Origin of the sequence: Tenacibaculum sp. Cn5-46 (assembly GCF_022347705.1) — a bacterium.
In the GTDB taxonomy this organism is placed as follows: domain Bacteria; phylum Bacteroidota; class Bacteroidia; order Flavobacteriales; family Flavobacteriaceae; genus Polaribacter; species Polaribacter aiptasiae.
This window is the reverse complement of record NZ_JAKRGD010000007.1, coordinates 115,344-173,014: the sequence shown is the minus strand read 5'-3', so window position 1 is coordinate 173,014 and position 57,671 is coordinate 115,344. Positions and strand designations below refer to the sequence as shown.

General features: G+C 28.3%; 52 protein-coding genes and 1 tRNA gene (2 of these 53 cut by a window edge). 27 read left to right on the top strand and 26 right to left on the bottom strand.

Going from position 1 to position 57,671, the window contains the following annotated elements; all coding sequences use genetic code 11:
* Both MHN29_RS14940 and MHN29_RS14935 read right to left on the bottom strand, forming a co-directional pair.
* Nucleotides 1-613, bottom strand: the 5' portion of a protein-coding gene (locus tag MHN29_RS14940) for a hypothetical protein (protein WP_235275348.1). The gene continues 206 nt to the left of window position 1, outside the view; only the first 613 of its 819 coding nucleotides appear in the window; its start codon is at nt 611-613; its stop codon lies beyond the left edge, outside the window.
* Nucleotides 614-726: 113 nt separating this feature from the next.
* Nucleotides 727-2,103, bottom strand: coding sequence for an RtcB family protein (locus tag MHN29_RS14935; protein WP_235275470.1), 1,377 nt, complete (start codon nt 2,101-2,103; stop codon nt 727-729).
* A gap of 174 nt (nt 2,104-2,277) precedes the next feature.
* On the opposite strand from MHN29_RS14935, the gene MHN29_RS14930 reads away from it, so the two are divergent.
* The 5 genes from MHN29_RS14930 to MHN29_RS14910 all read left to right on the top strand — a co-directional run bounded on the left by MHN29_RS14930 (nt 2,278) and on the right by MHN29_RS14910 (nt 6,904).
* Nucleotides 2,278-2,892, top strand: a complete 615-nt coding sequence (locus MHN29_RS14930) for a hypothetical protein (protein WP_235275347.1) — start codon at nt 2,278-2,280, stop codon at nt 2,890-2,892.
* On the top strand, nt 2,893-3,894 hold the full coding sequence (locus MHN29_RS14925) for a YafY family protein (RefSeq protein WP_235275346.1): 1,002 nt from the start codon (nt 2,893-2,895) through the stop codon (nt 3,892-3,894). It begins immediately after the preceding gene.
* A gap of 640 nt (nt 3,895-4,534) precedes the next feature.
* The gene (locus tag MHN29_RS14920; protein ID WP_235275345.1) at nt 4,535-5,035 is read left to right on the top strand and encodes an AraC family transcriptional regulator; all 501 of its coding nucleotides are present in this window, start codon (nt 4,535-4,537) and stop codon (nt 5,033-5,035) included.
* Nucleotides 5,036-5,160: 125 nt separating this feature from the next.
* The gene (locus MHN29_RS14915; protein WP_235275344.1) at nt 5,161-5,937 is read left to right on the top strand and encodes an SDR family oxidoreductase; all 777 of its coding nucleotides are present in this window, start codon (nt 5,161-5,163) and stop codon (nt 5,935-5,937) included.
* Between the two features lies 1 nt (nt 5,938).
* Nucleotides 5,939-6,904, top strand: a complete 966-nt coding sequence (locus tag MHN29_RS14910; protein ID WP_235275343.1) for an NAD-dependent epimerase/dehydratase family protein — start codon at nt 5,939-5,941, stop codon at nt 6,902-6,904.
* A gap of 53 nt (nt 6,905-6,957) precedes the next feature.
* Here MHN29_RS14910 and MHN29_RS14905 read toward each other — a convergent pair whose 3' ends face one another.
* The 12 genes from MHN29_RS14905 to MHN29_RS14850 form a co-directional block, all read right to left on the bottom strand.
* Nucleotides 6,958-8,739: a serine hydrolase gene (locus MHN29_RS14905; RefSeq protein ID WP_235275342.1), complete on the bottom strand. Its 1,782-nt coding sequence runs from the start codon at nt 8,737-8,739 to the stop codon at nt 6,958-6,960.
* Nucleotides 8,740-8,743: 4 nt separating this feature from the next.
* Nucleotides 8,744-9,073 carry a hypothetical protein gene (locus tag MHN29_RS14900; RefSeq protein WP_235275341.1) on the bottom strand — a complete coding sequence of 110 codons (330 nt, stop codon included), beginning with the start codon at nt 9,071-9,073 and terminating at the stop codon, nt 8,744-8,746.
* On the bottom strand, nt 9,063-9,581 hold the full coding sequence (locus tag MHN29_RS14895) for an RNA polymerase sigma factor (RefSeq protein ID WP_235275340.1): 519 nt from the start codon (nt 9,579-9,581) through the stop codon (nt 9,063-9,065). Before MHN29_RS14895 ends, MHN29_RS14900 begins: the two co-directional genes overlap by 11 nt.
* 170 nt (nt 9,582-9,751) lie before the next feature.
* Entirely contained in the window at nt 9,752-11,056 is a 1,305-nt protein-coding gene (locus MHN29_RS14890) for a YHYH protein (protein ID WP_235275339.1), read from the bottom strand.
* Nucleotides 11,057-11,188: 132 nt separating this feature from the next.
* Entirely contained in the window at nt 11,189-11,353 is a 165-nt protein-coding gene (locus MHN29_RS14885; RefSeq protein WP_175578630.1) for a hypothetical protein, read from the bottom strand.
* A gap of 194 nt (nt 11,354-11,547) precedes the next feature.
* Nucleotides 11,548-12,153, bottom strand: coding sequence for a CPBP family intramembrane glutamic endopeptidase (locus tag MHN29_RS14880; RefSeq protein ID WP_235275338.1), 606 nt, complete (start codon nt 12,151-12,153; stop codon nt 11,548-11,550).
* Between the two features lie 79 nt (nt 12,154-12,232).
* Nucleotides 12,233-13,666 (bottom strand): serine hydrolase domain-containing protein, encoded by a 1,434-nt coding sequence (locus MHN29_RS14875; RefSeq protein WP_235275337.1) that lies wholly within the window; start codon nt 13,664-13,666, stop codon nt 12,233-12,235.
* 104 nt (nt 13,667-13,770) lie between these two features.
* Nucleotides 13,771-14,484 (bottom strand): LytTR family DNA-binding domain-containing protein, encoded by a 714-nt coding sequence (locus MHN29_RS14870; RefSeq protein ID WP_235275336.1) that lies wholly within the window; start codon nt 14,482-14,484, stop codon nt 13,771-13,773.
* A complete protein-coding gene (locus MHN29_RS14865) occupies nt 14,481-15,176 on the bottom strand; it encodes a sensor histidine kinase (RefSeq protein ID WP_235275335.1) in 696 nt (231 codons plus the stop codon). Before MHN29_RS14865 ends, MHN29_RS14870 begins: the two co-directional genes overlap by 4 nt.
* A 416-nt stretch (nt 15,177-15,592) precedes the next feature.
* A complete protein-coding gene (locus MHN29_RS14860) occupies nt 15,593-16,933 on the bottom strand; it encodes an NAD(P)/FAD-dependent oxidoreductase (protein WP_235275334.1) in 1,341 nt (446 codons plus the stop codon).
* A gap of 6 nt (nt 16,934-16,939) precedes the next feature.
* Nucleotides 16,940-18,133: an NAD(P)/FAD-dependent oxidoreductase gene (locus tag MHN29_RS14855; RefSeq protein WP_235275333.1), complete on the bottom strand. Its 1,194-nt coding sequence runs from the start codon at nt 18,131-18,133 to the stop codon at nt 16,940-16,942.
* Between the two features lie 142 nt (nt 18,134-18,275).
* Entirely contained in the window at nt 18,276-19,430 is a 1,155-nt protein-coding gene (locus MHN29_RS14850; RefSeq protein WP_235275332.1) for an AraC family transcriptional regulator, read from the bottom strand.
* Nucleotides 19,431-19,699: 269 nt separating this feature from the next.
* On the opposite strand from MHN29_RS14850, the gene MHN29_RS14845 reads away from it, so the two are divergent.
* Nucleotides 19,700-20,599 (top strand): EamA family transporter, encoded by a 900-nt coding sequence (locus tag MHN29_RS14845; protein WP_235275331.1) that lies wholly within the window; start codon nt 19,700-19,702, stop codon nt 20,597-20,599.
* A gap of 52 nt (nt 20,600-20,651) precedes the next feature.
* Here MHN29_RS14845 and MHN29_RS14840 read toward each other — a convergent pair whose 3' ends face one another.
* From MHN29_RS14840 to MHN29_RS14825, 4 genes are all read right to left on the bottom strand, one after another.
* A complete protein-coding gene (locus MHN29_RS14840; RefSeq protein WP_235275330.1) occupies nt 20,652-22,301 on the bottom strand; it encodes a serine hydrolase in 1,650 nt (549 codons plus the stop codon).
* Nucleotides 22,302-22,449: 148 nt separating this feature from the next.
* On the bottom strand, nt 22,450-23,040 hold the full coding sequence (locus tag MHN29_RS14835; RefSeq protein ID WP_235275329.1) for a helix-turn-helix transcriptional regulator: 591 nt from the start codon (nt 23,038-23,040) through the stop codon (nt 22,450-22,452).
* 292 nt (nt 23,041-23,332) lie between these two features.
* The gene (locus tag MHN29_RS14830; RefSeq protein WP_235275328.1) at nt 23,333-23,752 is read right to left on the bottom strand and encodes a histidine triad nucleotide-binding protein; all 420 of its coding nucleotides are present in this window, start codon (nt 23,750-23,752) and stop codon (nt 23,333-23,335) included.
* A gap of 159 nt (nt 23,753-23,911) precedes the next feature.
* The gene (locus MHN29_RS14825) at nt 23,912-25,195 is read right to left on the bottom strand and encodes a phosphatidylserine decarboxylase (RefSeq protein ID WP_235275327.1); all 1,284 of its coding nucleotides are present in this window, start codon (nt 25,193-25,195) and stop codon (nt 23,912-23,914) included.
* Nucleotides 25,196-25,487: 292 nt separating this feature from the next.
* Here MHN29_RS14825 and MHN29_RS14820 point away from each other — a divergent pair, with 292 nt between their 5' ends.
* The 20 genes from MHN29_RS14820 to MHN29_RS14725 all read left to right on the top strand — a co-directional run bounded on the left by MHN29_RS14820 (nt 25,488) and on the right by MHN29_RS14725 (nt 44,445).
* On the top strand, nt 25,488-26,006 hold the full coding sequence (locus MHN29_RS14820) for a hypothetical protein (protein WP_235275326.1): 519 nt from the start codon (nt 25,488-25,490) through the stop codon (nt 26,004-26,006).
* Between the two features lie 33 nt (nt 26,007-26,039).
* Nucleotides 26,040-27,209: a TlpA disulfide reductase family protein gene (locus MHN29_RS14815; protein WP_235275325.1), complete on the top strand. Its 1,170-nt coding sequence runs from the start codon at nt 26,040-26,042 to the stop codon at nt 27,207-27,209.
* Nucleotides 27,210-27,233: 24 nt separating this feature from the next.
* Nucleotides 27,234-27,884: a hypothetical protein gene (locus MHN29_RS14810; RefSeq protein ID WP_235275324.1), complete on the top strand. Its 651-nt coding sequence runs from the start codon at nt 27,234-27,236 to the stop codon at nt 27,882-27,884.
* 24 nt (nt 27,885-27,908) lie between these two features.
* Entirely contained in the window at nt 27,909-28,286 is a 378-nt protein-coding gene (locus tag MHN29_RS14805) for a DUF2200 domain-containing protein (protein ID WP_235275323.1), read from the top strand.
* 13 nt (nt 28,287-28,299) lie between these two features.
* A complete protein-coding gene (locus tag MHN29_RS14800) occupies nt 28,300-28,713 on the top strand; it encodes a hypothetical protein (RefSeq protein ID WP_235275322.1) in 414 nt (137 codons plus the stop codon).
* Between the two features lie 118 nt (nt 28,714-28,831).
* Nucleotides 28,832-29,815: a hypothetical protein gene (locus tag MHN29_RS14795; protein ID WP_235275321.1), complete on the top strand. Its 984-nt coding sequence runs from the start codon at nt 28,832-28,834 to the stop codon at nt 29,813-29,815.
* A 99-nt stretch (nt 29,816-29,914) separates the two neighbouring features.
* Nucleotides 29,915-30,997 carry a C1 family peptidase gene (locus tag MHN29_RS14790; RefSeq protein WP_235275320.1) on the top strand — a complete coding sequence of 361 codons (1,083 nt, stop codon included), beginning with the start codon at nt 29,915-29,917 and terminating at the stop codon, nt 30,995-30,997.
* A 92-nt stretch (nt 30,998-31,089) separates the two neighbouring features.
* The gene (locus MHN29_RS14785; protein WP_235275319.1) at nt 31,090-31,383 is read left to right on the top strand and encodes a hypothetical protein; all 294 of its coding nucleotides are present in this window, start codon (nt 31,090-31,092) and stop codon (nt 31,381-31,383) included.
* Between the two features lie 38 nt (nt 31,384-31,421).
* The gene (locus MHN29_RS14780; RefSeq protein ID WP_235275318.1) at nt 31,422-32,246 is read left to right on the top strand and encodes an alpha/beta hydrolase; all 825 of its coding nucleotides are present in this window, start codon (nt 31,422-31,424) and stop codon (nt 32,244-32,246) included.
* 98 nt (nt 32,247-32,344) lie between these two features.
* Nucleotides 32,345-32,863 carry a DinB family protein gene (locus MHN29_RS14775; RefSeq protein WP_235275317.1) on the top strand — a complete coding sequence of 173 codons (519 nt, stop codon included), beginning with the start codon at nt 32,345-32,347 and terminating at the stop codon, nt 32,861-32,863.
* Between the two features lie 215 nt (nt 32,864-33,078).
* Nucleotides 33,079-34,599, top strand: coding sequence for a hypothetical protein (locus MHN29_RS14770; protein ID WP_235275316.1), 1,521 nt, complete (start codon nt 33,079-33,081; stop codon nt 34,597-34,599).
* Nucleotides 34,562-35,242 (top strand): hypothetical protein, encoded by a 681-nt coding sequence (locus MHN29_RS14765; RefSeq protein ID WP_235275315.1) that lies wholly within the window; start codon nt 34,562-34,564, stop codon nt 35,240-35,242. The genes MHN29_RS14770 and MHN29_RS14765 overlap by 38 nt, the downstream gene beginning before the upstream one ends.
* 384 nt (nt 35,243-35,626) lie before the next feature.
* Entirely contained in the window at nt 35,627-35,989 is a 363-nt protein-coding gene (locus MHN29_RS14760; RefSeq protein WP_235275314.1) for a hypothetical protein, read from the top strand.
* 133 nt (nt 35,990-36,122) lie between these two features.
* Complete coding sequence (locus tag MHN29_RS14755; protein WP_235275313.1) at nt 36,123-36,725, top strand: hypothetical protein; 603 nt, start codon at nt 36,123-36,125, stop codon at nt 36,723-36,725.
* A gap of 127 nt (nt 36,726-36,852) precedes the next feature.
* On the top strand, nt 36,853-37,341 hold the full coding sequence (locus tag MHN29_RS14750; protein WP_235275312.1) for a hypothetical protein: 489 nt from the start codon (nt 36,853-36,855) through the stop codon (nt 37,339-37,341).
* On the top strand, nt 37,334-37,909 hold the full coding sequence (locus MHN29_RS14745) for a helix-turn-helix domain-containing protein (RefSeq protein ID WP_235275311.1): 576 nt from the start codon (nt 37,334-37,336) through the stop codon (nt 37,907-37,909). The genes MHN29_RS14750 and MHN29_RS14745 overlap by 8 nt, the downstream gene beginning before the upstream one ends.
* 156 nt (nt 37,910-38,065) lie before the next feature.
* A tRNA-Lys gene (locus MHN29_RS14740) sits at nt 38,066-38,138 on the top strand.
* A 120-nt stretch (nt 38,139-38,258) separates the two neighbouring features.
* A complete protein-coding gene (locus tag MHN29_RS14735; RefSeq protein WP_235275310.1) occupies nt 38,259-39,053 on the top strand; it encodes a carboxypeptidase-like regulatory domain-containing protein in 795 nt (264 codons plus the stop codon).
* A gap of 104 nt (nt 39,054-39,157) precedes the next feature.
* The gene (purL, locus tag MHN29_RS14730; protein WP_235275309.1) at nt 39,158-42,844 is read left to right on the top strand and encodes a phosphoribosylformylglycinamidine synthase; all 3,687 of its coding nucleotides are present in this window, start codon (nt 39,158-39,160) and stop codon (nt 42,842-42,844) included.
* A 191-nt stretch (nt 42,845-43,035) separates the two neighbouring features.
* Nucleotides 43,036-44,445, top strand: coding sequence for a cytochrome P450 (locus tag MHN29_RS14725; protein ID WP_235275308.1), 1,410 nt, complete (start codon nt 43,036-43,038; stop codon nt 44,443-44,445).
* Here the strand turns inward: MHN29_RS14725 and MHN29_RS14720 are convergent.
* The 8 genes from MHN29_RS14720 to MHN29_RS14685 form a co-directional block, all read right to left on the bottom strand.
* On the bottom strand, nt 44,440-45,684 hold the full coding sequence (locus MHN29_RS14720) for an Hsp70 family protein (protein ID WP_235275307.1): 1,245 nt from the start codon (nt 45,682-45,684) through the stop codon (nt 44,440-44,442). The two genes, MHN29_RS14725 and MHN29_RS14720, sit on opposite strands and share 6 nt — an antisense overlap.
* Before the next feature lie 126 nt (nt 45,685-45,810).
* Nucleotides 45,811-46,578: a GIN domain-containing protein gene (locus tag MHN29_RS14715; RefSeq protein ID WP_235275306.1), complete on the bottom strand. Its 768-nt coding sequence runs from the start codon at nt 46,576-46,578 to the stop codon at nt 45,811-45,813.
* Complete coding sequence (locus MHN29_RS14710) at nt 46,571-48,982, bottom strand: ABC transporter permease (protein WP_235275305.1); 2,412 nt, start codon at nt 48,980-48,982, stop codon at nt 46,571-46,573. The genes MHN29_RS14715 and MHN29_RS14710 overlap by 8 nt, the downstream gene beginning before the upstream one ends.
* Nucleotide 48,983: 1 nt before the next feature.
* Complete coding sequence (locus MHN29_RS14705) at nt 48,984-51,395, bottom strand: ABC transporter permease (RefSeq protein ID WP_235275304.1); 2,412 nt, start codon at nt 51,393-51,395, stop codon at nt 48,984-48,986.
* 1 nt (nt 51,396) lies between these two features.
* Nucleotides 51,397-53,814, bottom strand: coding sequence for an ABC transporter permease (locus MHN29_RS14700; protein ID WP_235275303.1), 2,418 nt, complete (start codon nt 53,812-53,814; stop codon nt 51,397-51,399).
* A gap of 10 nt (nt 53,815-53,824) precedes the next feature.
* A complete protein-coding gene (locus MHN29_RS14695; protein ID WP_150898584.1) occupies nt 53,825-54,526 on the bottom strand; it encodes an ABC transporter ATP-binding protein in 702 nt (233 codons plus the stop codon).
* 11 nt (nt 54,527-54,537) lie between these two features.
* A complete protein-coding gene (locus MHN29_RS14690) occupies nt 54,538-54,930 on the bottom strand; it encodes a hypothetical protein (RefSeq protein ID WP_235275302.1) in 393 nt (130 codons plus the stop codon).
* Between the two features lie 7 nt (nt 54,931-54,937).
* Nucleotides 54,938-56,182, bottom strand: a complete 1,245-nt coding sequence (locus MHN29_RS14685; protein WP_235275301.1) for an efflux RND transporter periplasmic adaptor subunit — start codon at nt 56,180-56,182, stop codon at nt 54,938-54,940.
* A gap of 167 nt (nt 56,183-56,349) precedes the next feature.
* Between MHN29_RS14685 and MHN29_RS14680 the strand changes: the two genes are divergently transcribed.
* A protein-coding gene (locus MHN29_RS14680) for a sigma-54 dependent transcriptional regulator (protein ID WP_235275300.1) crosses the window boundary here: on the top strand, nt 56,350-57,671 show its 5' portion. It continues 49 nt past the right edge of the window; only the first 1,322 of its 1,371 coding nucleotides appear in the window; its start codon is at nt 56,350-56,352; its stop codon lies off the right edge, out of view.

Sequence of the window (57,671 nt, the reverse complement as noted above, 5' to 3'; positions counted from 1 at the left end):
TCTTTATGATTTGTTCTTTATCTATTTCACTGTAACTATACCCTATTTCTGAAATAAAAACACTTTCGTTATTAAGTCTATAAAAGTTATAGAAAACATTGTATTCATAGTTACTTTCCACATATTGATCTGAAAGGTATTTAAGACTATTATCAAATTCTTCTATGTTTTCATATTGTATTATTTTTAAACAATTCTCATAAACATTTAAGCTTAATAGTTCATTTTTAGTGAAAAGCTTTTTTATTAAACTCTTTAATTCTTTTTTTGAATTTTTAGATTTATAGTTAATACTAACAATATCAAACAATAAACTATTACTACTAAATTCTGCTTTCTCTGTTAATTTATATATAAATCCCTCAAAAGTTTCAATATCAATTTTGTTTATCAAAACTTCATATGCTTTTTGTTTTAAAACTTTACTAATCCCCATACTTTTTAAGTAATTATTTTGTTTTTCTAAAAATATAACTAATTCACTGATAGATTCTAAGTTCCAAATATCTTCACTATTATTGATAGTAAATGATTTTACTTTTGATTTTAATACTTCTGAGGTAATTTCATTAATATTTAAATAAGTTTTTACTTGAATTAGGTAATCATCCACATTTATTACTTCATTATTTCAATCAGTTATGGCATAAAGTAGATGGTTATATCTAGCATTAATTATTGGTTCTATATCTAATAAATTGATTATATCCTCATCTGTCATATCAATTATTTATTTCTTCTTTTTCGTTTTTTCCAAGGTGCATTTTTCTGCCAATCACCCGCCATAATACAGCCATATGGTAAAACTTCATCTATTACATTCCCTAAACCAAACTCTTTCATTTGATTACGTACTGTTTTAGCGTTTTTATAAGCTGAAGGTAACTCAGTAATATCAATTTCTTCTGAGAAAAAACGAATATCTAAACCTTTTGTTTCTTCTTCGAATATTTCTTGTATTGTTCCTTTTTTACTTTTTCTATGTTGTGTTCTGCTCACATTTCTTCCTGCTCCATGTGGCGCAAAACCTAAATTGTTTTCAGTAGTATTTCCTTCTACAATTAATACTGGTTCAGCCATATTTAAAGGAATCAACCTTGGCCCAGTAATATCAGGCATAAATTTAGGATTTAATGGCGTTGCTCCTTTGGCATGATAGAATAAATCACCATCTCTAAAAACAAAATTATGCTCATTCCAAAATCGATTTTCTTTTATAAGTCCTAATTTTTCTAGAGTTGCATCATGCAATACTTCATGATTTTTTTTAGTCCATTTACGTATAATTTGTAATGCCTTCCAATAATTCTTTCCTTCTTCAGTTTCAAATGGAATCCATGCGTTTTGTCTTAAAGTTTTAGGAGATAATTCTTTTCTAAATTGCTCAGCTATATGCATTCCTCGTTTATATAAATTAGCTCCAAATCCCCTACTTCCATGATGTGTAACCATCATTGTGTTTCCTGTTTTTTTAGACCTACCAACAAATAAAAAATGATTCCCATCTCCTTGTGTTCCCAAATGACTTCTAGCTGCAGAAATCGATTTTTGATTATTTAGAAATGGATTAGCTTCTATTTCAGCTAATAAATCCATAGGAAAACGAAATTGGGTATTTCTATCTCTACCACCAGATCCAAAGTGAGTTACTGAATGTGCAGCATCTAAAACATCTTTAGGATTAGCTTTTCCAAAATCTGTTAACATTACTGAACAGCAAATATCAGCACTATGCATTCCTGGATGTATGGCATTTTTCGCTACTACAATTCCTCCTACAGGAATAGTTCCTGAGGGACCAGTTGGACAAGCATCTGGCATGATTGCTCCGTTAACTATTGTTGGAGTTTTCATCAAGACTTCCATAGAAGTAACTACAGAATTAACATTAATTTCTTCTAATTCATTTTCAGCCTTTATATTTACTTTAAAATCCATTGGATTATCCAACAATGGTATCTCTGGTCCTGATTTAAATTGTTCTAAATACTCTAATATTTCACTTTCAGATAGCTCATTTTTATTTAAATACTCTATAGCTTCAGGAAACCATTTCCCTGATTTATGTCCCAATGCTATTAATTCTTTTCCTGTTATTTTCATTTCATTTTTCATAATTTTCATTTTATGTGCTCCACAAACTCCTTGTTTTGTGGAGCGATTACTGTTTAAGAATTTCTTCTTTTTTTATGATTCCGGTACAAATATTCAACTAAGGTGCGCAATCTTTTTGCGTAGTAAAATTTATTTTCTAATTTTATCAAAAAATTGATATAAATGAATTTAGAACAACGTTTTTCAGAATTGATATCTAACTATACGAATGATGCTACTATTAAAGAATTACTATGGAAAGAGATAATAACAAATTATTCTGAAAAGCATAGAGCTTACCACAATCTTACGCATCTAAAAGAGATTTTCAACTATGTTGATACTTATAATAATCAGATTGAAAACATAGATATAGTATCATTCTCTGTGTTTTATCATGATATTATCTATAACATTTGGAAAAAAGATAACGAAGAAAAAAGTGCTGTATTTGCTCTTGATTGTCTTTCTAAAATTGATTTATCTTCTAATAACTTAGATGCTATTCACAAACAAATCATAGCCACTAAAACTCATGAGGCAAATGACAGTGATACGAAATGGCTTATCGATTTTGATTTAGGAATTTTAGGTACCTCCTCTGATATTTATTCTAAATATACCAAGTTGATACGAAAAGAATACAAATCAGTTCCTAATTTTCTTTATAAAAAAGGACGTAAGAAAGTATTGCAACACTTCATTAATAAGCCCTTTATTTATGCTACAGCAACGTTTAGAGATTTATATGAAGAACAAGCGAGAACAAATTTGAAAAATGAATTAAACTCTTTGTAAATGGCTTCTAATAAAAATGCGCTAATTCGATATAAAACAATAGATCAATGTTTGCGAAATAAAATGAAACGTTGGACTTTGGATGATTTAATTGAAGCTTGTTCTGACGCTCTATATGAATATGAAGGCAAAGATGTTTATGTAAGCAAGCGAACTGTTCAATTGGATATTCAATCAATGCGAAGTGACAAATTAGGGTACAATGCTCCTATTGAAGTATATGATCGTAAGTTTTATCGTTATTCTGAAGAAGAATACAGTATTATGAATATTCCTGTAACAGATAATGATGTTCAAATTATGAATGAAGCTATTCAAGTTTTACGTCAGTTTAAAGATTTTTCATTGTTTAAAGAAATGGACGGTGTTTTACAGAGATTAGAAGATTCTGTTTATGCTTCACAAAAAACAAATCGAGCAATTATTCATTTAGATAAAAATGAACAATTAAAAGGTTTAAAATATATTGACCCTATTTATGCAGCCATTCAAAATAAAAAAGTTGTAACAATTACGTATCAATCATTTAAAGCTCGTAAAGCAAGTAATATGACCGTGCATCCTCAATTATTGAAGGAGTATAATAACAGATGGTTTTTATTAGCTTCTCATAAAAAACAATACATCACTCTTGCTCTAGATAGAATATCAAATATAGTACAAGAAGAGAATCAAGAGTATAACGATTTGCAAATTGATGGAGATACATATTATAGAGATGTAATCGGTGCTACAGTGGCTAACACTAGAGCACAACGCATTGAATTTTGGATTGATAAAGAAAACGCTCCTTATGTTATTACCAAACCTTTTCATAGAAGTCAACGTTTAATTAAACGAACCGATGATGGAGTTGTATTTAATATTTTAGTTCAAGTTAATTATGAATTGGAACGTAAAATCCTTGGTTTTGGTAACAGTATTGAAATATTAAAACCAGCACGTTTACGACAGCGTATGATAGACAAATTACATAAAGCAATAGAGAATTATACTTCTTAATTTTTTTAAGAAATACTGATTAAAAAACGTCGTTATAGAGCTAACTATGTTATTACATTTAATTGAAATATTTATTTTTTCTTTTTTAATATTATTATCATTTTTAATGATTTCAAATCCATTAAAAGTGAATAAGAAAGCTAATTTTTGGCTTGGAATCTCTTTTTGTATTTGGGCATCATTTTGGCTAGATGAAATATTATTATTAATAGGGAATACAACTATGAACAGCGTTTATAAAAGTATAATTTCCTTTATTCAATATTTAGGGCCCTTAGTATTTTATTTAAGTTTTGTGTTTTTTACAAATCCTAATTTTAAGCTTAATGTTAGTAGTATCCGCTATTTATTTCTCCCTATTTTATACTTGACAACACAGTTTGTTGCAATAAATACGAAAGCTGATTTGCATAGTATTTCAATAAGTTTGATAATTATTCATGTTCTTTTTTATTCGGTAAAATCATATTTAAGAATCAAACAACACCAAAAAAAAATCAAACATTTTTCTTCAACTATTGTTGAGATAGATCTTAAATGGCTTGAGCAAATTATATTTATTATTCTAATAACTTCTGTAGTAATAAGCATATTTAACATTGTTTATTACAAAATGCCTTTGAATATTTATATAAATCTCATGATGCTAACTACCATATTTTTTATTGCTTATAAGGCACTAAAACAAAAAGAAATATTCCCAAAGAATATCAAATATCGTAATACAGCTATTAGCATTGATAAAGACTTAAAAGAAGATATTGTCACTAAAAGAAAACTTTTTAAAGAAGAGGAACTTGTAGAGTATAAATCACAGTTAAATGCTCTTATGAAAGAACAGCAATTATATTTAAATAGCGATATAAACTTAGCTTCATTATCAGAACATATGAATATTACTCCTCATCAATTATCGTATATTATTAATAAAGGATTTAATCAAAATTTTTATCAATTTATAAATGGTTATCGAGTAAATAAAGCAAAGTCTCTTTTGTTAGATAATTCATCAGATAAACTTTCTATTTTAGGTATAGCTTTTGAAGCAGGTTTCAATTCTAAAACAGCTTTTAATACAACTTTCAAAAAGTTTACCAATAAAACACCTTCTGAGTTTAAAAAAGAACGTTCTAGTTTATAAAAAGCACTAAAATTAATTTAACTTACCTGTTAAACAGTGTTTTAAGAACAGGTTCTCTTTTATAAATCCGAACATTATCATATAGGTTCTCCCCTACTTTTGTTTATCATTTTTAAATACGATAAATGAAAAATAATGCATTTGCTGTTGTCACAGGAGCCAGTCAAGGACTAGGGAAATCATTTGCTATAGCATTAGCAAAAAGAAAATATAATGTTATACTTATTAGTTTACCAAATCAGAATTTAAAAGAGCTTTCTGTTTTTATAAAAGAAAAATATAAAGTTAAAGTGATCTATTATGAAATTGATTTTTCTTCAAATAATGATACTAAACTTTTAGCTAAAAAACTTCAAGAAAACCATGAAATAGATATCTTAATAAACAATGCAGGAACTGGAGGCACTAGAAGACTTGAAGATGTTTCTTTAGCCTATTTAAACACGATTATTCAAGTAAACATACAAGCAACTACAACTTTAATACATCAATTACTTCCAAACTTAAAAAGACAGCCAAAAGCTTATATTTTAAATGTTTCTAGCATGGCTGCATTTTCTCCGTTGGGTTATAAAACTATATATCCAGCTTCAAAAGCCTTTGTGCATTCTTTTTCTATAGGTCTTTCAGAAGAGCTAAAAAACACATCAGTATCGGTAAGTGTAATCAATCCAGGGCCAATGAAAACGAATCCAGAAATAACGGCTCGCATAGAAAAACAAGGAGCTTTAGGAAAATTGACTTTACTAGAACCTGAAAAAGTCGCTGAATATTCTCTGAAAAAGATGCTCAAGGGAAGAACTTTAATTTTAGTGAATCCTATAAGTTGGTTTTTTTCCACGCTGTTACCTACTTGGATAAAAGTACCTATGATGACTAATATTATTAAAAGAGAAGTATAATATGCAACAATTATTTGTTACGGGAGTTAGTGGTTTGTTAGGTACAAATCTATGTCATGATTTATTAGATAAAGGATATCATATCAAAGGTTTAGTCAGAAATAAAAATAGTTATAAGGGGAATCTTCATAAAAATTTAGAATTGGTTGAAGGTCATCTTTTCAGTGATTTTGAAAACTTATTAGCTACTATTGATGTAGTTATTCATATTGCAGCAATTACTGATCAAAGTTTAGTTAATTATGATGAGTATTGGAAAGTAAACTGTAATGCTACTATCCAATTACATAATACAGCTGTAAAAAATAAAGTGAAGCGATTTATATTTGTAAGTACTGCTAATACTATAGGTTATGGTTCTATAAAGAACTTGGGTACTGAGCATAATGAAATGAGCTCACTGTTTAGGAAGTCATTTTATGCTAAAAGTAAGTACGAAGCTGAAAACTATTTAGTAGAGAATCATCATAAAATGGATACTATAATTATCAATCCTACTTTTATGTTGGGAGCTTATGATTCTAAACCTAGCTCAGGTAAAATCATATTAATGGGATGGAAAAAGAAAATTATATTTTATCCTCCAGGAGGAAAAAATTTTGTACACGTAAAGGATGTATCACAAGGTATTATAAATGCTATAGATAAAGGTATCTCAGGCGAAAAATATCTTATCGCTAATGAAAATTTAAGCTATAGAGAATTCTTTAGGAATTTAAAAACTATTGCTAATCAAAAATCATTAATGATAATGCTTCCAAAACAGTTCCTTAGAATACTTGGTTATTTTGGAAGTTTTTTGAGAAAGTTTGGAATTACATCCAGTTTAAGTACCGCAAATATGAAAGCTTTATGTATTGATAATTATTTTTCTAATGAAAAATCTGTAAAAGACTTAAAATTAGTTTATCAGCCTATAGATAATGCTATTACAGATGCTATTGATTATTTCTCTAACCTTGATTAAACAAAGCTTATATATAGGTTACCAATACAAGTAACCTATATATAAGAAAGTTATTAGTTATGAATTAACTTTTTAGCAATCATTTGTTCCCCATTTTCCGTAATTGTAAAACTATTTATATCAGTTGCATTATTCATAAACATGAGGGACGCATTTCTATTAGCTATAGAAAATTTAGTTTCTGATTTAGGAATTAATTGCATTAAAGGTCTTCCCGGGAACTCTATATACAAATTACTTTGTTTTATTAATACTTTGATTAAATGTCCAGATTTTAATCGGTATTCTCCTACATAATTTTTTAATATGGATTTAGAGATATTTATAGTTTTAGGAGTTTTATTAGTATACACAATACCTAATTCTTTTAATGATTTTATAGAAGTAGTAATAGTAGGATCTAATTCCAATGCTTTTTTATAAGATTTAATAGCGTTTTTTGTATCGTTTTTACTTTTATAACCATCACCCAATGAATCCCATAAATTGGCATTGTCTGGAAATAAACGGACATTTAGTTTGAATAATTCAATCATCCAATTAGAAGATTGATTCCTTTCTAAAAGCATATAACCTATTTGGTTTAATACATTACTATCTGAAAAATCTGATCCGTATTTTTGTTTAATTAATGATAATAATTCTTTTGACTGATTAACGTTATTCTTATCAATAAAATCTAAGACTAAAAGATAAGGGCTTTTCTGAATAGGTTTAGGTGAATAATTTTGAGCAAATAGCATTTTTTCTAATTGCCATATAATTTCTACTTCTCTACTGTAAGCGTTTGTGAAAAATATTAATACCGTGTCTTCTTCTGGCAACCACATGAATTCATGAAAAAAGATACCATTTGATCCATTATGTGTTACTATTTTAGTTTTTCTATCTGAATTAAAAATAGCCCAACCATATGCATAATGACTTAAGTCGCTCCCCTCCTGTTCTTTTATATATGGAGTTGTTAAAAGCTTAATCGATGATTTTGACAATACAAGGTTTGAATTCAATGCTTGATACCATTTATACATATCCTCTGATGTTGATTGTATTCCTCCATTTCCTTTTAAAGCCCAAGATATGTTGCCTGCTTTTTGAAAACGGGGAATCATAGCTCCCCAATTTATAATTCCATTGACATAACCGTTTGCTAATTTTTTATTTTCCCATTTAGGCATTAAATAACCTGTATGCATCATACCAGATGGTTTAAACAAATGTTCTAACAAAAATTCTTCATATTCTTGTTTAGAAACCAATTCAATAATACGTGCTAAAACACTATAACCAGCATTTGAATATCTGTGTTTTGTTCCTGATTTATAACGTAATTTTGTATTGAACAACGTTTTAAAAAAATTATTTGTAGATATATCTTCAAAATCACCTATACCTATTCCACCTACTAAACCAGAAGCATGTATTAATAATTGATGTATAGTAATGTTCTTCTTGTCTTCTGGTAAATTTTTAAAAAAAGTTGCTAATTTATCCGTTAGTTTTAACTTATCTAATTCTACTAATTTGAGAACAGCTGCCGCAGTAAATTGTTTTGTTACTGACCCTGTAGAAAAAACAGTTTCAGAAGTTATAACTTCTTTCTTTTCTCTATTAGCTATCCCATATCCTTTGTTCAAAAGGATTTTTCCGTTTTTAGCTATTAATACAGCTCCGGAAAAACCTTTTGCTTGTCCTTCAGTAAGATATTTATCTATTTTTTTCTCTAAAGCCTTGTTATTGTTATCTAAAGATTGAGAGTAATTAAGTTTAGTTGTTAAAAACAGAATTAGAATGATAATTTTTTTTGTTGTTGATTTTGGTTGATTTGAAAACATAATTTTAACTTTTATTACGTTTTATTCTTTCTACAAACCTTTTCAAGATGTTTTTAAAAATATTCAAGCCTCTTTTAACAAAGTTTTTTTCAAAATTGCTAATACTTCCTTTGATAAACTCCATATCTCTTTTTATAGAATCTTTTTCAAACTGACTGATATTTCCTTTAATAAATTCTAAATCTTTTTTAATTGAGTTTCTTTCAAACTCAGTTGTTTTACTTTTTAATTCAATGATTAATTCTGACATAATTATATTTATTTGTTTACTCTGAGATGATTTATTCCATATGTTTTTTAAATCATCCCAAGCTTCTTGTTGTTTAGTATCCATATGACTTTATTTTAGAGGTTATACAATCCAATAATATTTTACGTATTCGCTTCATTTTTACTGCTATATGATTTTCAGTTAAATCCTTTGTTTTAGCAATTTCTTTATAAGCCAATCCTTCTAAAGAGAGAATTACAATTGATTTATTTTTAGGAGTTAATGCTGAAATACAATTTTGCAATGCTTTGTATTTTTTGTCTTCTAAGGATGTTGTTGTTGTTTCTTTTGAAGTAAATTGAATAGCATCTAAACGTATTGTTTTGTAATTCTTTTTATTAAGTTTCTCTTTTGAACGCATACATACATTTAAAGTAATTCTGTAAATCCATGTATCAATACTAGATTTTCCTTTAAATGAAGCATATGACTTCCAGATTTGGTATACTACTTCTTGAAATAAATCTTCAGGTTCTATGGGGTTTACAGCATAAATTCTACAAATCCTGTATATCTTTTCTTTATTGATTTCTATGATCTGTTCGAAAGTTTGATTTTTTTGATTTTGCATATAATTTCTTTTCTCTTTACCTATTTAGTACAGAAAGTTTTAAAATATGACAAAAATTTTTAAAAAATATTTTCTCCGTTAAATAAGTTGATTATGATTTATGAATTTTTATAAATAAAAAGAGAGAACATAATAGTTCTCTCCTTAGTATTATATTTTATAAATAAGATTTATCTCTGATAATTTTCAATTGTTGAACTTCCATTAGGTTTTATAAACTCATATGTATAAAGATTGTTAGCGTTCCATTGGTAATTAATCCTATACTCTTCAGTATTCAATTGATAAGTTAAAGAATATGAATTGTTTCCAACTGATGTGAAGCTTGTTATTTCAGCTCCAATAAGAGGTTCTAAAGCAGGACGTACACCTTGACTCACGGCTTGTGGTATAATTTGATTTTCTGGTGCCGAAGTATTAGAGTCTATGGTTACTACACCTCTCATTCCAGCAATAAAATATGGATATTCGGTAATTGTATGATATTGATAGCTACCATCATTAGTAAATCTTCCTAAATACTCATCTAATTGTTCTGTGGTTTCTCCATAAACAGGAAAACCATCTAAAGCATAAGCTATAGGATTTCCTATACCAACTGTAGCTTGTAAATGAAGTGGTGGTAAATGGTAATGATAATCATCAGCTCTTCCACAATGACCTCCCCATTTATCTAATTCTCCAATAATATTTGCATCTTCTCCTCTATTATTAAGTGGGTTAAAAATTGGAATACCATTAGCTGCAATGGCTATTGCCCCTTTTAATAAATTAGTTTTAGTATCTAAAGGATTATCTGATAATGTTGGTTGAATAGGAATAGCCCAATTATTAGATCCTGTATAAGAATGATTTATAGGTACTTGTTGTTGCCAGTTAGTAATACCTGTCATCATCTCATGATTTGGTAATCCATTACTTTCTATATAAAACCATTCATTGTCAGAAGTTGTTGAAACATTTGAAAAATTTCCGAAAATTTTGGTCAAAAAGCTTATGTTATTGGGAGGAATAATATTATTTATTGGACTACTTATTATTGAATCATCACCATTACTACAAGCAGAAATTGTAAGAATACCTAAGCCAATTAATCCATATAGTATGTTAATTATTTTTTTATGTTTTAAGTATAAGAGAATTGAAACACATATTAGTAAGCAACCGAAACCTAGAGATAATATTATTTTTGAAAAATTTCCTGATTTTAATTGCTGATGATTAAGGTGTGAAATTTTAAGATATTTTTTTAAAATAGTTTCTTGACCTTTGGAAGAAAGATCTTCAATATTATAAACAAGTAATTTGCGTTTTTGATTTAGGAAATAGACTTTGCCATCTTCATATTTTAGAAGTTCTGCTTTTACTTCTTTATTGTTTATTACCCATTGCTTTATGTTGTTGTGTCCTCCATCATGAGCAAAAGTTGATATTTGAAATGAAAATAGAAGAAAAAGAATTAATAGATATTTCATAAATATATTGTTTTAATATATATCTTTTAAAAAGATGATTTTAAATAAAATTGTAAGCTTTTTATTTAGACCCTCTTTTTTATTAAAAGTTGAAATACTTATTAAAAATATACCTTATAAGAACAGTTTTTCTTAGTTATAAGGATATACTAAAAATTTATATTGTTCAGGACTATTAGAAATTTTTGCGAAAAAATCTTTATTTACAGTCATATTCAGTTCTAATTCAGGAAATTTGATATCATATTTATTTCCACATATCTTAACTAGTCTTACTAAAATTGGTTGAGCTTTCATTATTTCTTTAATTTTTTAGCTAAGATACTATGGCTATTTACTTGTTTTTTAATCTGTTAGTTTAAACAGGGTGAAGTGTCGACGAAATGAAGAAAACGTTCGATAAACTAAAAATTGAATTATATAGTTGTATTACAGATTTTTAAATATTAGTTTGGCTTTTAATAGATTTAAAAACCAAACTAATAATACTTTTATATTAAAGACATTGAATTCATTGCACAATGTGCAATAATAAGCGGCCATAAATTTCTATCAAACTTCACGTAAGCTATTCCCATAATAATTCCAACCAAAGCAACAGACAAAGATCTGTCAGAAATATCATATGAATGTCTAAATCCCCATATACACGCTTGAATTATGATTGCTAAAGTTGTTTTAAACGATGTTTTTTCAAAAAGCCTCTCTAACCAAGTAATCAAAAAAGCACGCTCTAAAAGCTCTTCTAATGCAGATTGAAGCCAAATAAAAATTATAATAGAAAATACATATCCATAATCTCCATTGCTTAACGATTTTCCTGTTTTTATTCCTCTAGTAGGGTTTTCTTTAACTAATGAAAAAGATTCTTGAATAAATTTAAAAATCAGAAATGTTACTATTATAACTAAAAACAAAAAAACTGCTTTCAAAAGTGTTATAGAAATACTTTTAGGCCTTTTCAAACCTATTGAGCTCCATGTGACTCCTCTTCTATTCATTTGCCATGTAGCAACTATAAAAGTTGTTCCTGAATACAAAAATGTATTTACTAAAAAGTGTGTATTAGGAATATGTATTTCTCTAATAAGAAACATTATTGCTAAGTATACTATCAGATCTAAAAAATAACTTAATTGATTATTTTGTTTTATAAAACTGGTCATCTCTTACAAATTATAAAACCTTACTCATTTGTTTCTTAAATCTTTCTAGCGTTGTTTTATAGGATTCTAATGATCTGTGTGAATGCTTTTTTGCTAACGCTACAGCTTTTTCATAATTTTTAAGTGCTAAACTATATTGCTTGTCTTTTTCATAAGCCTCTCCTAAACTATCATAAACATTAGGTTCATCTGGAAATAAATGTACATTCAATTTGAATAAGCTTATTGCAAAGTCTATTTCTTTTTCTTTTAAAAACTCATAAGCTATAATATTTAACCTCTGAGGATGCTTAAGTGAATATTGATTATTATTAATATAATTAACCATAGCATCAAATGAGTTAAGACTTTTAATTTTATCTCTATTTTTATAGATAAAAAAACGTAATCTTTCTTTTGGTAAAGGATATTCTTTATTGTAAAGAATTCCTTCAATTTGACGTACTATATTTCTAGAAATTAAATCATAATTAGATAAGGCTATAATGGTATATTTATCTTTTAAATATCTAGAAAAATATGATGAAAATCCAGGCATACCACCGCCATGCCCTACTACTTTATTACCTTGTCTATTTTCGACCTGAAAAGCTAAACCATAGGTTACTTTTAAGGCTTTAAACATTTTCTGTTTAGAAATTTCATTAATCAAAGTTGAATTATAAAGCCCTTGGTCAAACTTTAGCATATCTTTTACGGTTGATAAGATGCCTCCATCTGGAAACGGAGAGCTACCATAAGGAGTATTATTATAATATTTTCCTGATATAGATTTTGAGTAACCTGTAGCTCTGTTATTAACTACTTCATCACCAAATTTCATTATAGTATTCTTCATTTTCAAGGGTTCAAATATATTTTTAGTTATATATTCTGAATATGATAACCCCGTTATGTTTTCTATAATAGCTCCTAATAAAATCATTCCTGAATTGGAATAAGAAAACCTTTTATCTGGTTCTTTAAAGACTAATTCTTGTTGATATATGATTGGTAGTAAATCGTTAATTTCTTTAAATTGATGTCTGTCAGACCTATAATCAGAAGCTCTCATATAATTTCCAACTCCAGATGTATGAGATAATAGATGAAATATTGTAATCTTATTTCCAAAAGGAAAATCTTTAAGATACTCAATAACAGGGTCATTAATATTTAATTTCCCTTGTTCTTCTAATTGCATTATGGAAACACCAGTAAACATTTTTCCCATTGATGCAATATTGAATTTTGTATCTATTGTATTTTTAACACCATAACTTTTATTAGCATCTCCACACGCTCTTTGATAAAGTATTTTACCATTTTTAGCTAATAAAACAGTTCCTGAAAATTGATCTAATTCGATATATTTTTGAATGGATTGATCAATTTTTGCATTGAAATTTTGAGCATAAAAGTTGGATGTTAAACAAATGATTAGATAAACAGCTATTTTATTCATAGGTATATAATTTTATTTCTATTTCGAAGTTGAGAAATTTGATTTTTCTACTAAAATGAAATATACCTAGAAGCGTTTTTTATAGAAGTTTAACTATTTTCTATCTACTTTAAAAAATCACCTTCTATAAACTTTTGAAAATTTTCTTTATACTTTTCAGAGATAGGAATGTATTTTTCACCAAAGACAATTCGATTTCTTTCTACGGTTGTTATCATTTTTAAATTAACTAAAAATGAACGATGTACACGCATAAAATATTTGTTAGACAATTCTTCTTCAAGCGATTTCATACTTTTTAAAGTCAGATAAGGTTTTTCTGTATTAACTGTATAAAACTTTAAGTAGTCCTTCAATCCTTCCACATAAATAATGTCTTTTAGATTTATTTTAATCAATTTATAATCTGATTTGATGAATATATAATCATCCATTGAAGTTTTACTTGGTACACTATTAAAAAGTAACTGTTTAGCTTTATTAGCTGCTGAAAAAAACTCAGTATAACTTATTGGCTTTACTAAATAGTCAATAGCATTTACCTTATAACTTTCGAGTGCAAACTCTTCAAAAGCAGTAGTAAAAATGACTTTTATATTTTTATTTAAAATCATTTTTGAGAATTCAATTCCAGACAGATTAGGCATTTGAATATCAGTAAAAATTAAATCTATTGTTTCATTTTCTATGATTTCAAAAGCTACAATAGCATTATTACATTTAGCTTTTAATTCTAAAAAAGGAATAGAATTAATGTAACCTTCTAATAAATTTAAAGCTAAAGGTTCGTCATCAATCAAAATACAAGATAGTTTCATTCTTTAAATTTAAGTTTTAATTCGGCAATGAATAGATTAGCTTCTTCTTTAACTTTTAGTTCAAATTTCTTTGGATATACTAATTCTAATCGTTTTTTTAAGTTTTCTAAACCAATACCAGAGTTAGTTACTTTTTCTTTTTCAGGGAATGAAGAATTTACTACCCTGTAATTTATATATTTTCCATTTATACTTAACTCTACATTGATAAAACTAGGTTTTACAGCATCAATACCATGCTTAAATGCATTTTCTACAAATGAAATTAATAACAAAGGAGCTATTTGTATTGGCTGATTTATGATAGGGAAGTTCTTTTTTAATGTTACATTAGATGATACTCTTAATTGCATTAATTCAATATAACGTTCTATAAATTCAATCTCTTTAGTTAAAGAAACCTTGCTATTAGAGGCTTCATGCAATAAATAGCGCATCATTTTGCTCATAGTATGTATGGATTCTTTAGCTATTTCAGGAGCTGAATCAACTAATGCATAAATATTGTTCAGTGTATTAAATAAGAAATGTGGTTGTACTTGGTATTTTAAGTATTTAATTTCTGAATTTAATTGTGTTTGTTTTATTTGGTCTAGTAATAATTGACTTTTACGAAACCTTGTATTAACCTTTAAACCAAGGCACATTCCAATACTTAAGATAATAGGTAAAATTAATTGGATAGTAGTCATTGCTCCGTTTCTTACTTGCCGTACAATTTTACCATCAACTGTGGGATGAAATAAGCTTAATTTTAACGTATGTCGTAATAAAACATAAAGCAGTATTATTAACAGAATGTTGAGTATATAGAATACCGGTTTCTTATTTCTAAAGAAAAAAAGGTCTACTAAAACAAAGTAATTTATATAAAAAGCAATAAAAATACATGTTAACGACACCCAGTTTCTGTGAATAAGGTACTCTTCATTTAGTGAAGCTAAAGGGTAAGTAAACAAAAGCAACCATATTAGAATATGGAATAAAATTTTTAAATACCTTCTTTCTTGAGCGTCTATCATAATAAAAAACTAAGGTAAAATAATCTACCTTAGTTTTTATTATTTTATAGATGTTCTTTTATTTTTTATAGACGTTTATAGATATTTCATCTATCTAAAGTAAATAGTTTAATAATCTTCTTAGCTTCTCTAATTCCACTTAAATAAGCTCCATGGACAGTACCTCTATAATCTACGATTGTGTGTTCTCCTGCAAAAAATATCTTATTATTAATTGATTCTTCAAATACTTCAAAGTATTCAGGAGTTGTACCATTTGTTGCAAATGAATAAGAACCAAATGTGTATTTATTTGTATTCCATTTAGTTCTTAAAATATTAGTAGGATTTGGAATGTTGGAACCATAAATAGCTCTCAAATTTGTCATTATCTCTTGAGTTACTTCTTCATTAGACATGTATTCTGTCTTTTTAGAAAATTCTCCAAACGCAAAAGTCATTAAGGCATTTATTGGAGCAAACTTATTCATATTCATAAAATAATTAAACTTTCCTCTTTTTTTAGGAGTATAACCAATGTATTGTAAATCAGTATTCCAAAAAGGTTTTTCCCAAGTAAGTAAAAATTTATTTACTGAACCCATTTCTAAACCTTCAATAGCTTTTTGAGTTTTTTTAGGTAGTGACGGTATAAAGGTTATATTTTTATTCTTTAAAATACCTAAAGGGACTGTTACCAGTACAAAATCTGCTTCATATATATTTTCATTAGTGGTTATAAGAACAGTATTGTTAGCATAATTAATATGGGTTACGTTATTATTCAATCTAATATCTATTCCTTCAGCTAAATAATTGGTTAAATTATCATATCCATTAGTTATTATAAGATCATCTCCTCCAAAAGCTTCATCATCATAAAAATAAGTAGATGATAATTTATAAATATCTCCTCCTGTATCGAATTCTAAATATGCAGAAAGCATATAAGTCCAAAGATTATTATCTATATATTTTGGAAATTTTTTATAAAATCTTTCACCAAAACTTTGGTTTTTCTTTCCTCTAATTCGATTTATTTTCCTTTTATATTTTCTTTCTTGTCTCTTTAAAAATCTAGCTTGATATTTAGTTCCGTCAATATTATATACTTCAGTATTATTATCATCTGTTAAAAATGTTTTAGCTTTAGATAGCTTTGCTATAGTTGTTATAGGATTACCTTTTGGACCATGAATCCAGCTTGCACCTTCATCAAAAGCGATTCCTAAGCTTCTATCTGTTTTTAATCTACCTCCTACTTTATTTTGAGCTTCTAAAACAATAGGATTAATGCCTTTTTCTTTAAAATATTTTGCAGCAGCTAATCCTGAAATTCCTGCTCCAATAATGATTACTTTCTTTTCCTTATTTTTTAGACTTTCTTGCTCTTTGTTGAAAGAAAATAAAGAAGTAGTTGCTAGTATAATTGCTATAATTGAATTCATAAAACCTTAGTTTTTTTCTAAGATTAACTTAGCAGTATTGTAACCAGATAATATAGCTCCCTGTACAGTTGATCGTTCTTCATTTAAATCATAAGTTTCTCCTGCAAAAAACACTTTGTTTTGAAGTGACTTATTTAATTCTTTTAAACTTGAAGTATCAGTTTCATTACTGGTCCAAGTGCCTAAAGTACATACTTGTTTGCCCCAATTCTTAATTAAATATTTGCCTAAATAATGTTTTGAGGCTTTTCCATTAAATATCTTATCTAATTCTTTAAGTACTTCTTTGATAATTTTTTCTTGACTCCCTAACTGATAGTACTTTTCAGCTGAAACTCCTGTAGAAAGCAGCCCTAATACATTATCTTGACTATTTTTATGGTAGGCTACATCATAAAATGTTTTTTCTCCATTTGAAGTCTCGCAAGCAATCATATCTGGATAGATTTTTTTTGAAAATTTCAAGAATAATTTAAAACCAGGTAAAAATTCTACAGATTCTATTGCTTTTATTTTGTTAGATGTTAAAGCTGGAATAAAATTGATTGCTTTTGATTTTAAAACTCCAACAGAAACAGTTAAAATTACTTTGTCTGCTTGATATTCTTTTCCTTTTTCTGTAACAATTTTAACTTTACTCCCTGTGTAATCTATTGAAGTGACTTTTGTATTGTAAATTATATTATGTTTTACATTTTTAGCAAAATTATTATCTAAATAGTCATACCAAGTTGTATTCTTAAATTTATATTCTGTAAAAAGTGAATATGCATATTCTAAGCTTGTTTTAGATACTTTTTTGTAATTCTTTCCATCAAAAGAGTATACATTCATTGGTTGATATAAAATAGTTTCAATACTAGGTTCTTTACCTTCCTTTCCAATTAATGTATTTAATATAGATTTATCCGCATGAATCCATTCGGCACCTTCATCTATAGGGAAATCGGCAAAATCATTGTTTTTTTGAACTCTTCCTCCATAATGATTTGTAGCTTCTAAAATTTTATAATTAATCCCTTTAGTATCTAGCATTTTAGCTGCAGCTAAACCGGCAGCTCCAGCACCTATAATAATTACTTCTCCTTCAAAATTATTTTGTTTTATAACATCCTTTTTCTCATTACATGAAACCATTGTTGATGTTAGAAAAAAGATGCTTAAAAAAGTGATTAAAGTGCTGTTTAAAAGTTTACTCATAACCTTTGTTTTAATATTTAGAGGCAAAGGAATAGAGAAATCTTTTTTATTTTGTTTTAACTCTTAAGTTGAGACAAATATTAAGCAAATTAGTTGTGTTAACTTATAAATAAATACAAGTAAACGTCTAATTATGTTACGATTACATTTTAGAAGGTGTTGTGTTATGAATCTTCTTAAAAGCTGTATAAAAAGCAGATCTTGAATTGAATCCAGCTTCAAAAGCAATAGATTCGTATGTATAATTTTTATATTTAGGATCTTTTAAAATTTTCATAGCCTCTTCTATTCTATAGCTATTTACAAACTCATAAAAGTTTTGTTGAAAGGATTCATTAATTACTTGGGAAAGATGATGAGATGGAATATTAATAGCCTCTGATAATTCTTTAATACGTAATTTGGGTTTTAAATAAGGTTTATATTCCTTCATGAATTGTAGTAGGCGTTTTTTAATTTCTTTTGAAGTTTCACTATTCAATCCTGAACTAGCATACTTTACAGTTTTCTTTTCTGAACCGATATCAGTTACAAGTGATAAGTTTGTTTTAGATAAATTATTTTCTGCAATGTATTTGTGAGAAAGAATAGCATCTACCGCAATCAATAGTAAAAATACACCACTCAATACTTCTAATAATGAATAAATAAGTTTATTGTAAGTAATCCCATAATAAGTTAAAAAAGTTAAAAGAAACTCTAAAACATATAATCCAATACATATTTTAATTAAAACCTGTGTATAATAAAGGTTGGAGTTTCTAATATTAGACAATTGTGTTTTTAATTTTAAGTTATAAATATCTAATTCTCTTAAGGCTTTAAGTAAAAAGTAAATATTTATAACTAGATAAAAATTCCATTCCCATATATATGTTGAAGTATCAAATATTACATTCTTTTCTAAAGTCAATTCAACTAACTTATTAGATGAACTTTGAAGAAAAATTGGAAGATAGGTTAGTAAAGCAAAAACAAAAGGAATAAAAAGTAAAAAGTCAGTCTTTTTAAAATAAAAACATTGATGCACTTGATTTCTAACATAGAGAAACAACAGCAAACCAAACAACATAAAAAAAGGTTCGTTAGTATCTATCAAATAAGGCATCTTTTTAATAATGCCTGTTTCTACTAAAGCTGAAATAAAAGAATCAAAAAGCGATAATAAAACAAATAATAGTAAAGGAAAATATCGCTTGCTTTTAAATGTTAGACGAATTAAAAAAAAGAATAAAATGAATGCAAAAAGAACTTCAATTGTAAGTAGAACATCCAAGAAATTTAATTTTTTTAACATTGTTAATTTGTAATTGCTATGAACAACAAATCTACATATAAAATAAAAAAAGCATCCTTTTTTCTAAAGATGCTTTTTATAGTTGCATTCTTACAATGTCCCCACATTCTACAAATACGGAGGCAAATATAGTTTCCTATATAATTGTTTGCAGGGGAAAAACCCCTTTTTACTACAAGTAATAATCCTAAAAAATATAAAGCATTTTTCATTGTGTTTTTTTTAAAATATTTTGAATTTGAAATAGTCTAAAAAACTATATTCGCGGCATGTGGATGTATTTAGGTTTATTGGCCGCTCTTTTTTTAGGATTACATAATTTATGTAAAAAACATGCTGTACAAGGAAACGAAGTCTTTCCTGTACTTTTAGGTACTATTTCTTCTGGTTTTTTGTTTTTAGTACCGTTTTTTATTGGTTCTATATTTTATCCTGAGTATACGCAGAAAATAGGTTTTCATATTAGCGATATTCCTTGGACAACTCATGGTTTTATTTTTATAAAATCAATGATTATGGCTTCTTCATGGATATTAGCTTATCAGGCATTAAAGCATTTACCAATTACTATTGTTACACCAATTCGTTCTGCTGGTCCTTTTTTTACTTTTATAGGAGCCATTGTAATTTATAAAGAGAGCCCTAATTTTTTACAATGGATTGGTTTTTTCCTTATTATATTATCAGTAATTCTCTATTCTAAAATTGGGAAAAAAGAAGGAATCAATTTTAAAAGAAATAAATGGATTTTAGCCATTATTGGTGCTACATTTTTAGGAGCATCTAGTGGGTTATATGATAAGTTTTTAATTCAGAATTTAAGTTTAAATCCACAAACACTACAGTTTTGGTTTTGTTGGTATACGATACTTATTTTAATTGTTATTTTATCAATAACCTGGTTTCCATACAAACAAAAACGAAAGGATTTTAAATGGCGATGGACGATTATTGCTGTTGGTGTTTTATTACAAACTGCTGATTATTTTTATTTTAAAGCGCTACAAGATCCTGATGCTTTAATAATGTTATTATCAGCTATAAAACGCAGTCAAATAATTATAGCTGTTGTATTAGGTGGACTTGTTTTTAAAGAAAAAAACAAACGAAAAAAGTTAGTTCCTTTAGCAGGTATTATGATAGGTGTGTTTCTAATTTTATACTCTTAAAATTAGAAAAGAGAATACTGCTAAATATTCTCCTTTCTAATTTATTTATTAATTAGTTTTTGAGTTTATTCAATGCTTCCTCAAGATTTTCCTTGTAAAGTCTTAATGCATTATGATTTATCTTTTCTCCTATTTCTACGGCTTTCCTATAGCAGTTTACAGCTTCATTGTAATTTCCATAAGTCAAATATGCTTCTCCTAAACTATCCCAAGCATTAGATGAATATGGATATTTAGAAGTATTATCTTTAAAAAAGTCTAAAGCATATTTGGGATAATCGGAGTTTAAAAAGTAATATCCAAATTCATTAAGAGTTCTTTCATCTTTATTAAAATTATTGATAAAAACCATTTTTAAACTATCTGCTACAGTATGTTTTTTAGCTTCTAAATGAATACTCATAAGACCTCTCATTGTACTGTTTGAAGGATTTACTTTATAGCCGCTGTATTTAGAGAGTCTGTTAAAATAATCATGCAATACAGGCATTCCTCCTGCTTCTATAAATTTTGAATAGGAACTTCTATTTGGATATCCTTTTAACTTAAATTCATCTTTTAAATTATTTGCGCGTATGTGTATTTGATGTAATATTTCTTCAGCTTTTAAATTATTCCTGTTAGCCAAGTAAATAATTGTAGTTCCATCATCATATAAAGCTATAAAAGCACTATTTCCGGCCAAAGCTCCTCCATGTCCATATAATCTTACATTTATATTTTTTTCTACAATATCATCCCAGTTTCTTACTAAACCATAACAATGCCCATGTTTGTTTGGTCTTAGCATTATTTTTGTCAATTCAGGAGATAAGAGTTTGAATGTTTTTAAAGCTTTACTCCATGTAAATAAATCTCTAACAGTAGAATGCATTCCACCAGCAGAATAGGCTGTTGACTGATCTCTAAAAGGTGCTTCAGTAATTTTCCCACCATGTTCTGATGTCCACCAATCCAATCCATAAACTTCTCTATACCTGTATCCTTTTGCTAATTCTTTAGCTACATACTCATTACTTTCAAAACCTGTGTTTTTTAATCCAAGAGGTTTTATTATTCTCTCACTTAACAAGTCTTTGTATGTCTTACCTGATACTTTCTCTAAAATAGTTCCTAACAAGTCATAACCAAAACTACTGTAATAATATGCTGTCCCTGGTTTTCTTACCAAATTTGTTTTACCTATCAATATTGCTAGCTCCTTTGGTGTATAACTTGTACTTCCAAATTCTCTTAAACTTACTCCTATGGCATCTAAACCTTCATAATGCGACAATCCTGATGTATGAGTCAATAACTGGTGAATGGTTATATTATCTTTTTTATCTTTTGGCAAATAAGGCAAATACTTTCCTATAGTATCTTGTAGATTTATTGTTTTTTCTGCTACCATTTGCATGATAAGCATTGCTGTAAACTGTTTTGTTACAGAACCAATACCAAATTTAGTATCTATTGTATTGAGTGTTTTTGATTTTCTATCAGATTCTCCATAAGCTTTTTCAAAAACTATTTTTCCATTTTTGGCTACTAAAACACTTCCACTAAATGGACTCCTTGTTTTAATTTTAATACCAGGATTCACATAGCTTTCCATTAAATCATTAATCGTTTTTGGAGCTGGTTTAAAAAAAACGAATCCTCCCCAAATTATTAATAAAGCTATAATAGCTAAGCTGATTTTTAAAATACTTTTCTTCATTCTATTTATTTCTATTCTTTTAAAATTGAATAGTAAAACTAGAATGATGGCGGCTATTATCTTATGTCAATCCTATAGCTTTTTTACCGCATTTATATGTCACTTAAAAATAAAGCGATAAATATCAGTAAGTTAATTAAGTTTAAGATTAGAATAAATTTGGAATAAAGGAAAGTATATTTTCATCCTTATTATTCAACTTAAATGCTGTTTTAGCAATTGTAAAAATATTAAACAGCACAGCTAGTAAATAATAAATCATGATGAAGAAAAGACTGTCACCTGCTCCAATAAGCAGGTTTCCTAAAAAAAGTGTAATTCCCATTCCTATCACTACAATAAAACTCCATAATAGCTGAAAACTTAAAATTTTTCCTGCTGTAGAGTTTTTATTTTCTAACTCTTCATTCATTCTCCAGAATATAGTTGGAACTATAAGGTTTATAAAAGGTAGAAAAACAAAAAAAAGTGTTACTAAGTTTAACTTTTTTAAAGGAGAAATATTTGAAATTGAAGTTTCACTTTGAATAGCTGGATTCATTAAACTTGTAATATCTACATTTAATGTTTCTGCTAAAATTTTAATCGTAAAAGCACGAGGAGTTACTGTCCCTTTTTCTATACGTTGAATAGTACTTAAAGACACATTTGCTTTCTCTGCTAAGGCCTCTTGAGAAAGTCCTAAATTTTTACGGTAAGCACTTAAATTAGTTGCTAAACTTGAATTTTCATTCTGCATAATCACATGTAAATAAATTCATTGAAATTTAATACGCAATATATAATAATTCATGTTTACTTATTCTTTTTTCATTGCTTATAAAGTGAAATAAAAAAGAAAAGAAGCCTGTCCCCCCGGAATGCTTCTTTTCTAAACTTTTAATTAAAATTGTTAAAAATGTATATCAAACTTTTAATTACACTGTAAAGATAGTTTTGAATTAGGATTAAAATTTTAAAATTAGACGAGATGGATTAATCTTTAGACGAATTGCTTTCTTTTTTAAGTAAAGCGAAAAGAAATACTGTTGTTATTTATTTGTTTGAACCATTGGTCCTAATTTTTCTCCTCCTAGCAAATGCATATGTAAATGAAAAACAGATTGCCCTGCATCTTCATTAATATTCATTGATAAACGATACCCCGTTTCTGCAACACCTTTTTCTTTAGCTATTTTTTTAGCCACTAAAAATAATTTACCAAGTATCATAGCATCTTCTTCATTAATATCGTTAATGGTAGGGATTTCTTTTTTGGGTACTATTAGCGCATGTACTTTGGCTTGTAACCTTAATGGTAGAAAGGCAATTACATCTTTATCTTCATACAAAACAGTAGCTGGAAGTTCTTTTTTTATAATTTTAGTAAATACTGATCCTTGCTTTATTTTTCTTTCTTTTTTAGCTTGATACTCTTTTGATTGAGCAAATCCAACAAAAAATTGAAACATAAGAACGATTGTAAAAAAATGTTTGTTTAGCATGTTTTGAGTTTAATTATATTTTAATGATACCTCAAAGAAAACAAAAAGATATAATATGTTTTTATATAAAAACGGAGAACATATTTAATATTCTCCGTTTCTTTATTATGTGCAAAAATATGTTGTCTATTTAGCCAATATTGCTGCTTGACCATATTGAAAATGAATTCGGTTATGACCTGGATCTCTTTTGTACATATATAACTCTTCAGGACTCTTTTCAAATAGCATGATAATATCAGATCCTCCAAATTGGAATTTACCAAACCCCTGCCCTTTTACCACTTCTTTCCCTTCCAAACCTGGAGTCATTAAAACACCGGATACTTGACACATACCTATAGGAAGTACAGCTACTTTACCTAACTCTAGTGTGTCTAAAATTATCAATCCTCGAGATTGATTAAACTCATACCCATTGTCTGCTCCATCTGGTGCATCCCATTGTCCATCTGGTTTTATTTGAACGTTTAAATATACTTTCCCTGATATTTTTCTACTCTCTAAGACATATCCAGAAACAGGTGTATGAAAACGATGATAATCAAATGGTCCTAGAAAATAGTGTACAAAAGTTCCTCCGTTAAAAGCTTCTGTATATTGACTTCCATCTAAAAGTTCAGTAACTGAACCTATAGAATGTGTATGTTTTAAATTTACAGAGGCTTGTTTTCCATTTTCTAATACATTCCCATTAGCATCAATAGCATAATCCTTTTTATATGTACAATCCGCTGGCGCTACTATAGTTTTGTTGTTAGTAGGATCAGTAATAGGTCGTAAAGGGCTTATTCCTGTTCCTTCTGCAGCATTATTAAACTCACGATAAAAGAACTTATTAAAGGTATCCCATTTCTCTTCATTGTCTGAGTATAAATCCCAGTTGTACATTGGATTGGTTTTAAAAGAAGCTTTTGATTTTTCTGTAAAAGAATCAGTAGTGCTGCAAAACTCTCCCCATTTATTTGCAAACGCTACAAGCCATTCTGCAAATTCTGGAAAACTTTGGATAGTTACATCAGAACCTGGTTCATTTTGATCTACTAACCAATAAAATTGGCATAATAAATCATATACTTTTTGATTGTATCCATTTTGATTTGGACCACTCCTCCATGCATCTGGATAGTTTTCAGATATTTCTTCATTAGGTACTAATTTTACATAGATATCTAAATAATCGTAATAATCTTCTATGGTTGTTGGCCATGCATTATTATTAAAAACTTCATTCAAACCATTATACAATTGATCATTTAGTTTTTCTTTAGCCATTCCAGAAGCTATTATTAAAGAAGATGTTAACGCTCCTTTTAATTTTAAATTATTATTCAAAAGAACTTTTAATTGTTCAACAACTGGCTGATGTGTTTTAGTAGTAGAATCAGCTACATTAATTGTGTTTTCCATGTTTAGTCGATTTAGTTGGTTCCTACTCTTTTATAAGGTTTTTCAGATTTCACCTTTGTTAAAAATGATTATTAATCTTATTGAAAATCAATTGAATAATCATCGTTAACTACTCAAATTTGAATATTTATAAGATTTAAATGATAAAAAACACCATAGAACTTGATTATTTTTGAATAAGAGCAAGATTATTAGGTATAAAAGAAAACTCATCTTAAAATGTTATACACTTTATTATATTTGTGAAAAAATTGCAAGAAGTTTTACTTCACATTACTAAAAAAAAGCTACTATGATATCAAAAAGTATTCTACCCGTTATTATTGTTTCAATTGTTATGTCTTTACTCTTAGCTGTTTCTAAAAAGAAACCTCGAAAAGATGAGAGTGGAAATTTAATTTTACAACTTCCTAAGCTATACCCTATAATTGGAGTTTTTGTAATCATTGGAGGTGTTGCTCTATTAATATTTGCCTTCTTTTTTGCTAAGGAAAATGATCAAATTTTAGCCATTATTTCAAGTATCGTATCTTTTATTGTGGGCTTATTACTATTTGCTAAAGGGTATATATCTTATATAAAAATAACTGATTTAGCAATTATTGAAAAAACACTCTTTGGGAAGCAAAAAGAAATCAGATGGACAGAAATTCAAGATTTATCTTTTGGAAAACAAAGTTTAGAAATGAAGATCATTAGTGCTGATAAAAATATTAAAGCACACATGCATTTAGTTGGTTTTGATGAACTAGTTTCTACCTTAGAAAAGAAAACAGGAAAAACAAGAGCTCAAATTGGAATACCTCAATAAAATGAAACTCTCTTAAAATAATAATTTTTCCTTATGAAAAAGACATTATTAATCATATTCTCTATAATTACATTAGCTTCTTGTTCTAAATCAAACAAAGAAATATTAAAGGAGGTTACTATTAATCTATCCAATATAAAAACAATAAAATATACCTCCTCTTTTGAGTTTAAGGACAAAGGAAAATTGATTTTTAAAGATTTAGATACTATATCTTTTGATTTTAGAATTGATAAATCAAATAATTTAAAATATCATTTTAATTCATTAGAAGGTGAACTTATTTACAATGGTAGTAAAACAATGCAGTCAAATCATAAAGAGAAAATTATTATTATAAATAACGATACCAGTAATGAATCTGTTAACAATCCTATACTACTTACCATAAGTGCTTTAAAACAACTCTTGCCAAAAATTATTCAAAATGATAGTATCTCTATTATAAGAAAAAATGATACTATTATTAATAACAATAAATACTTAGTCTTTAATTTTTTGCTTAAAAATAAATACATAGACTGGATTAATTATAACTTTAAAGAGAACGATAATAATGATTCTGAGTATTATTTAATTTTAAATAAAAGCAATTATTTTCCTTATAAAATAATTAGTCAAAGTGGAAAAACTGGTTTTATAAGTAGAACTATTGAAAACATGGTCTTAGATTACAAATTTGATAATAAACTTTGGACTGGAGAATATTTACCTAATGATTATCCTGTTTTTACAATAGAAGAATATCTTACTCTACGCAAAAATAGCATGCTTAACAATGTTGGAAAACAAATTACTAATTGGGTGTTACCTGAGTTAAATAATAATAGTACAGTAAATCTATCTAAATTAAAAGGAAATGTGGTCTTATTAGAATTTTGGTTTAAAGGCTGTGTAGCGTGTCTAAAAGCAATTCCAAGTCTAAATAAAATTAAAAACAAGTTTAAAAAAAACGATTTTAAAATTTATGGAGTTGAATATGTTGAAGACTATTCTAAAAAAGAACTAGAAAACTACCTTACCGATTATAAAATTAAATTCCCAAGTTTGTATAATGGAAAAAAGATGGCATTAACTTATGGAATTCAAAGAGCTCCTACCTTTATGGTTTTAGATAAAGATGGTAAAATTATAGCTATTAAAAATAGTTTTTCTGAAAAAAATATAAATGATATTGTAAAAATTATTGAAGAAAATATATAAATAGGATTCGTTAAAAACCAACTAATGTTAAATAATAAAAGAATCAGAGAACGTTTAGAGTTTGAAATGAACTTGAATTTAAATCAGTACAAGTCAATTCAAAACAAACATCAAATATTATTAGACTTAGAAAAAAGAATTTCAACGTTTGACTTTAATATTTATAAATATAAAATTGAAAAAACATTAATTTCAAACATAGAACAATGGGGAAACATTCTATCTAAAATAGAAGCAGTTCCAAAACTTGATGCTTTATTATTTGAATACGATACAACTTGGTGGAAATCAAGACAGGCCCATGCCTATGGAATTTATGATTGGAAAAGTTATAAATTAAGTGAAGAAGAAGTAGACTTAGATTTGCAATATGAAATACTTGAAGAACTAGAGCATCTTCCTAGTTTTTTATTGGAGTTTTACGATAGCTTTTCATTTTTAGATGACGATGATGAGATTGAGAAAAAATATGTTTTAGAAGATAATGAATATTGGGATTTAAAAGGTTTTGATGAATTGCATGATTTTTTATATTTTAAAGGGTGTATTGCAATACATGATGTTCTTATTAAATTACAAAAAAAAGGTCTTTTTGATCAATTCAATTTTAGACACCAAGCAATGATTTTAATTGGAGAACATGATATGGGTGAAAGATGTCTTTTAATTGTATAATAAACCATTAATCGAATAACAAATATGAAAGTTACAGCAAAGAAAAATGAACAGGTTGCCAATATGGTATTTGCTTCTATTTATCCACACTATGTGAATAGAATAGAGAAAAATGGTAGAACCATTGAAGAACTTAATCAAATTATAGAATGGTTAACAGGTTTTGATAAAAAACAATTGGATATATTCATCGAAGAAAAAGTAACTTTTAAAACTTTTTTTGAAAAAGCAACAATACATCCTAATGCGTACCTAATAAAAGGAGTTGTTTGTGGTTACAGAATTGAAGAAATAGAAGATGAATTTTTATTATATAAACAATGTAGGCGTATGGAAAAGCTTATTGATGAATTAGCTAAAGGTCGTAAAATGGAGAAAATTCTGCGACAAGAAAAAAAGTAATTCCATATTATAAATGCTTACAAACCTTAATAGTTTACTAACTAATATTCAACAGAACCCAAAAAAACTATTTTTAATAGATGGCTTTGGAGCAATATTATCTGCTTTTATGTTGGGCGTGATATTAGTGCGATTTGAAGCATTATTCGGTATTCCATCTTCAGCATTATATATCTTAGCTATTATACCTTTGTTTTTTACTTTATATGATATCTATAGCTTTAAACAAAAGCATTCAAAAACTAACGTATTATTAAAAGGAATAGCTATACTCAATCTATTGTATTGTTGTATATCATTAGGGTTTGCTTTTTATCACTTTAATTCAATTACTTATATAGGATGGTCATATATTTTAATCGAAATAACTATCATACTATTGCTGGCTTTTATTGAATTTAGTGTGGGAACTGGAGTGAAGAATTAATTTTTTTATTATGTTAAACTTACTATAAAACTGAGGTTTACGTATTAATTTTTAAAACTTTATCATTGTATTAAATTATATTCGCTTTTAACATTATTATTTAAAGTCTAGAAAGAAAATGAGTAAAAGCATTCAATCATTCTTTATAATCATCTTATTAGCTGTTTTTAGCACTAAATCTTTTTCACAGAAAATAGTTGAACATTACGCTCCTTTAAAAAAGGACAGTTTAAGAATAGGAAAAGGTCCAAAAGACTTCTTTCCTTATATTCAAGAAGGTTATACTTTAATGCTACCCAATCATAAAAAAATAGAGGGTATTCTTATCTTTCTAGAGGATTCAGGATACGATGAAAAGAACAAAAGTGCTAAACAAACTTATAGCGAAGCACTTAAAAAGAACTTTGCAGTATTGTCTGTTTCTACTGAAATTCCTTTTGATTTTTACTTTTCTAATTCTTCAATAATTTCAGCACATAAACTTATAGAAAAAGCTTTTGTTGATTATAAACTACCTAATAAAAACATATTTTTCTTAGGAGCGAGTTTAACAGGACATAGAGCCATGAGATACATCAAGGTTTTAAAAGAGAATAATATTGATTTTCAATTGAATATAAAAGGAATTGTAATTTGTAATTTTACATTAGACTGGACAAGAAAATGGTATCAACACAAACGTGAAATAAGAATCAAACGAAATAACTTATGGGAGCCTACTTTTATGAATTATATGCTAGAAACACATTTAAAAGGAACTCCAAAAACTTCGCCTAACAGCTACCATAACTTTTCAGCGTATAGTTATTATGATGAGAAAAACAGAAACATTCCATTATATAAAAATTATGCTATAAGAGCTTATATAGAGCCTGCTATTAAATATAAATTGACAAAACAGTATAAGACTCTCTATGAAAATAACTCTACAGATATAGTTAGTTTTTTAGCTGAATTAAAACTTGCAGGTAATGAAAATACAGATTTGATTGTATTACAACCAGGAGATAATCCATCAAAAAAGAAAACTGTTCAATCAACTTGGGATGCCATAAATAAAGTTGAATTAATAGATTGGATTTATAAACAAACTGAAAAATAAATTAGCCTCCTCTCCTACTACATAGATTTATATTTTATAACAACGCTATAGAAATACTGTAACATATCTATTTCTTATATGTCTTTAAGAAAAAAAAATATGAAGCATTATTATTTCTTTATACTATCATTTATTCTGAGTATTAGCTCCTTTTCACAAGAAAAAGAAGCATTTACAATTATAAAATCGGTAAAAACAACAGCTTTAAAAAATCAGCAATCATCAGGAACTTGTTGGAGTTTTGCAACTACTTCATTTATAGAAACAGAAGCTCTTAGGTTAGGAAAAGATAGTGTTTCGCTTTCTCCTATATTCTATGTGAGTCCTACTTATATAAAAAAGGCAGAAAAATTTATTCAAAAGAAAGGAGAAAGTTGGTTTGATGCTGGTGATTTAACCTTTAGTGTTTTGGATGCTTACAAGGAATTTGGAGCAGTACCTGAAGAAGTATACAACGGGATTATTGATAAAGATTGGCAACACGATCATGTAGAAATGGACAATCTTCTTTATGCAATGGTAAAATCAGTAGGTACATCAGGTTATGGACGTATTAAACCCTACAGCTGGAAAAAATCAATAAAAGGAGTTTTAGATGCATACTTAGGAACAGTTCCTAATGCTTTTATTTATAAAGGAAAAATGTACTCTCCTACTTCATTTGCAAAAGAGTTTGTTGGTATAAATCCAAAGGATTATATAGAAATTACTAGTTTCTCTCATTGTCCATTTTACACCACATTTGTTCTAGATATTCCAGCTAATTGGAATTCTAACAAATACCTAAACTTACCAATAAACGATTTCGAAAAAGTAATTGACAATGCTTTAAATTCAGGATATAGTTTGGCTTGGGATGGTGATGCTACGGAGCTAAATTTTAATTTTGAAATAGGAATCGCTAAGTTGACTAAAGCTCAAGAAAGAAAGTCTATTACACAAAAAATGAGGCAAACTGCTTTTGAAAACAAAACAACTACAGATGATCATAACATGCACATTATTGGAATTGCTGAAGATTCAAAAGGAAATCCATATTATTTATTAAAGAATTCTGAAGGAAATAATAAATATGGAGGCTATGTGTATATGTCTAAAAATGCAATGTTACTGAAAACAATTTCAGTGTTAGTTCATAAAGATGCTATTCCTAAAGAGATAAGAAAGAAATTATCTAGGTAATATTATTCCTGAAATAGTTTCAATTTTATGAGTTAAACTCACTTTTTAAGTATATTCGTTGTATACAAATATCACCAATTATAATTGCTTAAATGAAATTATACTGCAGAAAGTGTAAAAACGAAATAAGTGAACTAAATTTATCAGAAGATCAAAAAAATGAAGTTTTTAGATTAATTAGATATGGCTCTAAACTGCTTGCTATTAAACACTTAATGAATAAACATAATTTTAACCATAAAGAAGCCAAAATAATTATAACACATTTAAATCCTGAATATGGTAAGTGTCAACGATGTAATTTTGAAGGATTAAAAACTCAAAATATTGATTGTCCAAAATGTGGGGCTTTTAATTATAATATTTACAAACCTATTCTTAAATAGATTTCCTCTTTTTCATATCCAAAATCATTAAAAGCTCGATGAAAACTCCAGAAAATCAGTTAAACCTACGTGCATGCCATCCTAATTTTCAAGATTTTTTAGATATTAATGAAAGTGAATCAGAAAGAATCAGAAAAAACTATACTTGCTTTCTAGATAAGAAATATGGAGAGGAGCCATTACAAACCTTAGATATTTTCCCTTCAAAAGTTGCTAACTCCCCTATTTTAATATTCATTCATGGAGGTTACTGGAGAGGACTAGATAAGAAAAGTTATAGTTTTGTTGCAGAACCTTTTGTAAAAAACAATTTTACAGTTTGTACTATAAATTACAGACTTATTCCAGCTGTTACTATGAAAACACTCATAGAGGATGTTAGTAATGCTACAAATTGGATCATAAAAGAAGCACATACTTATAACGGAAACCCTAATGAAATAACACTTTCAGGACATTCTGCAGGTGGACATTTAGCCTTAATGACTTATTTAATAAATGAGAATTTAAGAGCTAATATTAAAGCTATTTGTAGTCTTAGTGGTATTTTTGATTTAGCCCCAATAAAGAACAGTTATCTCAATGAAACTTTATTATTGAGTGATAATGATGTAGTGGATTATAGCGTTTTAAATAAAGATTTATCTGTTATAAAGTGTCCGGTTTTATTAAGTGTAGGTTTAAATGAAACTGATTTATTCATAGAAGAATCGAAAAAACTATATGATAAAAACAAGTCTAAAGCTTTGATCCAATATTATGGTTATGAAGGGTTAAACCATTATCAAATAGTTCATAAACTAGGAGAAAAACAAAGTCCTTTGGTGAGTTTTATATTTGAAAAAAATAATATATCCATTTAAAAAATTCTTACTAGTCTTTATTTAGGTTATCATAAATACTTCCTAAGTAGCACATAAAGCTATTTCCTTTTTTTAGTAAATTAGTAACAAAAACAACAATGGAAGAATCTACAGCTAAAAAAAATCCAGCGTTTTTGGAATATGTTTATGAATTAAATGCCGGAAAAGAGCTCACAGAAGCTTTTGAATTAAGTTTAAAAGCTATTGATTCTATTAATATTTCTCAATTAAACAGAATTGGTTTAAAAGTATATGAAAAGGATAAATGGACCATTAATCAAATTATACAACATCTTATTGATTGGGAAAGAATTTGGGGTTTTAGAGCTATAATTTTTGCTCGTAAAGAAGGAACTATTCCAGAGGCACATGATCAAGAAATTATGGGAAATAACTCAAATGCTAATGAGTTAACTATTGAACAATTGATAAAAGAACTACGTGTTGTAAGAGAATCAACAATAATGATGTTTCAATCTTTTAATAAAAAAATACTCAATACTAATTGTGTGTTTTTTGAATACGAAATGCCACTTTATGCTATAGGACTTACCATTACAGCTCATCAGATACATCATTTAAATATTATAAAAGAACGATACTTACCTTTAGATTAATAAATTTCACATTTTATATAATTTCCTTTTTCAACTTATTTATACACCTATAAAACAATAATTTAAACCGTTTATTACATAAAACCTACCGTTTATTCATTTACTCTATGTATAAACACTTTTTTTGATTAAAATTAGGAATAATTAAAATATATTTTTCCTTACTATCGAATCCTTAGTCCTATTCAAAAAGTTAATAATCAATTGAATTAGGTATGAAAAAGAAAGTAATAAGTTTAAAGATTGTAATATCTTTAATAGGGATTATGTTATTGTTGAATTGTGAAAAAGAAGAGGTTTTACTTAATAAAGATTACAAAAAGTCTACTATTAAAAGTACTGAAACGGTATCCTTTAAAAACATTCATTCAAAAGTATCTTCAAGTTTTATGGAATCAAAAAATGAATTCCATGCTAAATCTAAAGATGTTGTTTCTTATAATTTAAATGAAATAATTAAACTAGTTGATACATTAAACAACACAAGGTATAGCATTAACTTTAAAATAAAAAATCAGCCAGAAAATGTTTTTTATAATTTAATATTAGGGATCAATAAAGAACAAGAAACTATAACACCTTTTGTTATAAAATATATTGCTGATAATTTCGATGAAATTTCAAGTCAAAATGGTTTAGACATGTTGAAATTTAAAGGAACTGCAGAAAAATATGATTTTAAATCATTTTTATCTAATTTAAATTTACAGTCGAAAGGAAAAGTCAATATCCCACCTTGCGATAAAACAAGTTTTAATGGTACAGGAAATGGATCTGCTGGACTAGATATTAATAATTCAAACAATGGGATTGGACATACTAATAATAGTAATGATATTATAGAAAATAATAATGACCTTGAAGGCGGACTAGTTATTTGTACTTGGAAAATTCTAAATTGGGAAGTAACTTCAGGAGATTATACTCTTCAATGGAGTACACTTCATATTAAATGTCCACCAACTTTTTCATCTGGAGGAGGAATCTTACCTAAAAGTAATGATACTCCATGCTCTTCAGAATCTAATATAATTGCTATAAACCCACCAAATACAGCTGAATGTCCTGAAGGCTATGATGAAAATGGAAATTGCGTAGAAGATCAAATTATAAATAAACTAACAGGGAAAGCTAAATGTGTTTATGAAAAATTGAAAGCTTTAAACCTTTTTAAAGCTACAATTAAAAAATTTGAAAATAGTAATAATTATAATTTAGTAATCGAACAAAATAATTCATGTAGTTCAGGTATCGATGCCTGCACAGATGGAAAAGATGTAAAAAATGGAAATATTAAAATAAATATTAGAATTACACCAGATCACCAGCCTCTATACTATGCTAGTACACTTCTTCACGAAGGAATACATGCAGAACTTTTTAAATATGTAGATGAGTATCAAAAAGGAATAGACCCTAATAATAGAAAGAATCTATTAAAATGGTATTTTATTTACAAAGGGGATAAATATCAATCAGAGTATGCTCAACATCAGCACATGGCTGATAAGTATGTAAAACCAATTGCTATGGCAATTAGAAAATTAGATAATTATTCATACCCTTTAGAATACTACATGGGGTTTGGTTGGGATGGTTTAACAAAGTATGGTTATGATGGTTATTATGACAATGGTAAATGGGTATCTTTAGATAAATCTTTAACTTCTCAATACAACATAAAGCAAAAAATAGTTAATGATAACACTAAACTTAATGGAAATGAATGTAAATAATATCTACAAATATATTTTCTTAATCATATCTTTTATTTTTTTCTCGTGTAAAGAAAAACAAAAGACTAGTATTCTAATAGAAGAAAATACTTATCAAATTTTTGAGAAAATAATAGGTGATTTAAGGGAGTCAATAGTGTTAAAACCAGGTTTTCCACCACCAGATAAGAAGAGTTATAAATTTACAACAAAAGATAGTCTTCAAGCTTATAAATGCTTTTATAAACAAACTGTGAGAAAAAAAATAATAGCTCTTTTACCTCAAACTTATATTTTAAATAAAAAATATAAAAAAGAAGTTTTGAAAACTATTAAAGAATGTACAAATAATAAGAATTTAATAAACTCATTTTTCAATTCTAAAAAGAATATTAAAATAGTTATTGATAAAATAGCTAATCATAAAAAAGACTCATTATTATATTATACCAAAAATTATGAAAAAAGATTAAGAACAGAATTTCAAGATATAGATATATTCTTAAGTTTTTCTAATATTATTTTTAACGAGGAGAAAACGAAAGCATTTTTAATTGTTGGAGTAAGTTATGAGAATTTAAATGGATTTTCTACATTGATTTATTTAGAAAAAGAGTACTATCACTGGACAATAAAGTGTAAAAAAATATTATCTATTTCATAACAATAAAGAGAAGTTAAATATAAACTCAACTTCTTATCCTATGTATAATTATCTTATTTTTTTATACCAATTCCACTTCTCTCCTTCTATGATTTTATTTCTCTTCTAATAAAAATAAAATTTTGCCCCTAATCAAAATAAAAAAATACTTAGAAGGGAATTATTGTTTTATTTAGAAGTAAAATAATATTTTCACTCTAGTAAAAATAAAACTTTCATTAGAAGCAAAATATTTTATAGATATCTAACTCTTAAAGCACTAAGTGATTACCCTTGTACAAAAACAGGTAAAACACCTATATAATCTTAAGGTTTTTACCTGAGATAGTTTCAAATTATATGATAGATTTAAGTAGATAACAATAATTTAAAACCCTTCAGATTATGAGTAACAATTCAGAAACCGTAGCAGTAGCAGCAAACTCAAGTACAAACAAAAAATACAGTTCGGGGAAGTCTCCTTCAGTAGCTTCTAATAGTAAAAATGTAGTGATTGAAGTACACGAAACTTCTAATATTGCAACGAATACCTTGTATTATAAAGTAGGAATTATAGAAAATGGTAAGATTTCTTGGGGAAAAGACCATTCATTTGACAAAGGCTTTAATCCCTCTGTAGCTATTAATGATGAAGGTATGGTAACTACAGTACATGAAACAACCAACACTGTAACATCTTCATTGTATTACCGTTTAGGAAAGGTAGATACGAACAAAAAAGAAATTAACTGGAGCACCGATTTATAAATTGCTTCTAATATAAATATATTAAACCCACTCATTGTTGAGTGGGTTTTAATTTATTTTCAATTACTTCTCTCCTATTTTCATTCTTTATAAATACTTTGTATTTTCACTTTTAAAATTGTATTTGATGAAAATGAAGTTTAAAATATTATTATTGATATCAGTAATCATAATATCTTGTAAAACGAAAAGCAGTGAAGTAATTATTAGTAATACTGATAAAGCAAGAATATTGAATGATATATTATCTGACACAACAGATTTAAAATTAATACCATACCAAAGAGTATTTATTTCTGACTTTAACTTTTTACCACAATTACCTTATCATATGATTGAAAAAGAAGGCCTATTTGAAAAAGTTAGTCACCTTAAATATCTTTCACATTATCTTAAAGAGAAGGATACTCTATTTCTTAAAAAGCAAATTGAGAAAAACAAAACATTTGATCTAAAAATGTTAGCTAAATATAATTACCGAATACTCAATACATGTGAACTTCTTAAAGAGGGAGTTACTCATGATTCTTTAAGTAAAATAGTACATGAGAGAATGACTCCTTTAGAAAGGTTATATAACGAAAGTTATTTATTAATTAACAAACCTATTTTTAATAAAAAAATGAATAGAGTATGTTTTGGTATTCATAGAGAATCTTCTGGAGAAAATTTTGTACTTGAAAAAATAAATGGAAAATGGAAAAAGATAGGTTTAACATCCACTTGGGCTAGTTAATTAAGTTATTCTAGCATGTAAACACAGCAATAAACACAGATGACGTAAAGATGTCATAAGCATGCCGTCATCAATGTCTATAAGGGGAAATTACTTTTGTTTCAAAGAATTAAACAAATAGACATTGATGAAGAATCAGTACAAAACAAATAAACAACAAACGTTATTTCAAAAAGCATGTAAACTTGTAAAAACACCTGTACTTCTTGCTTTACTCCTTACACCGATCCGATTTATACTCGAATTAATAGGCCTTCCTGAAAACCTTATATTTCTATTAGGATTATTATGGTTAACAATAGGAATTACTATATATTGGAGTATAAAGCATTATACAGATAAGCGTTTTTTTCTATTACTTCTCTTAAGTTTGGTTATATATTCACCAATATCAAGAATTCCAGTAGCCTTGGCTTGGTCGGCTGATACTCATTGGCAATTAGGAACGCATTATGGTCTTTTTTTTGATAATTTCATACAAGTGCTATGGAATCAAATCTTCTACGGATCTCTTATCCAAATAATCTCTGGATTTTTTGTAGGTTCAATTACCTTTGCTATTATGCAATACAAACAGGTTCTTAAACTAAAAAGCAATACTGTAAACAATGAATAAAAATCAATTAGCCAAAAGAATAAAGGAACTTAGGACACAGAGAGGAATGTCGCAAGAATTTCTTGCTGAAGAATCTGGTTTAAGCTTAAGAACCATTCAAAGAATTGAAAATAGCCAATCCAATCCAACAGGTGAATCACTAAAACGATTAGCCAATGCTTTACAAGTAACTCCAAGTGAATTGATAGATTGGGCTATAAAGGAGGATACTAAATATTTAACCTTTCTCAATCTCTCTGCTCTAACATTTTTATTTTTTCCATTATTAGGTATTCTATTACCATTTATCTTATGGACAGCAAAAAAAGATCAAATTAAAAATATTAATGTAGTAGGAAAAAGCTTAATTAATTTTCAAATAACATGGACACTTCTATTATTCTTTATTCCCATAGTAATGTATGTAATAGCTAGAATTGATATAGTGGAGAATATCTCATTAAGAGAGTTTTTTATTACTATAATCCTATTATATCTAATAAACTTGATACTTATATTGTTCAATACTTTACGTATTAATAACGGGAAAAACGTTATATACCTTCCTCAAATAAATTTCTTAAAATAAATTACACAAACAGATAAATCATACCTTTCTGAAAACCAATGAAATAAAATAACGTTCAAAAATAATTGCAAAAAAAACGTAATTTTCTGTCATTTTTTTTTGTGTATTTAAAGAACCGTTGTATATTTGCAACCGCTTTCAGGAAAGCAATTAAATGACCGGGTAGCTCAGTTGGTAGAGCATCTCCCTTTTAAGGAGAGGGTCCTGGGTTCGAGCCCCAGCCCGGTCACTAAAAAAGTTAAGCTTTTGCTTAGCTTTTTTTGTTTTTACACCTTTCTTCTTCTCTTCTAAACCATCAATTTCACAGTTTATTAACTAGTTTCATTGCAATTATTCTTATTATTGCAACATGCAAAATAAATATACTCTTTTAACCCTCTTATTATTTATTTCGTTTTTAGGTTTTTCCCAAGAACAGAAATTAAAAGGTCAGATAATTCATGCTGAAACTAAAAAACCGTTAAGTGCAGCACACGTATTAAACTTAAATTCGGTAGTAGGAACCATTACCAATGAAAAAGGACTCTTTGAATTAACTTCAAAAGCCAACGATACTGTATTGGTATCCTTTTTAGGGTTTTCATCAATTAAGTTAAAAGTTACCAACGATCTTTTAAAAGGAAACGAAGTAGTAATCTCTTTAGAAGAAAAACCAGAGGAAGTAAAAGAAGTAGTGATTAAATCAACCAAACTAATTGGGGTTTTAGAAGTTGATATAAAGCAAGTACCAAAAGACAAGTTTACACGTATACATATAAACGGATTGCCTCAAACATATGAAATTGGTAAACCTCAAAGAATTTCTTCTTCTCCAATAGCTAAACTATTAAATCCGGTAGATTTGGTATACAATCTCTTTGGAAAGAAACCTAAACAGCTTAGAAAGCTGAAAAAACTAAAAAAAGAAGACGATTTACGAAAAATGTTAGCAGGAAAGTTTGATAGAGAAGTAATGATGGAATATTTAGAAATGGATCGTCAAGAACTTACTAAGCTTTTAGACGATTGTAATTATTCAGAGTACTTTATAAAGAAAGCAAGCGACTTGCAAATGATTGAAGCTGTATTAAACTGCTACGAAAACTATAAAGCACTTAAAAAAGGGAAAATAGAACGAAATCGAATTCCTGATAAAAGAAATTAAACTATAAAAAAGCGGCAAAAAAATGCTGCTTTTTTTATGCTTTTAATTCAATCAAAAGAATTAAATTTACGCTTTTAAAACAACACACAAACACAACAAACATAATGATTCATTTCTTTGGAAACGTAAACAGTAAAGTATTTGCTGTTCAAACAACAGAAGAATTAAGTACAGAAACAGTTTCAAAACTTACTTGGTTATTTGGCAACCAACCTAAAATAAACGCGGCGTCTTTGGACGTCTTTTTTGTTGGTCCACGTGCAGCTATGATTACTCCTTGGAGTACCAATGCTGTTGAGATTACTCAAAATATGGGGATCTCAGATATTATTAGAATAGAAGAGTTTGAAGCCGTTTCTGAAGAGTTTTCAGATTTCGATCCAATGATTTCTCAAAAATTCAACGGACTTAATCAAGGTACATTTACTATTGAAATTCAACCAGAAGCTATTTTAGAGATTGACGACATTGCTGCGTACAATCAACAAGAAGGATTGGCTTTAAGTGAGGAAGAAGTTACGTATTTAGAAGAAGTATCAGAAAAAATTGGACGTAAGTTAACCGATAGTGAGGTTTTTGGGTTTTCACAAGTAAATTCAGAACACTGTCGTCATAAAATATTCAACGGAACTTTTATCATTGATGGAGAAGAAATGCCTACTTCATTGTTTAAATTGATAAAAGAAACTTCAAAACAAAATCCAAACGATATTGTTTCTGCTTATAAAGACAATGTGGCCTTTATTAAAGGACCAAAAGTAGAGCAATTCGCACCTAAAACTGCTGACAAACCAGATTTTTACGAAACTAAAGAATTTGATTCAGTAATATCTTTAAAAGCAGAAACACACAACTTCCCTACTACTGTAGAGCCTTTTAATGGAGCTGCAACAGGTTCGGGAGGAGAAATTAGAGACCGTTTAGCTGGTGGTAAAGGTTCATTACCATTAGCAGGAACAGCAGTATATATGACTTCATATTCTCGTTTGGAAGAAGATCGTCCTTGGGAAAAGAAATTTGAAGCTAGAGATTGGTTATACCAAACACCAATGGATATTTTGATTAAAGCTTCTAATGGTGCTTCAGACTTTGGAAATAAGTTCGGGCAGCCATTAATTACGGGTTCTGTACTTACTTTTGAACACAAAGAAAATTCAGCAGCAAGCGAATCAGAAGCTAGAAAATTAGCTTATGATAAGGTAATTATGCAAGCTGGTGGTATTGGATATGGAAAAGCAGAGCAAGCATTGAAAGATACACCTAACGAAGGCGATAAAATTGTAATTCTAGGTGGTGAAAACTACAGAATTGGTATGGGTGGAGCAGCCGTTTCTTCTGCAGATACTGGAGAATTTTCTTCTGGTATTGAATTAAATGCTGTACAACGTTCCAATCCAGAAATGCAAAAACGTGCAGCCAATGCGGTTCGTGGTATGGTAGAAAGCGATGATAACTTTATTGTTTCTATTCACGATCACGGGGCTGGTGGACACTTAAACTGTTTATCGGAATTAGTAGAAGATACAGGTGGAAAAATTGATTTAGACAAATTACCTGTAGGTGATCCTACTCTATCTGCTAAAGAGATTATTGGAAATGAATCTCAAGAACGTATGGGGTTAGTAATAGCTGAAAAACATATAGAAACCTTAGAAAAAATTGCTGAGCGTGAGCGTTCTCCAATTTATACTGTAGGTGATGTTACTGGAAACAATCGTTTTACGTTTGAATCTGAAACTAAAGGTGACAAACCAATGGATTTAGCTTTGGAAGATATGTTTGGTAGTTCTCCAAAAACAATTATGACTGATAAAACAGTTGTAAGAAATTATAAAAACCCTCGATACAAAACAAGAAATCTACAAATCTATTTAGAACAAGTATTGCAATTAGAAGCCGTAGCTTGTAAAGACTGGTTAACTAATAAAGTAGACCGTTGTGTTGGTGGTAAAGTAGCTAAACAACAATGTGTTGGTTCATTACAATTACCACTTAACAATGTAGGTGTAATGGCCTTAGATTATAATGGAAAAGAAGGAATTGCAACTACTATCGGGCACTCTCCTATTTCAGGTTTAATTCACCCAGGAGCAGGAAGTAGAAATTCTATTACAGAATCGTTAACTAACATTATTTGGGCGCCTTTAAAAGACGGATTAACATCAGTTTCATTATCGGCAAACTGGATGTGGCCTTGTAAAAACGAAGGTGAAGATGCTCGTTTATACAAAGCTGTAAAAGCTATTTCTGACTTTTCTATAGATTTAGGTATCAATGTACCTACAGGAAAAGATTCGCTTTCTATGAAGCAAAAATATCCTGATGGTGAAGTAATTTCTCCAGGTACCGTTATTATTTCTGCTGCAGCTAACTGTAATGAAATTTCTAAAGTTGTAGAGCCTGTATTACAAAATAACGGACAAAGTGTTTATTACATCAATGTATCACAAGATGCTTATAAATTAGGAGGTAGTTCATTCAATCAAGTATTAAATACTATTGGTAGTGAAGCTCCAGATATTCAAAATACTGCTTTTGTAAAAGATACTTTTAATACAATACAAGATTTAATTAAAGCCGATAAATTATCAGCCGGGCATGATATTGCTTCTGGAGGATTTATTACAACTTTATTAGAAATGTGTTTTGCTGATGTGAATTTAGGTGCCGACTTTGATTTAACATCTTTAAATGAAGAAGATTCAATAAAAGTATTGTTCTCTGAAAATGCAGGAATTGTTTTCCAAGCAGATACAAGTGTTGAAGCTGTTTTAACTGAAAAGAATATTGAATTCTTTAAAATTGGTACTGCCAATAATAGCGGAACCGTAACTATTAAAAACAACGAAGACACTTTCTCTTTCAATGTTACTGAAATGAGAGATGTTTGGTATAAAACTTCGTTTTTATTCGATCAAAAACAAACAGCAAATGGTTTAGCTCAAGATCGATTTGATAATTATAAAGTACAACCGTTAACCTATACCTTCCCTACACATTTTACAGGAAAATTAAGTGATACTGTTGGAAACGTAACAAACAGGTCTAAAGCTGCTATTATTCGTGAAAAAGGATCGAATTCAGAGCGTGAAATGGCTAATGCTATGTATTTAGCTGGTTTTGATGTAAAAGATGTACATATGACCGATTTAATCTCTGGTCGTGAAACCTTAGAAGACATTCAATTTATTGGTGCTGTTGGTGGTTTTTCTAATTCAGATGTATTAGGATCCGCTAAAGGATGGGCTGGTGCATTTTTATACAATGAAAAAGCCAATACTGCTTTAAAAAACTTCTTTAAACGTGAAGATACTTTATCTGTTGGTATTTGTAATGGTGCACAGTTATGGATGGAATTAGATTTAATCAATCCAGATCATAAAGTACATGGAAGATTAATTCACAATGATTCGAAAAAACACGAAAGTTCATTTACTTCAGTAAAAGTTCAAGAGAATAACTCGGTAATGCTTTCTTCTTTAGCAGGAACAGAGCTTGGTGTATGGATTTCACATGGTGAAGGAAAATTTAATTTACCAGAGAGTGAAGCGAACTATAATATTGTTGCTAAATATGGTTATGAAGGGTATCCTAACAATCCTAATGGGTCTGATTATAACACAGCAATGTTGTGTGATAGTACTGGACGTCATCTAGTTACAATGCCTCATATTGAGCGCTCTACATTCCAATGGAACTGGGCAAACTACCCTTCTGGTAGAAAAGACGAGGTGTCTCCATGGCTGGAAGCCTTTGTAAATGCTAGAAAGTGGATTGAAAATGTTAAATAAATCTTAAGTGTAACAAATGTTACAGACCCTTTCTTTAATTCACATTACTTTTGTGGCTTATTATTAATCTATATTTGAAGGGTTAGATTAACAATATAAATTTAGAGGGCGCATTTATGTGTCCTCTTTCTTTTTATATATACCCATTGTTACAATTTGTATTATTATTTTTACAAAAACTAACAACTAAAATGGACACCCTCACTAAAACTATAAAGGATTTAAATACTCCAAAAGGCAGTTTTTTATTAGGAAACTTAAAAGACTTCAAGAAAAAGAATAAACATCGTATTTTAGAACAATGGGCTAAAGAACATGGTGAATTCTTTACAGTTAAATTAGGTCCCTTAAAAGCACTTGTTTCTGCTAATGTAGATTTTAATAATACTGTTTTAAAACAAAGACCTGATACCTTCAGAAGACTTTCTAAAATTAATGAAGTCTTTATCGAAATGGGATTTCATACTGTATTTAATGCCGAAGGAGCTCATTGGAAAAAGCAACGAAAACCTGTAGCTGAAGCCTTAAGTGTAAAAAAGGTAAAAGGCTACTACCCTATTATTCAAGAAAAAACTAAAAACCTGATTTCCAAAGTAGAAGGTTACGCTACCCAAAGTAATACTGTAGATATTATAAATGACTTTATTGCCTTTACAATTGACGTAACAACAGAAATTGCTTTTGGTTATAAACTAAATACAATACATAATAAAGAGGATCGTTTTCAAAATTATTTAGAGTTAATTTTCCCAATGATTAATGAACGTATTACTGCACCAATTCCAATGTGGCGCATTTTACCTTCAGCTAAAGATCGTTTGCTAAAAAAGTCTCTTAAAGAAATCGAAACTATTATTTACGATTTTATTAATGAAGCTAAGGTTAGATTAGCAAACAATCCTGAATTAAAAGAAGCTCCTTCTAATTTTTTAGAAGCTTTATTGGTTGAAAGCGAAAAGGAAGACACTGTTTTTGATGAAAAAACCTTGTATGGAAATGTAATAGCTATGTTATTAGCTGGTGAAGACACTACTTCTAATACTTTAGGCTGGACCCTGTATTATTTAACACAGCATCCTGAAATAGTTCAGAAAATTAGAGAAGAAGCCTCTCAATATGATGGTTTTGTTCCAGATAATTATGATGTTATTTCTAGTTTAAAATATACCAATGCTGTAATTCAAGAAGCAATTCGCCTGAAACCTACTACTCCAATGCTGTATTTTCAAGCAAATGAAGCAACTACTGTTAATAATATTGCTATTCCAAAAGATACAAGCATTATTCTGTTAAATAGTTATGCAGCTATGGAAGAAGACTATTTTTCTAATTCTAATGATTTTGATCCAAACAGATGGTTAAAATCTGAATGTCCTTATCATAAAAACCATACTCCTAAAGCTATTAAAGCATTTGGTGGTGGCTCTAGGTTGTGTCCTGGTATGCATTTATCAATTATAGAAATGACAACCGCTATTTCTAGTATTTGCAAACAATTTGACCTTAGTTTAAGCGTAAAGCCTGAAAAAGTTGAGGAAAACTTTGCGTTTACTGTATATCCAGAAAACTTAAAGGTTCAATTTAAAAAAGCTAATTTATAGATTCGTATCTTTTTTAGCTTTTTCTAATAAACCTAAAGCCACTGAATCCATAGAGTTATTTTCTATCAGTTTTGCCTTTGAAAAAGTTTCTTTAAATAGTTGCTTTACCAAGGGCATTTTACTGGTACCTCCAGTTAAAATCAGATAGTCAATCGATTTTTCATTAACTCCTGCTTGTAAACAACAATCATTAGCTGTAGCTACTATTTTGCTAATAACACCATTAATAGCATCTTCTAGTAGGCTTTTTGAAATTGTTAAATTGGTATTGGATAAAAATTCACTACTAAATATAAGTTCTTTAGTATCTGATAGTTTTATTTTTGTTTGCTCTATTTCATTTAATAAAGAATGAGCTTTCTTGTTCTCTATTAAGCTTTTTAACTGTACTACTTTTTCTTTATACTTCGCATTGTTAATCATTTTTCTAACTAAAAACTCAGTCTTTTTAGTATATAATGAAGTAGTAATCTTATTCCAGTCGGAAGCTTGTCTGTATGGTAATGCTGGTAAGGTTAACCCTTTGAATTTATCTATTGTTTTATAACCTAATTCAGGAAAAAATACTTCTAAAGCAAAGTTACTATCAATATCTGTTCCTCCTAAAGAGATTCCAGAAGTAGCTAATATGTTTAAATCTTTTTTATCTTCATTGATTCCAACCACAGTAAAATCGCAAGTTCCACCTCCTAAATCAGCCACAATAGCTAAGGAATTTTTATCTATTTTCTCTTTATGATAATAAGCTGCAGCTATGGGTTCTTCTAAAAAAGAATAGTTTTTATATCCTACACTCTTTAAAATTGATTCTAACTGTGTTATTCCTGAGTTTGCTCCTTTTTCTTTTTCTGAAAGTCTAACTGGTTTTCCCACAACTACATAATCAGTTTCACCTCCTAAAAAATCTTCAGTTTTCTCTTTTACATGTTTTAAATAGTTTACAATAATATCGTGAAAGAAGATATTGGTTCCTGGTTTTAAAGCTGTTCCTTGTTCAAAAAACTGAGTTCCAAGAATTCGTTTAAAACTTTTCATATATCTACCATAGCCATTGTTTACATAAGTATTGGTGGCTAAATCTCCATAAATGGGCTTATCTATTGCCTCAAATGGAAAAAACACACTACTTGGTAGCGATTTATTATTGTTTTCAAAAGGAACCATAATGGTCTTTCCTCCCTTATAAACTGTACTAATTGTATTAGAAGTCCCGAAATCTAATCCACAAATATTTTGCATAACACCTAGAAAATTGAAAGACGCGCAATTTACATTAATCTTTAGTTTTTCTAAGCAAAAAAGTATTCTTTTATAAAACAAAAAACTGCCTTTTAAAGGCAGTTTTTTTCTGAACTACATAAAATATTAATCTACTTTTTTAATAGTAGATCTTCCTATAACAATTCCTTTTTTAACTGTTGCGTCTCCTTTGTATAATACTTTAGCTTCTCCATACGCAGTAACTTTCAGTCTATCTGAAACATTAAGTTTAAAAGACGCTGCACCATACGAGGTCACCTTAGTTTCTTTTGTTTCTAAATTGGTTGCCATAAATTTTGCTTCTCCATAAGCTGTAACTTTTAAATTATCTACAACTCCTTTATCAACAGTTACTTTACTGTCGCCATAGATAGTAAAACGTAGTTTATTTGTTTTTACATTTTCAATAGTTGCTTTTGATTCACCATACAATCGTATTTTACTCTCATTAGCTGATGTTAAGTTTTTAAAAAGTACATCCTCCTCTCCTCTTATTGAAAATATTTTAACTGGTGCATGTTTTACAACAATCTGTGCCTTAGTACCTCTATAAATTGGTACTTTTCTTTTACCATTGTTATACTTTACCTTTTTGTTCTTTGTTACTGTTTTTGCTCCTTCTAAATAAATATGAAGTGTTTTATTTTTCAGTTCATACTTAAATTTTTCTTCAGAAACATCTAAGTTTTTTATTTCAATGCTAGATTCTTCTCCTTCTACAAATACAGTTTCTATGTGTGGACTAACTATTATTTTATTATAAACTCCTTCTAAAGGAATTACCTTATTTTGAGCTACTAAATTGAAATTCAACAAAAAAATTAGTAATACTCCTGCAAATAAACCATTTCTCTTCATAATTATTTTATTCAAATTTTAAATATTTAATTAAATCTATCCTTGTTGCATTATAAGCCTTTACCCCTACAACCGCTAACACTAGTATAACTAATACTAAAGGAGTTACAATATATGGAAGTATTGGCATATCTATTCTATAAACAAAATTATCTAACCAATTTTGCATTAAATAATATGCGATTGGAGTTAAAAAAACTGAAGCTATTAATGTTATTTGTAAAAAGTTTTTTACCAATTGGAACATAATTTCTTTTACTGACGCTCCTAAGGTTTTACGTATTGCTACTTCTTTTAAACGCTGCTGAATGGTTAATGTTGCTAAAGCAAATAGCCCTAACAAAGCTATAATTACCACAATTACTGATAATATTAAAAACATGCTTTGTTGTTTTTTATATTTATCATATGTTTTTGCAAACTTTTTATCTAAAAACTGATATGAAAAAGGATATTTAGCATCTACATTTTCTTTCCAGAAGCTTTCAATTTTAGCAATGGTATTTTCTATATTACCAGATTTAATTTTAAACTGAATTGCTGGCATCCAAGATTTTGCTTCTTTATAAGTATCCCAAAGAACAAAAAACATCGGTGCTATTTTGGCGTCAAATCCATCAAAATGATAATCTTTCACCATTCCAATTACCTCTAAAGACATATCATCTGACCATCCTAAACCTAATTTTTCACCAATTGGATTGTTGTAAATGCCTAGTTGCTTTGCTGCAGTTTCATTAATAATAATTTTATTAATACTATCAGAAGCAATGTTTTTAGAGAAGCTTCTTCCTTTTAATACTTTTATATTCGCAAAATCTATATAATTATAGTCAACCAAATTTGAAGCCGAATTAAATCGTTTGTCATTTACCTCATGTACTAAAGAAGTTCCGTTTACAAAGCCTTCACCAGGCACAAACATACTTGCTGTAACATCGACTATATCAGGATCATTTGACAAGACTTGCTTCGTTAATAAATATTTTTCAAACTCATTTTCTATACTATACACATCAACAGTTAATACTTGCTCTTTATCAAAACCTAAGTCTTTTTCAACCATATAATTAATTTGACTAGAAACTATTAACATACTGATAATAAAGAATCCAGAAATTAAAAACTGAAGTCCAAGCATGATGTTTCTTGCAAAATTCCCTTTTTTATTTTTAGAAATATTTCCCTTTAAAACTTCTACTGGTTTAAAATTTGATAAGTATAAAGCGGAAATACCTCCTATTGAAATCGATATTAAAACCACACTTACTAATAAAGTTATTAATGATTTAACTTCAAAAATTGATATCTCTACTTGAATAAACTCATTAAAGAAAGGTAATGCTAACTCTACAATGATAAGAGCAAAAACAAAGGAAACTAAACCTTGTACAACAATTTCAAGTACATATTGAAATAATAAATTTGTTTTAGACAATCCCAGTGTTTTCTTTACCCCAACTTCCTTTGCTCTTTGACTAGCTGAAGCTATTGATAAGTTGATGAAATTAACACAAGATATAATGATTAAGAGTATAGAAAGTCCTAACAACACCATTAACAATTGATAATTTCCTGTTCCACTAGGTCCAGCTCTATTTGCAGTGCTATGTAAGTAAATTGTACTTAACTTATCTAATAAGATTCCTGGAGCATCAAACTTTTCGTCAAACTCTTCTTCTGAAACACCTTCTTGTAATGCATACTTTTTATATACATTAACTAAAATTTGAGTCATTTTTTGCCTAACCAATTCTATATCTGCTCCTTTTGTAATTCTACAAAACAGCTCATTATTGTGATTTCCCCAATGTACCTCAAAAGGTGTATCGTATTGTATTACTAAATCAGGCTCTTGATGTGAATTTTTTGGAACCTTATAAACACAGGCCACTAAATAATCTTTACCATCAATTTTTACAGAATTTCCAGCCGCACTAGCTCCTTTAAAAATTCGTTTTGCATAGTCTACTGAAAGTGCTATGTTTTTCCTTGTTTCTGCAAACTTTTGAGTTGATCCTTCTACAATTTTAAAAGGAAAAAAATCGAAAAAATTAGGATCCGTAAAAATTGTTTTGTTATTAAACTCATTTACTTCATCATACTGTATAACTCTACTCCTATAGTAAGGTTTTACCATAACAGCATCTGTTACTTCTGGTATTTCTTTTGGATATGTAAGATACATTCCTGGATTAACAGTATACCAAACTTCACCTGATTTTGGCTTTTTTAAATTAACTCTATATACATCGTCTTTATTTGGATTCCATTGATTATAACTTTGCTCTTCATTTAAATATAAGAGTACAATTAATAATCCTGCTAATCCTAAGGTTAAACCACTTATATTTATAAAAGTGTTTAACCAGTTTTTCTTACTATTTCTATAAAATATCTTGAACCATGTTTGAAACATATTACTCGAATTTTAGATATTTAATTAAATCTACTTTGGTAGCATTGAAAGCTTTTAAACCTACAACTAAAAATACTAGTACCATTAATACAACTGGCGTTACTATATATGGTAGCAAAGGCATATTGATTCGATAGATAAAATTATCTAACCAACCTTGCATAAAGTAATATGCCATTGGTATTAAAAAAACAGATGCTACAACTACTACTTTCATAAAACTTTTTATTAGTTGAAGTATAATTTCCTGTACACTTGCTCCTAATGTTTTACGTATAGCTACCTCTTTTAACCTCTGTTCTATGGTTAACGTAGCCGATGCAAACAATCCTAATAATGAAATGATTATTACTATTACTGTTAGAATAAAAAACAAAGTCTTTTGATTTAAATATTTCTTATACGTTTTCGCAAAACGTTTATTTAAAAAAGTAGGATTATATGGATATCCTTGCTCTACATTTTTACTCCAATAATCTTCTATAAAATTTAAAGTATTATCCAAATTATCTGGTTTAATTTTAATTTGAATTGTTGAAAGCATACTTTTCATAAAATCAAACCCATTCCAATGTAAAAAGATTGTAGGTCTTATTTTGGTATCTAAGCCATCTACATTATAATCTTTTACCATACCTATAACTTTCATATTTACATTCGAATAACCACCAAAACTAGTAGGTATTTCTTTTCCAATAGGGTCGTGATATATATTTAATGTTTTAGCTAAAGCTTCATTAATTAATATATTTTTTATGGTATCAGAAGCTATTTCTTCTTTAAATCCTCTACCTTTTAAAACCTCAATATTTAATGCTTTTAAAAAGTTGTAGTCTATAGCATCTAAACTCGTTCTTACTGAAGTTCCTTTGTAATCAAGCCTAGCTCCCATTCCCATACCTCCTCCAATTATGGATAGATTACTTGTAACATCTTCAATATTTGGGTGTTTGATTAATTCCTTCTTCGCTAATAAATATTTATTATATTTTTCATCGTTTTCATTCATAGGAATCATTAAAACTTGTTCTCCATTAAAGCCTAAATCTTTATTTTCCATATAATTAACCTGCTGATTAATTATTATTGAACTAGCTAAGAAAAAACCAGAAACCAAAAACTGTATTCCTAACATTAGATTTCTTATAATAACTCCTTGCTTATTTCTAGACACATTACCTTTTAATACTTCAACTGTTTTATACTTTGATAAGTAAATTGATGGAATAACTCCTATGATAGCTGAAGCTAGTATGACAAAAAACAAGAATTTAACTAATAAATCTATTTTATATAGCGATATTGATTTGCTCATAAAAAGATTGAACGAAGGCATAATAAGCTCTAATAACAATAGAGAAAACATAAAAGCTATTAGTCCCTGAATTACAATCTCTAACACATACTGCATTATCAATTTTGTCTTAGCAAGTCCCAACGTTTTTTTAATTCCTACTTCTTTTCCTCTTTGAGCTGCTGTAGCTATAGAAAGGTTGATTAAATTCACGTAAGAAATAATAATTATTAATATTGATAATGATAACATGATTAATATTAATTGATAATTACCCTTTCCTTCTGGTCCTGCATTTCCGGTTACTGTTTTTAGGCGAATATCTTTAATAGACTCTAAATAAGGTGTTATCCCTTGTTTTTCTACAAATTCCTCAGGTGTAATTCCTTCCTTTTTAGAAAATGGTAGTACATAGTTTTTGTACCAAATATCTGATGCCTTTTTCTCTATATCATCTTGACTTGCTCCTTCTGCTACCTTAACAAATAAATTAACACCTAAATTCTCCCAATCTTGATCCAGCAATTCATTTTTATACTGTATTATCATATTAGGCATATAATAATGCTTTCCAACAATTTTATATACCGTAGTAACAGTAAATACTCTGTTTAAAAACTCTATCGTTTTTCCTATAGGAGATTTATTGTCAAAAAAGATACGTGCTTGCTCTTCTGATATCGCGATATTGTTTCTTGCCTCACTAAACTTTTTTTGACTTCCTTCTATAATTTTAAAAGGGAAAAATTCAAAGAAATTAGCAGAACCTTTTAAAATGTTTTCAGAAAATTGAGTTTTCCCATTAACCTTTACTAATTCTGAATAATACCAATTTGGACTTATATAATAATCTGATATCTCTGGGATTTCTTCTTTATAAGTAACACCTTCTACTATAGTACTATGCGATCCTACTCCTCCATTAGACATTCTATGAATAACTCTATAAATATTGTCCTTTTGTGGATTACTCGAATTATAGCTTTGTTCGTCATTTAAATACGCTAATACAATTAAAGCTGTAGTAAATCCTAAAGCTAATCCTAGAATATTAACAAGTACATTTAACCAATTTTTCTTGCTATTCCTATAAAATATCTTGAACCATATTTGGAACATACTATTCAAATTTTAGGTATTTAATTAGATCTACTTTTGTTGCTTTAAAAGCTTTTAACCCTACCACTAAAAACACTAAAATCATTAATATTATTGGTGTTATTAAGTATGGTAATAAAGGCATATCTATACGATAGATAAAATTATCTAGCCAACTTTGCATAAAATAATATGCTACTGGAATTAATATTATTGAAGCTATTAACACTATTCTTATAAAGTTTTTAATTAATTGATACATAATATCCTGTACACTCGCACCTAATGTTTTACGTATCGCAACTTCTTTTAATCTTTGTTGAATACTTAATGTTGCTAAAGCAAACAATCCTAAAAGTGATATTACTATTACAATTACAGTAAGAACCGTAAAAATTGTTTTTTGCTTTTGGTATTTTCGATATGTACGAGCAAAACGTTTATTTAAAAACTGATAACTAAAAGGATATCCTTGTTCTACATTTTGCTTCCAATAATCTTCAATGTCTGCTATGGTTTTTTCTATATCATTTGACTTAATCTTAAACTGAACAACCCAAAAATTTTGTTTCATCCAATCAAAAGAATTCCAATGCATCATTATAATTGGTGGTATTTTGGCATCCATTCCGTAGATATGATAATCTTTAACCATACCTATAACATTTAAGTTTTTACCATCATTATCTTCAGAGCTAAAACCTGTGCTAATTTTCTTTCCTAATGGATTATCGTAAATTCCAAATGCTTTGGCTAAAGTTTCATTTATCAATACATTTTTAATAGTATCTGATGCCAAGTTAGCTTGTAATCCTCTACCTTTAATTACTTTCATATCTACCATATCCATGTATTCAAAATCCATTGCATTACTATTGGTCTGAACAGATAAATTTTTATATCCTACATTAGTTGAGTTAGAATTACCTCCACCTGGTAAGAAATAATTACTAGTTACAACTTCAATATTCGGGTGTTTGATCAATTCTTTTTTAGCTAACAAATACTTTTTATACCTGTTTTCTGGATCATTTAGAGAAACCGTAATTACTTGATTTCCATTATAGCCTAAATCTTTGTTCATCATATAATTTACTTGCTTATAAATTATTAATGAACCAATTAAAAAGAATCCTGATATTAAAAACTGAAACCCTAACATTATACTTCTTGCAAATCTTCCTCTTTTACTTCGTGAAATATTCCCTTTAAGAACTTCTACTGATTTGAAATTAGCCAAATAAACCGCGGGTATATTTCCTATAATGAATGATATTACAACAGCTATTATAGCTACTTGATATATAGCAGTTCCATCTATAATTGAAATACTTTTTCGCATAAAGTCATTGAAATAAGGTAATAACAGTTCTACTAATATGACTGCTAGAACAAAGGCTATTATTCCTTGAAGAACTATTTCTAAAACAAACTGACGTGTTAAAGTCAACTTTGATAATCCTAATGTTTTTTTAACTCCAACTTCTTTAGCCCTTTGAGTTGCTGATGCTGTAGATAAATTAATAAAGTTTACACATGAAATAATAATCAATAAAATTGATAAGGTTAACATGATAAGTATTAACTGATAGTTTCCTTTTCCTTCTGGGCCTGCATCTTTACCTAAAGATTTTAAACGAATATCTGTTAAAGATTCTAACAATACTTTTGTTCCGTATTTTTCTTCCCATTCTTTAGTAGAAACTCCATCTATCTTCGATTGTGGTTCTACTTGATTTGTAAACCAAACATTATCCATTTTTTCAATTAAACTATTACTCTCAGCGTTTTGAGTAGTTTTAATAAATAATCCAAAAGAAAAATTACCCCAATGTCCTTTCGGCTCTTTCTCGTATTGTACTACTATTTGCGGCATGTAGTAATGTTTGCCTGTAATTTTATAAACTAAAGCTACCTTGTATACTCTTTTGTTTATTTCTACTGTTTCTCCCAAAGCCAAAGACACATTTCCAAAAAGTGCTTTTGCTTTTTCCTCTGAAAGCGCCATATGATTTCTTACTTTCTCAAAATCTTCCACACTTCCTTTTACCACTTCAAAAGGAAAGAATTCAAAAAAGTTTGGTTGTCCCATTAAAATGTCTCTAGAGTATACTTTTTTTCCTGCTGCTATTAGTAAACTACTGTCATACCAATCATTAGACATGTATACAGAAGTAACTTCTGGAATTTCTTCTTTATATTTAGCTCCTTCTACAGCAGTACTACTTGTCCAAATATCACCATCAGACATTTTGTGTACTACCCTATAAATAGAATCTTTATTTGGGTTTTTACTATTATAACCTTTTTCATCTTGAAAGTAAAGTAGTACAATAAGTAAACCTGCTAATCCTAAAGTTAACCCTAAAACATTAATCAAAATGTTTAGCCAGTTTTTCTTACTGTTTCTATAAAATATTTTAAACCACGTTTGTATCATAGTAACTTTTTTATTGAATCAAAATGTCTACTTTGTGTTCATTTTTCTTTTCTGAAACAATTTCCCCATCTTTTAATGTAACTACTCGTGATGAAAATTGAGCATCATATGAAGAGTGTGTTACCATAATAATAGTAGCTCCACTTGCATGTAATTCTGTTAATAATTCCATGACTTCATTTCCATTTTTACTATCTAAATTTCCTGTAGGTTCATCGGCAAGAATCAATTTTGGCTTCGTAACTAATGCTCTAGCTACCGCTACTCTCTGCTGCTGACCTCCAGATAATTGTAATGGGTAATGTTTAGCTCTATGTGCTATTCCAATACGCTCTAATATTTCATTTACTCTTTGCTTACGTTCTGATGATTTTACATTATTATAAATTAATGGTAATTCAACATTTTCATAAACAGTAAGTTCATCTATCAAATTAAAATTTTGAAAAACGAAACCTATATTTGCTTTACGTAAACTAGCTCTTTCTTTTTCTGTATAATTTGCAACTTCAGTTTCATCAAATAAATAACTCCCTCCATCAGGTGCATCTAACAAACCAATGATATTTAATAAAGTTGATTTTCCACAACCTGAAGCTCCCATTATAGAAACAAATTCTCCTTCTTTTACTTCTAAACTTAATGCGTTTAATGCTGTAGTTTCAACATCCTCAGTTCTATATACTTTAGTTAATTCTTTTATTGCTATCATTTTGTTATTTTTTATTTCCATTTTAAATCAAATTTTCCAGAAGCATCATATCCTTTTACTTCTATTTTATAAATTCCTTTTTCTGTTATTGGAACATTTACTTCTTTAGTTCCATTTTTTATTTGTTTTGTTGAATTCCATAGCTTTTCTCCTTTAGTATCAATCAGTGAGAATTCTATAGCTCCCTTTTCTAAATTGGTGCTCCAGATTAATTTTAATTCTTCATCATTTTCTATTGCTATGTCTTGATATACGCTACCTGAGAAATAGCTGAATGATGCATCGAACTTTTCTTTTTCTTTTTGAATACTCCAATCTCTAGCGCTTATATTATTGTAAGATATTTTTGGTGCGCAAGAAACCATAAATATCAGTATTAAAAATATGCTTAATCTAATCATCATTTTATTTTTATTGAATATTTATTTCTTCTACATTTTTAAAATCGTCGTAATTAGAAGTAATTACCTTATCACCTTCCTTTAAACCATCTAATACTTCATAATAAAAAGGGTTTTCTCTTCCTATTTTTACATTTCGCTTAACAGCTTTGTTATCTGAACTTAATACAAAAACCCATTTTCCATTTGTTGAATGATAGAACTGTCCTTTGGGTATTAACAAAGCTTTACTATTATTTGATAAAAAGACTTTACTCTTTAATGACATTCCTCTTTTTACGTCCTTAGGTAATGAGTCTTTTTGAAATTGTAACTCGATTTGAAACTGTCCGTTAACTACTTCTGGTTGTATTTTTGAAAGTTTGATTTCATAATTTTTAGCATTGATAGCTACATTCCCTTTAATACCTTCATTCAATTTTGCAATGTAATATTCATCTACCTTCGCCATTAATTTATAACCATCTAACACATCTACTTTTCCAATTGGTTGTCCTTGGTTATAGTTTTCTCCTAAAATTGGATTAAAAGAAGATAGCAATCCATCAACAGGAGCTTTAACAGTGAAGTTTTCTTTATTCTTTCTAAGCAACTCCAAACTCTTTTGCATATTGGTTATCGAAGTATTTATTCTTAATAATTGAGTATCTCTACTCTTTTTTTCTTCGTTAACACTTTGTTTTATAACGTTTTTTCTTTCTTTCTGAAAATGAAACTGTTGAGCTGTTTTTTGATAATCATTCTGTGCGACTACTCCTTTGTTAAAAAGCTTTTTATCTAAATCGTGTTGTCTTTTAGCATTTTTAAAATCGTTATCAATACTTAACAATTGCTGATCTAGTGTTAACTGCTGATTCTTAATACTAACTCTAATATTTCTTAAATTATTTATTTGTTCGATAATTGCAGTTTCTTGAGTTAAGTAATTTAATTCTGCATTTGGGTTGTATACTCTAAGTAAAGGAGTTCCCTTTTTTATCATTTGTCCACTTTCAACAAAAATTTCTGATACTGAACCTCCTTGAATTACATTTACTAAAACCGATGTTTTTGGCTCTACAGTACTATTAAATAAAACAACATCTTCAAAATCTCCACTCTTTACCTCACGTATACTCATATCCATACGCTTTAAATTTATTTGGCTTTTACGTGTAAGGTTCATTAGAATTATTGCTAGTAATAATAATATTGGAACACCCCATAAAATCATTTTTTTCTTCTTTTTATTTTTTGGCTTAATCTTCTTATCCATTATAAATTGCTTTGTTTGACCTAGTTAAGACGATAAATGTGCCACAAAAAGAATAAGCATGTAAAGCATTAAAAATCAATATTTTATATTTTTTAAACAAAAAATAAGTGTTCAAAAACGAACATTTATTTGTCCAAATTCAAACAACTATGTAATTATGTAGTATTATGAGAAAAAAAGATGCAACTATTTTAATTGTAGATGACGACGATGATATTCTATTTTCGGCTAGAATAAGTTTGAAAAAATATTTTTCAGAAATAATCACTACAAACAACCCTAAGAAAATTAGTAATCATTTAACCAATGCTACTATTGATGTTGTGTTACTTGACATGAATTATAGAATTGGTTTTGAGGATGGTAAAGAAGGACTGTATTGGTTAAAACAAATAAAAGAGATTAGTCCTGAAACTACGGTTATTCTAATGACGGCTTTCGGATCGGTCAATTTAGCTGTTGATGCTATTAAACAAGGTGCTACAGATTTTATTTTAAAGCCTTGGAAAACAGAAAAGCTATATGGTGTTGTTAATGCTGGTGTCGAATTAGCTCGTTCTTTAAGAAAAACTTCTCAACTTTCTACAGTTCAAGAACAACAGGATAAAGATTTCCATAAACAAACAGAACATATTATTGGAAATTCTCCAGCTATGAAATCTGCAATGAAATTAATGCAAAAGGTAGCTCCAACTGATGCTAATATTTTAATATTAGGTGAAAACGGTACTGGTAAATACGTGTTTGCTAAAGAAATTCATTTATTATCTGAAAGAAAGAATCATCCTTTTATTCATGTTGATTTAGGATCTTTAAACGAAAATTTATTTGAAAGTGAGTTATTTGGTTATGCAAAAGGTGCTTTTACAGGAGCTCAAAAAGATACTTTAGGACGTTTTGAATTAGCCAAGGGAGGAACAATTTTTTTAGATGAAATTGGAAATCTCCCACTCCACTTACAGGCTAAACTATTAACTGTTATTCAGAACAGAAAAATTACACGATTAGGTGAAGGTACACAACGTGATATTGATGTAAGAATCATCTGTGCGACTAACGCTCCAATTCATGATATGGTTGAAGAACAAAGCTTTAGACAAGATTTATTATTTAGAATTAATACCATAGAACTAAATCTACCTTCATTACGAGAAAGAAAAGATGATATTTTATTATTAGCTAATCACTTTTTGAAAAAGCTTTCTAAAAAATATAGAAAAAGTATAATTGAATTTTCAAAGGAAGCTATCAATGCTATGAAAAATTATCAGTGGCCTGGTAATATTAGAGAAATAGAACATATTATTGAACGTGCCGTGATTATTACCGATTCTAATACTATTCAATTAGAAGATTTACATTTTTCTACAAAGAAATTGAATGTATCTTTAGGTGAAAATCTTAATTTAGAAGAAACTGAAAAAATGCTAATTCAACAAGCTATGAATAAACATCAAGGTAATATTTCTAAAGCTTCAAAAGATTTAGG

Coding starts and splice junctions, on each gene's coding strand:
- MHN29_RS14775 (WP_235275317.1), top strand. CDS start 32,345: ATGGAAGAATCTACAGCTAAAAAAAATCCAGCGTTTTTGGAATATGTT.
- MHN29_RS14830 (WP_235275328.1), bottom strand. CDS start 23,752: ATGTTTCAATTTTTTGTTGGATTTGCTCAATCAAAAGAGTATCAAGCT.
- MHN29_RS14695 (WP_150898584.1), bottom strand. CDS start 54,526: ATGATAGCAATAAAAGAATTAACTAAAGTATATAGAACTGAGGATGTT.
- MHN29_RS14890 (WP_235275339.1), bottom strand. CDS start 11,056: ATGAAATATCTATTAATTCTTTTTCTTCTATTTTCATTTCAAATATCA.
- MHN29_RS14805 (WP_235275323.1), top strand. CDS start 27,909: ATGAAAGTTACAGCAAAGAAAAATGAACAGGTTGCCAATATGGTATTT.
- MHN29_RS14725 (WP_235275308.1), top strand. CDS start 43,036: ATGGACACCCTCACTAAAACTATAAAGGATTTAAATACTCCAAAAGGC.
- MHN29_RS14905 (WP_235275342.1), bottom strand. CDS start 8,739: ATGTTTTCAAATCAACCAAAATCAACAACAAAAAAAATTATCATTCTA.
- MHN29_RS14900 (WP_235275341.1), bottom strand. CDS start 9,073: ATGGATACTAAACAACAAGAAGCTTGGGATGATTTAAAAAACATATGG.
- MHN29_RS14705 (WP_235275304.1), bottom strand. CDS start 51,395: ATGTTCCAAATATGGTTCAAGATATTTTATAGGAATAGCAAGAAAAAT.
- MHN29_RS14825 (WP_235275327.1), bottom strand. CDS start 25,195: ATGGAAAACACAATTAATGTAGCTGATTCTACTACTAAAACACATCAG.
- MHN29_RS14930 (WP_235275347.1), top strand. CDS start 2,278: ATGAATTTAGAACAACGTTTTTCAGAATTGATATCTAACTATACGAAT.
- MHN29_RS14755 (WP_235275313.1), top strand. CDS start 36,123: ATGAAGTTTAAAATATTATTATTGATATCAGTAATCATAATATCTTGT.
- MHN29_RS14865 (WP_235275335.1), bottom strand. CDS start 15,176: ATGACTACTATCCAATTAATTTTACCTATTATCTTAAGTATTGGAATG.
- MHN29_RS14835 (WP_235275329.1), bottom strand. CDS start 23,040: ATGCAGAATGAAAATTCAAGTTTAGCAACTAATTTAAGTGCTTACCGT.
- MHN29_RS14690 (WP_235275302.1), bottom strand. CDS start 54,930: ATGATGATTAGATTAAGCATATTTTTAATACTGATATTTATGGTTTCT.
- MHN29_RS14795 (WP_235275321.1), top strand. CDS start 28,832: ATGAGTAAAAGCATTCAATCATTCTTTATAATCATCTTATTAGCTGTT.
- MHN29_RS14870 (WP_235275336.1), bottom strand. CDS start 14,484: ATGAAACTATCTTGTATTTTGATTGATGACGAACCTTTAGCTTTAAAT.
- MHN29_RS14800 (WP_235275322.1), top strand. CDS start 28,300: ATGCTTACAAACCTTAATAGTTTACTAACTAATATTCAACAGAACCCA.
- MHN29_RS14915 (WP_235275344.1), top strand. CDS start 5,161: ATGAAAAATAATGCATTTGCTGTTGTCACAGGAGCCAGTCAAGGACTA.
- MHN29_RS14685 (WP_235275301.1), bottom strand. CDS start 56,182: ATGGATAAGAAGATTAAGCCAAAAAATAAAAAGAAGAAAAAAATGATT.
- MHN29_RS14855 (WP_235275333.1), bottom strand. CDS start 18,133: ATGAGTAAACTTTTAAACAGCACTTTAATCACTTTTTTAAGCATCTTT.
- MHN29_RS14770 (WP_235275316.1), top strand. CDS start 33,079: ATGAAAAAGAAAGTAATAAGTTTAAAGATTGTAATATCTTTAATAGGG.
- MHN29_RS14785 (WP_235275319.1), top strand. CDS start 31,090: ATGAAATTATACTGCAGAAAGTGTAAAAACGAAATAAGTGAACTAAAT.
- MHN29_RS14850 (WP_235275332.1), bottom strand. CDS start 19,430: ATGTTAAAAAAATTAAATTTCTTGGATGTTCTACTTACAATTGAAGTT.
- MHN29_RS14750 (WP_235275312.1), top strand. CDS start 36,853: ATGAAGAATCAGTACAAAACAAATAAACAACAAACGTTATTTCAAAAA.
- MHN29_RS14710 (WP_235275305.1), bottom strand. CDS start 48,982: ATGTTTCAAACATGGTTCAAGATATTTTATAGAAATAGTAAGAAAAAC.
- MHN29_RS14925 (WP_235275346.1), top strand. CDS start 2,893: ATGGCTTCTAATAAAAATGCGCTAATTCGATATAAAACAATAGATCAA.
- MHN29_RS14780 (WP_235275318.1), top strand. CDS start 31,422: ATGAAAACTCCAGAAAATCAGTTAAACCTACGTGCATGCCATCCTAAT.
- MHN29_RS14880 (WP_235275338.1), bottom strand. CDS start 12,153: ATGTTTCTTATTAGAGAAATACATATTCCTAATACACACTTTTTAGTA.
- MHN29_RS14935 (WP_235275470.1), bottom strand. CDS start 2,103: ATGAAAATAACAGGAAAAGAATTAATAGCATTGGGACATAAATCAGGG.
- MHN29_RS14885 (WP_175578630.1), bottom strand. CDS start 11,353: ATGAAAGCTCAACCAATTTTAGTAAGACTAGTTAAGATATGTGGAAAT.
- MHN29_RS14760 (WP_235275314.1), top strand. CDS start 35,627: ATGAGTAACAATTCAGAAACCGTAGCAGTAGCAGCAAACTCAAGTACA.
- MHN29_RS14815 (WP_235275325.1), top strand. CDS start 26,040: ATGAAAAAGACATTATTAATCATATTCTCTATAATTACATTAGCTTCT.
- MHN29_RS14790 (WP_235275320.1), top strand. CDS start 29,915: ATGAAGCATTATTATTTCTTTATACTATCATTTATTCTGAGTATTAGC.
- MHN29_RS14810 (WP_235275324.1), top strand. CDS start 27,234: ATGTTAAATAATAAAAGAATCAGAGAACGTTTAGAGTTTGAAATGAAC.
- MHN29_RS14745 (WP_235275311.1), top strand. CDS start 37,334: ATGAATAAAAATCAATTAGCCAAAAGAATAAAGGAACTTAGGACACAG.
- MHN29_RS14860 (WP_235275334.1), bottom strand. CDS start 16,933: ATGAATTCAATTATAGCAATTATACTAGCAACTACTTCTTTATTTTCT.
- MHN29_RS14700 (WP_235275303.1), bottom strand. CDS start 53,814: ATGATACAAACGTGGTTTAAAATATTTTATAGAAACAGTAAGAAAAAC.
- MHN29_RS14845 (WP_235275331.1), top strand. CDS start 19,700: ATGTGGATGTATTTAGGTTTATTGGCCGCTCTTTTTTTAGGATTACAT.
- MHN29_RS14720 (WP_235275307.1), bottom strand. CDS start 45,684: ATGCAAAATATTTGTGGATTAGATTTCGGGACTTCTAATACAATTAGT.
- MHN29_RS14910 (WP_235275343.1), top strand. CDS start 5,939: ATGCAACAATTATTTGTTACGGGAGTTAGTGGTTTGTTAGGTACAAAT.
- MHN29_RS14840 (WP_235275330.1), bottom strand. CDS start 22,301: ATGAAGAAAAGTATTTTAAAAATCAGCTTAGCTATTATAGCTTTATTA.
- MHN29_RS14765 (WP_235275315.1), top strand. CDS start 34,562: ATGATAACACTAAACTTAATGGAAATGAATGTAAATAATATCTACAAA.
- purL (WP_235275309.1), top strand. CDS start 39,158: ATGATTCATTTCTTTGGAAACGTAAACAGTAAAGTATTTGCTGTTCAA.
- MHN29_RS14920 (WP_235275345.1), top strand. CDS start 4,535: ATGATGCTAACTACCATATTTTTTATTGCTTATAAGGCACTAAAACAA.
- MHN29_RS14895 (WP_235275340.1), bottom strand. CDS start 9,581: ATGCAAAATCAAAAAAATCAAACTTTCGAACAGATCATAGAAATCAAT.
- MHN29_RS14735 (WP_235275310.1), top strand. CDS start 38,259: ATGCAAAATAAATATACTCTTTTAACCCTCTTATTATTTATTTCGTTT.
- MHN29_RS14875 (WP_235275337.1), bottom strand. CDS start 13,666: ATGAATAAAATAGCTGTTTATCTAATCATTTGTTTAACATCCAACTTT.
- MHN29_RS14820 (WP_235275326.1), top strand. CDS start 25,488: ATGATATCAAAAAGTATTCTACCCGTTATTATTGTTTCAATTGTTATG.